This is a genomic window from Leifsonia tongyongensis (genome assembly GCF_010686705.1).
Taxonomy (GTDB): Bacteria; Actinomycetota; Actinomycetes; order Actinomycetales; family Microbacteriaceae; genus Diaminobutyricibacter; species Diaminobutyricibacter tongyongensis.
The window spans coordinates 1,248,266-1,305,583 of record NZ_JAAGWY010000001.1; the positions used below are offsets into that span (position 1 = coordinate 1,248,266).

At 66.0% G+C, this 57,318-nt stretch carries 52 protein-coding genes (1 of these 52 running past the window's edge); 23 read left to right on the top strand and 29 right to left on the bottom strand.

Annotated elements, in window-relative coordinates:
- Window positions 1–54 precede the first annotated feature (54 nt).
- From G3T36_RS06060 to G3T36_RS06070, 3 genes are read left to right on the top strand one after another with little or no spacing between them, the layout of a single operon-like run.
- Complete coding sequence (locus G3T36_RS06060; RefSeq protein WP_163288646.1) at window positions 55–798, top strand: hypothetical protein; 744 nt, start codon at window positions 55–57, stop codon at window positions 796–798.
- Complete coding sequence (locus tag G3T36_RS06065; RefSeq protein WP_163288647.1) at window positions 798–1,214, top strand: phage holin family protein; 417 nt, start codon at window positions 798–800, stop codon at window positions 1,212–1,214. The genes G3T36_RS06060 and G3T36_RS06065 overlap by 1 nt, the downstream gene beginning before the upstream one ends.
- Entirely contained in the window at window positions 1,211–1,801 is a 591-nt protein-coding gene (locus tag G3T36_RS06070; protein WP_163288648.1) for a DUF3618 domain-containing protein, read from the top strand. The genes G3T36_RS06065 and G3T36_RS06070 overlap by 4 nt, the downstream gene beginning before the upstream one ends.
- A gap of 87 nt (window positions 1,802–1,888) precedes the next feature.
- On the opposite strand, the gene G3T36_RS06075 is transcribed toward G3T36_RS06070, so the two are convergent.
- Window positions 1,889–2,254, bottom strand: a complete 366-nt coding sequence (locus tag G3T36_RS06075; RefSeq protein WP_240148253.1) for a DUF7882 family protein — start codon at window positions 2,252–2,254, stop codon at window positions 1,889–1,891.
- A 134-nt stretch (window positions 2,255–2,388) separates the two neighbouring features.
- Here G3T36_RS06075 and G3T36_RS06080 point away from each other — a divergent pair, with 134 nt between their 5' ends.
- The 6 genes from G3T36_RS06080 (at window position 2,389) to G3T36_RS06105 (ending at window position 7,054) form a co-directional block, all read left to right on the top strand.
- Window positions 2,389–2,775 carry a hypothetical protein gene (locus G3T36_RS06080; RefSeq protein ID WP_163288649.1) on the top strand — a complete coding sequence of 129 codons (387 nt, stop codon included), beginning with the start codon at window positions 2,389–2,391 and terminating at the stop codon, window positions 2,773–2,775.
- On the top strand, window positions 2,772–3,425 hold the full coding sequence (locus G3T36_RS06085; RefSeq protein WP_163288650.1) for a DUF1345 domain-containing protein: 654 nt from the start codon (window positions 2,772–2,774) through the stop codon (window positions 3,423–3,425). The genes G3T36_RS06080 and G3T36_RS06085 overlap by 4 nt, the downstream gene beginning before the upstream one ends.
- A 101-nt stretch (window positions 3,426–3,526) precedes the next feature.
- A complete protein-coding gene (locus tag G3T36_RS06090) occupies window positions 3,527–4,084 on the top strand; it encodes a Dps family protein (protein ID WP_163288651.1) in 558 nt (185 codons plus the stop codon).
- Window positions 4,042–5,112, top strand: coding sequence for an acyl-CoA/acyl-ACP dehydrogenase (locus G3T36_RS06095; RefSeq protein ID WP_163288652.1), 1,071 nt, complete (start codon window positions 4,042–4,044; stop codon window positions 5,110–5,112). Before G3T36_RS06090 ends, G3T36_RS06095 begins: the two co-directional genes overlap by 43 nt.
- The gene (locus tag G3T36_RS06100) at window positions 5,103–6,365 is read left to right on the top strand and encodes a bifunctional PIG-L family deacetylase/class I SAM-dependent methyltransferase (protein WP_338031479.1); all 1,263 of its coding nucleotides are present in this window, start codon (window positions 5,103–5,105) and stop codon (window positions 6,363–6,365) included. The genes G3T36_RS06095 and G3T36_RS06100 overlap by 10 nt, the downstream gene beginning before the upstream one ends.
- Window positions 6,362–7,054, top strand: coding sequence for a glycosyltransferase (locus tag G3T36_RS06105; protein WP_163288653.1), 693 nt, complete (start codon window positions 6,362–6,364; stop codon window positions 7,052–7,054). The genes G3T36_RS06100 and G3T36_RS06105 overlap by 4 nt, the downstream gene beginning before the upstream one ends.
- Window positions 7,055–7,065: 11 nt before the next feature.
- On the opposite strand, the gene G3T36_RS06110 is transcribed toward G3T36_RS06105, so the two are convergent.
- Window positions 7,066–7,647 carry a TetR family transcriptional regulator gene (locus G3T36_RS06110; protein ID WP_163288654.1) on the bottom strand — a complete coding sequence of 194 codons (582 nt, stop codon included), beginning with the start codon at window positions 7,645–7,647 and terminating at the stop codon, window positions 7,066–7,068.
- Window positions 7,648–7,844: 197 nt separating this feature from the next.
- On the opposite strand from G3T36_RS06110, the gene G3T36_RS06115 reads away from it, so the two are divergent.
- The 3 genes from G3T36_RS06115 to G3T36_RS06125 all read left to right on the top strand — a co-directional run bounded on the left by G3T36_RS06115 (window position 7,845) and on the right by G3T36_RS06125 (window position 12,074).
- Window positions 7,845–8,330, top strand: a complete 486-nt coding sequence (locus G3T36_RS06115; protein ID WP_163288655.1) for a hypothetical protein — start codon at window positions 7,845–7,847, stop codon at window positions 8,328–8,330.
- A 177-nt stretch (window positions 8,331–8,507) separates the two neighbouring features.
- The gene (gene ppk2 / locus G3T36_RS06120) at window positions 8,508–9,311 is read left to right on the top strand and encodes a polyphosphate kinase 2 (protein ID WP_338031480.1); all 804 of its coding nucleotides are present in this window, start codon (window positions 8,508–8,510) and stop codon (window positions 9,309–9,311) included.
- A gap of 39 nt (window positions 9,312–9,350) precedes the next feature.
- Window positions 9,351–12,074 carry a cation-translocating P-type ATPase gene (locus G3T36_RS06125; protein WP_163288656.1) on the top strand — a complete coding sequence of 908 codons (2,724 nt, stop codon included), beginning with the start codon at window positions 9,351–9,353 and terminating at the stop codon, window positions 12,072–12,074.
- Between the two features lies 1 nt (window position 12,075).
- Here the strand turns inward: G3T36_RS06125 and G3T36_RS06130 are convergent, their stop codons facing one another.
- A complete protein-coding gene (locus G3T36_RS06130) occupies window positions 12,076–14,472 on the bottom strand; it encodes a glycoside hydrolase family 5 protein (RefSeq protein WP_163288657.1) in 2,397 nt (798 codons plus the stop codon).
- Between the two features lie 106 nt (window positions 14,473–14,578).
- Here G3T36_RS06130 and G3T36_RS06135 point away from each other — a divergent pair, with 106 nt between their 5' ends.
- Window positions 14,579–15,229, top strand: a complete 651-nt coding sequence (locus G3T36_RS06135; RefSeq protein WP_163288658.1) for a TetR/AcrR family transcriptional regulator — start codon at window positions 14,579–14,581, stop codon at window positions 15,227–15,229.
- 245 nt (window positions 15,230–15,474) lie between these two features.
- Here G3T36_RS06135 and G3T36_RS06140 read toward each other — a convergent pair whose 3' ends face one another.
- Window positions 15,475–15,669 carry a PspC domain-containing protein gene (locus G3T36_RS06140; protein WP_163288659.1) on the bottom strand — a complete coding sequence of 65 codons (195 nt, stop codon included), beginning with the start codon at window positions 15,667–15,669 and terminating at the stop codon, window positions 15,475–15,477.
- 78 nt (window positions 15,670–15,747) lie between these two features.
- The gene (locus G3T36_RS06145; protein WP_163288660.1) at window positions 15,748–18,138 is read right to left on the bottom strand and encodes a transglycosylase domain-containing protein; all 2,391 of its coding nucleotides are present in this window, start codon (window positions 18,136–18,138) and stop codon (window positions 15,748–15,750) included.
- A gap of 134 nt (window positions 18,139–18,272) precedes the next feature.
- Between G3T36_RS06145 and G3T36_RS06150 the strand changes: the two genes are divergently transcribed.
- The 4 genes from G3T36_RS06150 to G3T36_RS06165 all read left to right on the top strand — a co-directional run bounded on the left by G3T36_RS06150 (window position 18,273) and on the right by G3T36_RS06165 (window position 22,151).
- Window positions 18,273–18,866: an isoprenylcysteine carboxylmethyltransferase family protein gene (locus tag G3T36_RS06150; protein ID WP_163288661.1), complete on the top strand. Its 594-nt coding sequence runs from the start codon at window positions 18,273–18,275 to the stop codon at window positions 18,864–18,866.
- Between the two features lie 37 nt (window positions 18,867–18,903).
- A complete protein-coding gene (locus G3T36_RS06155; RefSeq protein ID WP_163288662.1) occupies window positions 18,904–19,353 on the top strand; it encodes a hypothetical protein in 450 nt (149 codons plus the stop codon).
- A 324-nt stretch (window positions 19,354–19,677) separates the two neighbouring features.
- Window positions 19,678–21,015, top strand: a complete 1,338-nt coding sequence (locus G3T36_RS06160; protein ID WP_163288663.1) for a lipopolysaccharide biosynthesis protein — start codon at window positions 19,678–19,680, stop codon at window positions 21,013–21,015.
- Entirely contained in the window at window positions 21,012–22,151 is a 1,140-nt protein-coding gene (locus G3T36_RS06165) for a glycosyltransferase (protein WP_163288664.1), read from the top strand. Before G3T36_RS06160 ends, G3T36_RS06165 begins: the two co-directional genes overlap by 4 nt.
- 25 nt (window positions 22,152–22,176) lie before the next feature.
- Here G3T36_RS06165 and G3T36_RS06170 read toward each other — a convergent pair whose 3' ends face one another.
- The 3 genes from G3T36_RS06170 to G3T36_RS06180 form a co-directional block, all read right to left on the bottom strand.
- Window positions 22,177–23,448, bottom strand: coding sequence for an O-antigen ligase family protein (locus tag G3T36_RS06170; RefSeq protein ID WP_163288665.1), 1,272 nt, complete (start codon window positions 23,446–23,448; stop codon window positions 22,177–22,179).
- 5 nt (window positions 23,449–23,453) lie between these two features.
- The gene (locus tag G3T36_RS06175) at window positions 23,454–24,149 is read right to left on the bottom strand and encodes a hypothetical protein (RefSeq protein WP_163288666.1); all 696 of its coding nucleotides are present in this window, start codon (window positions 24,147–24,149) and stop codon (window positions 23,454–23,456) included.
- Window positions 24,150–24,402: 253 nt separating this feature from the next.
- The gene (locus tag G3T36_RS06180; protein WP_163288667.1) at window positions 24,403–26,229 is read right to left on the bottom strand and encodes a DUF4012 domain-containing protein; all 1,827 of its coding nucleotides are present in this window, start codon (window positions 26,227–26,229) and stop codon (window positions 24,403–24,405) included.
- Between the two features lie 138 nt (window positions 26,230–26,367).
- On the opposite strand from G3T36_RS06180, the gene G3T36_RS06185 reads away from it, so the two are divergent.
- The gene (locus tag G3T36_RS06185; protein WP_163288668.1) at window positions 26,368–27,636 is read left to right on the top strand and encodes a nucleotide sugar dehydrogenase; all 1,269 of its coding nucleotides are present in this window, start codon (window positions 26,368–26,370) and stop codon (window positions 27,634–27,636) included.
- Here the strand turns inward: G3T36_RS06185 and G3T36_RS06190 are convergent, their stop codons facing one another.
- From G3T36_RS06190 to G3T36_RS06265, 16 genes are all read right to left on the bottom strand, one after another.
- Window positions 27,637–28,803: a glycosyltransferase gene (locus tag G3T36_RS06190; protein WP_163288669.1), complete on the bottom strand. Its 1,167-nt coding sequence runs from the start codon at window positions 28,801–28,803 to the stop codon at window positions 27,637–27,639.
- Between the two features lie 55 nt (window positions 28,804–28,858).
- The gene (gene wecB / locus G3T36_RS06195) at window positions 28,859–29,992 is read right to left on the bottom strand and encodes a non-hydrolyzing UDP-N-acetylglucosamine 2-epimerase (RefSeq protein ID WP_163288670.1); all 1,134 of its coding nucleotides are present in this window, start codon (window positions 29,990–29,992) and stop codon (window positions 28,859–28,861) included.
- On the bottom strand, window positions 29,989–31,086 hold the full coding sequence (locus tag G3T36_RS06200) for a polysaccharide biosynthesis C-terminal domain-containing protein (RefSeq protein WP_163288671.1): 1,098 nt from the start codon (window positions 31,084–31,086) through the stop codon (window positions 29,989–29,991). Before G3T36_RS06200 ends, wecB begins: the two co-directional genes overlap by 4 nt.
- On the bottom strand, window positions 31,083–32,138 hold the full coding sequence (locus tag G3T36_RS06205) for a polysaccharide biosynthesis protein (RefSeq protein ID WP_163288672.1): 1,056 nt from the start codon (window positions 32,136–32,138) through the stop codon (window positions 31,083–31,085). Before G3T36_RS06205 ends, G3T36_RS06200 begins: the two co-directional genes overlap by 4 nt.
- Before the next feature lie 60 nt (window positions 32,139–32,198).
- Entirely contained in the window at window positions 32,199–33,263 is a 1,065-nt protein-coding gene (locus G3T36_RS20140; RefSeq protein ID WP_163288673.1) for a GNAT family N-acetyltransferase, read from the bottom strand.
- The gene (locus tag G3T36_RS06215) at window positions 33,260–34,225 is read right to left on the bottom strand and encodes a DegT/DnrJ/EryC1/StrS family aminotransferase (protein WP_193570873.1); all 966 of its coding nucleotides are present in this window, start codon (window positions 34,223–34,225) and stop codon (window positions 33,260–33,262) included. The genes G3T36_RS20140 and G3T36_RS06215 overlap by 4 nt, the downstream gene beginning before the upstream one ends.
- A complete protein-coding gene (locus G3T36_RS06220) occupies window positions 34,222–34,992 on the bottom strand; it encodes a GNAT family N-acetyltransferase (protein ID WP_163288674.1) in 771 nt (256 codons plus the stop codon). The genes G3T36_RS06215 and G3T36_RS06220 overlap by 4 nt, the downstream gene beginning before the upstream one ends.
- Entirely contained in the window at window positions 34,989–36,830 is a 1,842-nt protein-coding gene (locus G3T36_RS19990; RefSeq protein ID WP_163288675.1) for a sugar transferase, read from the bottom strand. Before G3T36_RS19990 ends, G3T36_RS06220 begins: the two co-directional genes overlap by 4 nt.
- A 42-nt stretch (window positions 36,831–36,872) precedes the next feature.
- Window positions 36,873–38,009 (bottom strand): DegT/DnrJ/EryC1/StrS family aminotransferase, encoded by a 1,137-nt coding sequence (locus tag G3T36_RS06230; protein WP_338031481.1) that lies wholly within the window; start codon window positions 38,007–38,009, stop codon window positions 36,873–36,875.
- Window positions 38,006–39,856, bottom strand: a complete 1,851-nt coding sequence (locus G3T36_RS06235; protein WP_163288676.1) for a polysaccharide biosynthesis protein — start codon at window positions 39,854–39,856, stop codon at window positions 38,006–38,008. Before G3T36_RS06235 ends, G3T36_RS06230 begins: the two co-directional genes overlap by 4 nt.
- On the bottom strand, window positions 39,856–40,842 hold the full coding sequence (locus tag G3T36_RS06240) for a hypothetical protein (protein WP_163288677.1): 987 nt from the start codon (window positions 40,840–40,842) through the stop codon (window positions 39,856–39,858). Before G3T36_RS06240 ends, G3T36_RS06235 begins: the two co-directional genes overlap by 1 nt.
- Window positions 40,843–40,847: 5 nt before the next feature.
- The gene (locus G3T36_RS06245; RefSeq protein WP_163288678.1) at window positions 40,848–41,441 is read right to left on the bottom strand and encodes an arsenate reductase/protein-tyrosine-phosphatase family protein; all 594 of its coding nucleotides are present in this window, start codon (window positions 41,439–41,441) and stop codon (window positions 40,848–40,850) included.
- Complete coding sequence (locus tag G3T36_RS06250) at window positions 41,438–42,838, bottom strand: tyrosine-protein kinase domain-containing protein (protein WP_420811035.1); 1,401 nt, start codon at window positions 42,836–42,838, stop codon at window positions 41,438–41,440. Before G3T36_RS06250 ends, G3T36_RS06245 begins: the two co-directional genes overlap by 4 nt.
- Window positions 42,839–43,154: 316 nt before the next feature.
- On the bottom strand, window positions 43,155–44,252 hold the full coding sequence (locus tag G3T36_RS06255; RefSeq protein ID WP_163288680.1) for a calcium:cation antiporter: 1,098 nt from the start codon (window positions 44,250–44,252) through the stop codon (window positions 43,155–43,157).
- Between the two features lie 173 nt (window positions 44,253–44,425).
- The gene (locus G3T36_RS06260; RefSeq protein ID WP_163288681.1) at window positions 44,426–44,965 is read right to left on the bottom strand and encodes a DUF6328 family protein; all 540 of its coding nucleotides are present in this window, start codon (window positions 44,963–44,965) and stop codon (window positions 44,426–44,428) included.
- An 80-nt stretch (window positions 44,966–45,045) separates the two neighbouring features.
- On the bottom strand, window positions 45,046–45,801 hold the full coding sequence (locus G3T36_RS06265) for an alpha/beta fold hydrolase (protein ID WP_163288682.1): 756 nt from the start codon (window positions 45,799–45,801) through the stop codon (window positions 45,046–45,048).
- A 124-nt stretch (window positions 45,802–45,925) separates the two neighbouring features.
- Between G3T36_RS06265 and G3T36_RS06270 the strand changes: the two genes are divergently transcribed.
- On the top strand, window positions 45,926–46,921 hold the full coding sequence (locus G3T36_RS06270) for a sugar-binding transcriptional regulator (protein WP_205245017.1): 996 nt from the start codon (window positions 45,926–45,928) through the stop codon (window positions 46,919–46,921).
- A gap of 153 nt (window positions 46,922–47,074) precedes the next feature.
- Here the strand turns inward: G3T36_RS06270 and G3T36_RS06275 are convergent, their stop codons facing one another.
- From G3T36_RS06275 to G3T36_RS06290, 4 genes are read right to left on the bottom strand one after another with little or no spacing between them, the layout of a single operon-like run.
- Window positions 47,075–48,061 (bottom strand): sugar phosphate isomerase/epimerase family protein, encoded by a 987-nt coding sequence (locus tag G3T36_RS06275; protein WP_163288683.1) that lies wholly within the window; start codon window positions 48,059–48,061, stop codon window positions 47,075–47,077.
- An 11-nt stretch (window positions 48,062–48,072) separates the two neighbouring features.
- A complete protein-coding gene (locus G3T36_RS06280) occupies window positions 48,073–49,599 on the bottom strand; it encodes an FGGY-family carbohydrate kinase (RefSeq protein ID WP_163288684.1) in 1,527 nt (508 codons plus the stop codon).
- Window positions 49,592–50,569, bottom strand: coding sequence for a transketolase family protein (locus tag G3T36_RS06285; protein ID WP_163288685.1), 978 nt, complete (start codon window positions 50,567–50,569; stop codon window positions 49,592–49,594). Before G3T36_RS06285 ends, G3T36_RS06280 begins: the two co-directional genes overlap by 8 nt.
- Window positions 50,566–51,444 (bottom strand): transketolase, encoded by an 879-nt coding sequence (locus G3T36_RS06290; RefSeq protein WP_163288686.1) that lies wholly within the window; start codon window positions 51,442–51,444, stop codon window positions 50,566–50,568. The genes G3T36_RS06285 and G3T36_RS06290 overlap by 4 nt, the downstream gene beginning before the upstream one ends.
- Window positions 51,445–51,528: 84 nt before the next feature.
- Between G3T36_RS06290 and G3T36_RS06295 the strand changes: the two genes are divergently transcribed.
- Window positions 51,529–52,500, top strand: a complete 972-nt coding sequence (locus tag G3T36_RS06295) for a nucleoside hydrolase (RefSeq protein WP_163288687.1) — start codon at window positions 51,529–51,531, stop codon at window positions 52,498–52,500.
- Here G3T36_RS06295 and G3T36_RS06300 read toward each other — a convergent pair.
- Window positions 52,484–53,092, bottom strand: a complete 609-nt coding sequence (locus G3T36_RS06300; RefSeq protein WP_163288688.1) for a TetR/AcrR family transcriptional regulator — start codon at window positions 53,090–53,092, stop codon at window positions 52,484–52,486. The two genes, G3T36_RS06295 and G3T36_RS06300, sit on opposite strands and share 17 nt — an antisense overlap.
- Window positions 53,093–53,216: 124 nt before the next feature.
- On the opposite strand from G3T36_RS06300, the gene G3T36_RS06305 reads away from it, so the two are divergent.
- From G3T36_RS06305 to G3T36_RS06315, 3 genes are all read left to right on the top strand, one after another.
- The gene (locus G3T36_RS06305; RefSeq protein WP_163288689.1) at window positions 53,217–54,731 is read left to right on the top strand and encodes an ABC transporter substrate-binding protein; all 1,515 of its coding nucleotides are present in this window, start codon (window positions 53,217–53,219) and stop codon (window positions 54,729–54,731) included.
- A 74-nt stretch (window positions 54,732–54,805) separates the two neighbouring features.
- Window positions 54,806–55,747, top strand: coding sequence for an ABC transporter permease (locus tag G3T36_RS06310; protein WP_163288690.1), 942 nt, complete (start codon window positions 54,806–54,808; stop codon window positions 55,745–55,747).
- Window positions 55,744–57,318, top strand: the 5' portion of a protein-coding gene (locus G3T36_RS06315) for a dipeptide/oligopeptide/nickel ABC transporter permease/ATP-binding protein (RefSeq protein ID WP_163288691.1). Its footprint extends 270 nt past the window's final position; the window shows 1,575 of its 1,845 coding nt (coding positions 1–1,575); it begins with the start codon at window positions 55,744–55,746; its stop codon lies off the right edge, out of view. Before G3T36_RS06310 ends, G3T36_RS06315 begins: the two co-directional genes overlap by 4 nt.

Consider the following 57,318-nt stretch of genomic DNA (forward strand, 5'->3'; position numbering starts at 1 on the left):
TCCCCGCGGTCAGACTCGACACTGTCGACCGCCCACGACTGTAAGGAACGAATCATGACAGACATCTACTCGAAGGCCGCGCCGAACGGCTACCCGATCGACGACACCCAGGACGAGTCGACGAAAGAGGTCGTCGCCGAGCAGGCCGGCGCCCTGAAGGACGAGGTCGTCGAAGGTGGCGGCCGCGTTCTCGACACCGCCAAGGACAAAGCCGGAGACGTCGTCCACGAGGCGAAGTCGCAGGCGACCGACCTGCTGCACCAGACCCAGGCCGAGCTTCGTGAGCAGGCGACCATTCAGCAGCAGCGTGTGGCGGATGGCCTCAAAGCTGTCAGCGACGAGCTGAACCAGATGGCGCGCAACTCGTCAGGTGGCCTCGCCTCGGATCTCGTTTCGCGCGCAGCGGCGCGGACCGGAAGTGTCGCTTCGTACCTGGATGCACGCGACCCCGGTTCGCTCGTCAGCGAACTCAAGGCTTACGCGGCCCGTCGACCCGGTGCGTTCGTCGCGGCGGCCGTCGTCGTCGGCGCGGTAGCCGGACGCCTGACGCGTTCACTCGCCAGCGGTCCGGCCGACGATGCATCGCCCGCAAAGGGATCCTCGGTTCCGAGTGGATTGCGTGAGCAGACCCCGGTCCGGCCTCCTGAGGTCCGCACGCCGACCATCCAGAACGCCTCGACCTACACCACGACGCCGGGCGCGCCTACGGATGCGACCACGCCGACGGATGCGACCACGCCGCTGTACTCCGCGCTCATCACGGACCGCGATGACGTTCAGAACCCGGATGCCATCTGATGACGGACATCCACACTCCTTCTGAGCAGAAGGCTGCGAACACGTCGCTCGGCGACCTCCTCGGCGAGGTCACCCGCGACCTGTCGACCCTGATGCGGCAAGAGATCGAGCTCGCGAAAGCAGAGCTGACCCAGTCCGCGAAGCGCGCAGGCAAGGGCGCAGGGCTCTTGGGCGGCGCCGGGTACTCGGCGGCGATGGGCGTCCTGTTCATCTCGATCGCGGTCTGGTGGGCGCTCGGCTACCTCGTCGGCAACGCGTGGTCCGGGCTGATCGTCGCCGTCGTCTGGCTGATCGTCGCCCTCGTGCTCTATCTTCGCGGCCGCACGGCCATCAAGTCGATCCAGGGCGCGCCCCAGACCGTCGACACCCTCAAAGAGATCCCCGAAACACTGAAACGAAATGAAGAGAACCGATGAGCAACAATCCGGATGAAATCCGCTACAACATCGAAGAGACCCGCCGCGACCTCGGCGAGAACGTCGACGCGCTGGCCGACAAGGTGAGCCCCACGAAGATCGCCGAACGCCAGGCGGACAAGGTGAAGGGCGCGCTCCGGTCGGCTCGTGAACACCTGATGGGCTCCGTGTCGGATGTCCACGATTCCGCATCGGGCGCTGTGTCCGATGCAGCCGACAAGGCTCAGGCCACCGTCAAGGGCAACCCGCTCGCTGTGGGTCTGATCGCCGTCGGTATCGGCTGGCTCGCCGCATCCCTGATCCCCGCGACGGATGCCGAGGAGAAGCTGGCGGCATCGGCGAAGGATGCGGCCCAGCCGCTGATCGACGATCTGGCGACGACGGCGAAGGACGTCGCCGGCAACCTGAAGGAACCTGCGCAGGAAGCGCTCGACGCTGTGAAATTCACCGCTACGGATGCGGTCGAGTCCGTGAAGGCGGAGGCGGCCGACGCCGCCGACGGCGTCAAGGAGCAGGCGCAGGCCAGTAAGGATGCGGTCAAGGAGAACGCGTCGCCCAGCACAAGCGAGGGCTGGAACCCGCAGTAGCCCGGGCGATGCCGAAGCGTGCCCGATGTGCGGACCGGGGGGTCACGCGCATCGGGCACGGCTGTGCGCCAGGCGCACCGGGAAAGCTCAGGAGGGTCCCTGGGTGGTCAGCGGCCCACCTGAGCCGCCCTGGTCGCGATGCTCCGCGAACGCCGCATCGACCTCATCCTCGCTGATGACCTGCATCCCGCCGGTGCGCGCCGCCTTCAGCGAGAGCGCCTCGACCCATCTCGGGTTGATGTTCGGCGGCCTGCTGCCGGCGAACCGGAACGTGAGGTGGGACTCGCGGCTGATCCACAAGCTGATCCGCCCCGACCCTTTCTCGGCGGGGATCGTCCAGTTGAGCAGGAAGCTTTCGTGACGCAGCAGCTTCGCGACGATGGCCAGTTTCATGTGCGCGAGAAGACGGTCGTCGAACTCGTACTGGTCACTGCCATATTGGAGGATGCCCATGAGATAAGTGTGGCCTCAGCAGGGGAAATCCACTAAGGATTGCGGCCACGAACCTGTGGATTCTTTCAGACCGAAGGGGTATCTTCCCGCGGCTCGGGCACGTACTGTGGGCGGTCGCGAGAAAGGCTCAAGAAATGAATGCGGTCAAATCCCTGTGGGACATGGTGCGTGGGGACCCCGTGTTCATGCGCCGCGTCAACGGCTGGTTGGCGATCTTCTGGGTGATCATGATCCCCGTTTCGATCGCAACGGGCTGGGTCAACAGCGTCGTCTACGTTTCGGCCCTGTCGCTGTGGGCGCTGGTGTCCGGTCACTGGTCCGCCTGGCAGGCGGCGCGTGTCGAAGTGAAGCAGCAGGACGACGCGAAGAAGAAGGACGAAGAGGACGTGCCGGCCGAAGTCGTCGACGCACTGGTCGAACGCACCGACGTTTCGCTGGCCGACAGCGACGACTCGGGCAGCCGGACCAGCCCGACCAACTCGACCCGCCCCAACGACCTGAAGGGCGTCAGGGAGCTATGACACCCGCATCGGAGTTCAGCCACTGGCATGACACCCGGCTCCGTCTGCTCATCATGGCGATCGTCGGGATCGTCGTCGGGGTCGTCGTCACCCTCACGGCCGGCGCGCAGTACGGGATCACGGCCGGGTGGGCGGCGGCCTGTGCGCTGTACATCGGCTGGGCCTGGGTCTCGGTAGGGCGGCTGGATGCGCACCAGGCCGAGCGCTACGCAACGCGCGAAGACCCGAACCGCGGGATCGCGGAAGTCCTCCTCCTGATCGCCAGCGTCGGCAGCATCGTCGCCGTGGTGATCCTGATCGGCGGCGCCAAGAACGAACCAGGAGCGGGCAAGCTGATCATCCCGATCGTCGCTCTCCTGAGCGTTGCGCTGTCGTGGTTCCTCATCCACACGCTCTTCACGCTCCGCTACGCCTCGCTCTACTACACGGGGACGAACGGCGGAATCGACTTCAACGAGGACGAGCCTCCCAACTACCTCGACTTCGCCTACGTCGCGTTCACCCTCGGTATGACCTACCAGGTCTCGGACACGGACCTGAAGACGCGCCCTATCCGGGCGACCGCGCTGCGGCAAGGGTTGCTGTCCTACCTGTTCGGCGCGGTCATCCTCGCCTCGGCCGTGAACCTCGTCGCGGGCCTCGCCAAGTGATGGCGGCGCGCCCTCCCCGCCTTTCCGTCGGCTGTCAACCCCGTTAACTTCGTCCGCCGGTCGGCCTACCGTTCGAGGTCGGGTCGACCGAAAGGACCATCATGGCTACAGGGCAGACGAAGTCAGCACAGAAGGCATCAGGCAAGGCGAGCGCTTCGGCGGGCGTGCATCGGACGAAGCGCGAGCGCTCCGAGCACGGCTTCGTCGCGTCGCCGGCACTCGCGGAGTGCCTCCAGCGCGTGCAGGCCGACCTGATCGAACTGCACCTGCAGGGCAAGCAGGCGCACTGGAACATCGTCGGAAAGAACTTCCGCGACCTGCACCTGCAGCTCGATGAGATCGTCGAGTCGGCGCGCGAGTTCAGCGACGTCATCGCGGAGCGACTCCGTGCGCTCCACGCGAGCCCGGACGGCCGGAGCGGAACCGTCGCGAAGGCGACGAGCCTGCGGCAGTTCCCGAACGGCGAAGTTGATACGGCAGCGGCGGTCGACCTGATCACCGAGCGCCTGGAGGCGGTCGCCGGGACGGCCCGCGACGTGCACGACCAGGTGGACGACGAAGACCCGACGAGCGCGGACCTCCTGCACCAGATCATCGCGACGCTCGAGCAGTACGCGTGGATGGTGAGCGCGGAGAACCGTACGCCGGCCTCGAAGTGACATCGGCGGGCGAGCGCTACCTGGAGGCGGCCGCCATCTGCGACGGGCAGGTGGCGCCGCTTCTCGGTGTGCTCCGCGACGCCGACCCGGCTGCGCTCGCGCCTCGTGCCGGCTCGAGACCCGGCGCGACCGCGGAACGTCATCGGTTCCTGGCACGCACCGCGGCTGCCGACGTCACCGCGGCCCGCGTGCTCGAGCCGCACCTCGACGCTCTCGCCATCCTCGCCGAAGCCGGGCTCCCGCAGAACGAGCCCGGGCACACCTGGGGCGTGTTCGCCGCCGAGGCGCGCGACGCCGTCCTCGTCGCCACGCAGCACGATTCGTCATGGGTGCTCGATGGCGTGAAGCCGTGGTGCTCTCTCGGCGGCCGGCTGACGGATGCGCTGGTGACCGCCCGCACCGCATCCGGCCAGCGTCGTATGTTCCACGTCGAGCTCACCTCGGTGACCGTGATCGCCGAGCCGGCGACCTGGGTGTCGCGCGGTCTCGCCGATGTGGAAAGCGGCCCTCTCCGCTTCGAGCGAGCGGCCGCCGAACCGATCGGAGACTCTGGCTGGTACCTGTCGAGGCCCGGCTTCCGCTGGGGCTCGATCGACGTCGCCGCCGCCTGGTGGGGCGGATGCCTTCCACTGTTCTCGGCGCTGCTCACGCGCGCGCAGCCTGAGTCGGCGAGCCCGCTGCTGTGCGCCCGCGTCGGGCGGCTGTTCCGGATGCTCGACAGCACACGCCTCGCACTCGAGCGTGCAGCACAGGTCGTTGACGCGAAGAGCGTCGAATCAGTCGAAGGGGGCCCGGTCGGCGAGGACGCCGCGGCGGTGCTCGCCCACTCGGTTCGCGGAACAGCGGCGGATGCCGTGGCCGAGACCATCTCTGCGGCCCACGATCTTCTCGGGCCGGCCGTCTTCGGGTTCGACGAGTCGCTCGCCCGGCGCGCGGCCGACCTGGAGATGTATGTCTCTCAATACCATCGCGGCCCCGACGACGTCTCCCTTGTCGCGCACCTCGGCGGATCGGCCGCGTGGTGGTGACGTTCGACGCCCGTGCGGCCGTGACCAGCCCCGAAGCCTGGGACGAGTGCGCGGAGTGGGCGGGCATCCCGACGTTCGACGGAACCGAGTTCGGCGCGCTCGACCAGGTCGTCGTGTTCTCGGCTCATGCGGACGACGAGACGCTGGGCGCCGGCGGACTTCTTGCGCGGGTCGCCGGCCACGGCATCCCGGTCCGTGTGGTGGTGGCGACAGGCGGGAGCGAGCGCATCGCCGAGCTCCGCGACGCGCTCAGCGAGCTGGGCGTGCCTGCCGAGGTCGAGGCGCTCGGGCTCACTGACGGCGACCTCAAGAACGAGTCCGACCGGTTGCGAGCACACGTCGAGAGCGTGTTGAGCGGCTGCACGGACCGGTGGCTGGTCCTGGCCCCGTGGCCGGGAGACCGCCACGGCGACCACCGCACGCTCGGCCGCGAGGTCGGAGAGATTCTTCAGGCGACGAACGCGACCCTGCTGTTCTATCCGGTCTGGCTGTGGCAGTGGGGGACGCCAGACGATGTGCCGTGGGCCCGGCTGATCGACGCCGCGCTGTCGGCGCAAGAGCAGCAGATCAAGGCCGCGGCGATCGACCGCTTCACGAGCCAGCTGGAGTCACCGTCGAACCCGTCGGGCGTGCTCACCCCGGAGTTCGTGCTGCATGCCGCCACCGCGCCCGAGGTTCTCATCCGCCCGGAATGGTCGGTGAACGATGCGCACTTCGAGGACCTCCACCGGCGGCTCGGTGATCCCTGGTCCGTCAGGACCGATTGGTATGAGCGGCGCAAACGCGCCCTGACCGTCGCCTCCCTCCCGCGCGAGCGCTACGGGCGTGCGCTCGAACTGGGATGCTCGATCGGCGAGACGACCGCATCCCTCGCCGAGCGTTGCGACGCGCTCGTCGCCGTCGATCACGCAGCGGCGGCAGTGGCGACTGCATCCGAGCGGGTGGCCGACTTCGCCCAGGTGAGCGTCGAACGGATGCGCATCCCCGCCGCCTGGCCCGACGGGGACTTCGACCTCATCGTGATCTCCGAGCTCGCGTACTACCTCGCGGCCGACCAGTGGGAGCGCACGATCGACCGCTGTCGCGAGTCGCTCGCGCCGCGCGGGAACGTGCTGCTGTGCCACTGGCTCGGCGACTCGGACGACTTCGCCCAGACCGGCGAGGCCGCCCACGAGGCCTTCCGGGCGAGGTCGGGCCTGACCCAGGTGGTCGCGCATCGCGAGCCCGGGTTCCTCCTGGAGGTCTTCGCGTGACGGCGACGATCGAGCGCATCGTCGTCGTCGTTCCGGCGCGCGACGAGGCCGGCACGCTGTCGCGCTGCCTCGAGTCGGTGCAGGACGCGGTCGACAGGGCCGGCCTGCCGGCGACCGTCGTTCTCGTGCTGGATTCCTGCACCGACTCGTCCGCCGAGATCGCCGCCACGTTCCCGGAGGTTCGTGTGACGACGACCGACTTCGCCAACGTGGGGCGCAGCCGTGCGTGGGGCGTCACGCACGCACGCGTGCCGGCGGAGGCCGACCCGGATGCGGTCTGGCTCGCGACGACGGACGCCGACAGCGTCGTGCCGGTCGGCTGGCTCACCGAGCACCTGCGTGCGGCGGAGGAGGGAGCGCACGCGTTCGTGGGAGCGGTCGTGCCCGTGCTCCACGAGCTCGACCCCGAACGGCGACGCGTCTGGATGCGCACCCACCCGCCGGGCGCGACCGTCGGGCATGTCCACGGCGCGAACCTCGGCCTGCGCCTGTCCGCCTACACGGCCATCGGCGGCTTCACCTTCCTCGAGACGGGTGAGGACGTCGACATCGTCGGGCGCCTGCGCGAGCGACAGGTCCGGATCGCGGCCTCGGATGCGCATCCGGTCGTCACGTCCAGCCGGCTGACCGGCCGGGTGCATGACGGGTACGCGCAGTACCTCGCCGGCCTCGCGCCGACCGCCTCGTGACCGGATGCGCGTCAGCCGGCGGCGGGCACCTTGCGTTCGAGGCCGTTCAGCAGGAACGACCGCACGGCGTGCACATCCTCGAATAAGGCCCGGGTGTCCGGGTTGCGCAGCCAGTTGAGCCGGAGGCCGTCGAACAGGTAGCGCAGCATCCTCATCGCCGTGTCGGGGTCGGCGAACTCGCGTTCGATCACGGGGCGGAGGAGCTCGATGTTCCGCGCGTTTCGAGCGGCGAACCAGCTGTGTGCGGGGTGGTTCGGGTCGAGGGCCTCGGCTTCGAGTGCGTCGAAACTGCGCTGGTCGTCGACTCGCTCGACGTAGTAGGCGGCGGCGGCGTCGATCAGGTCGGCGAAGGACTGCTCGCCGAGGTCTTCGGGCACGATCGCCGCGATGTCGACCTCGTCGCGGTGCTCGAGCACCGCTTCGAGAAGGGACTGCATGTCGGGGAAGTAGTACATCAGCCCCGGGGCGCTCATCCCACACCGCGTCGCCACGGCGCGGAGGCTGAGGGACCGGTAGCCTTTCTCGGCGATCACCTGGTGCGCGGTCTCGACGATCTCCGCTCGACGGGCCTCGGGGGTCAGGCGACGGGCCACGGGAACCTCCTCAGGGTCTGCTCGGATGAACGCTATCGTGAGCCGTGTGCCTATCTTATAACTGCCAGATTGCTGACGTCGCGCACCCCCAGTTCGCGGCACATTTGGCGCGGACAGACAGAATGGTCTAGCTAACCAAGCGGTCTACGGACATACTGGCGTCTGGAACAGTCACGTCAACCCGAAGGACAACGTCTGTGTACCAGGTTCATAACCCGACCCATGACAGCGCACAGCTGCTCGTCCGCCGTCTCGAGCGCGACCTGCGCTGGGCGAAGGATCGCCGCCGCCAGCACGAACGCGAGATCGAAGAAGCCCGTCGGCTTCTCGAAGCGAAACCGCTCGCGCTCGCGGGCAAGACGCCCCAGGTCAGCCTCGTCGCTCTGCTCGTGATCGCCGGAGGCTACTGGGCCGCGGTGGGTGCGCGAGTGCCCGCCGGGTGGATGACCATCGTCCAATGGCTCGCCGTTGCGCTCCTGCTCGGCGTCCTCGCAGGGGCACTGGCGTCGCTGCTCAGGGCGCGAGCGCGGCGTGCCGCCGCCCGCACGGTGCTGGCCACCCACGCAGCCCGGCTCGCGCACACGCAGTACCACCTCAACCAGGCCGTCCACGCGTACGTCGACGCGCACGTCGAGGCGCGCAACGCCCGCCCGCTCCGCCTGGTCTCGTCGCGGCGAGCGTGACACTCCCGGCCCAGCGTGCCCGATACACCGGGCACACTCGACCGGAACGTGCACCCTCGGCCCCGGCGGGCCGACGCCCACCGGCCTCTTGACGCGCACGCGGACGCGGGTATTGGGTAAGCAGTATCGCCCGCGAGCGCGTTCGGACGTCCTCACCGGTCGACAGGGAGGTCATCCGTGGGCAAGAAGAGCGGCGACGGCAGCCAACAGAAGCTCGGTCGCAAGCAGTATGAGGCCGAGATGGCCGTCCTCCAAGGCGAACTCGTCGCACTGCAGGAGTGGGTGAAGGCGACCGGCACCAAGATCTGCATCGTCTTCGAAGGTCGCGACACGGCCGGCAAGGGCGGCACGATCAAGCGGATCGTCGAGCGCGTGAGCCCTCGCGTCTTCCGCGTCGTCGCGCTCCCGACGCCGACGGATCGCGAGAAGTCGCAGATGTACGTGCAGCGGTACCTGCCGCATTTCCCGGCCGCCGGCGAGGTGGTCATCTTCGACCGGAGCTGGTACAACCGGGCCGGGGTCGAACGGGTGCTGGGCTTCTGCACGCCCGAGCAGTCCGACGCGTTTCTGCGGATGGTGCCCGCGTTCGAGAAAGCGATGGTCGACGCCGGGATCATCCTGCTCAAGTACTGGCTCGAAGTCAGCGAAGAGGAGCAGACCCGCCGGCTGGAGAGCCGCATCAACGATCCGCGCAAGACGTGGAAGCTCTCGCCGATCGACCTGAAGTCGTACAGCCGCTGGTACGACTATTCGCGCGCACGGGACGCCATGTTCGAGGCGACCGACACGGCGTGGGCCCCGTGGTTCGTCGCCGACAACGAGAACAAGAAGCGCGGCCGCCTCAACATCATCAGCCACCTGCTCAGCCAGGTGCCGTACGAAGCTCCGCGGCAGCACGATGTGGAGTTGCCGAAACGCCAGAAGGCCGGCGACTACCGTGAACCGGCCCTGACCGTTCGGCGGATCCCGACCCCGTTCTGAGCACCACCGCCCCGCACCACCAGCGTTGAGGAGGAAGTCATGGAGACGGCAACTGCTGAGACACCGTGGTACTCGATCGCCCCGGATGAGGCCGCCACCCGGCTCGAGGTGGACCCGGCTCAGGGCCTGACGTCGGCCGAAGCCCAGAAACGACTTCAGCAGTACGGCCCGAACGAGTTGGAGGCCGCCAGGCCCGAGCCGGTCTGGCGGCGGTTCCTGAAGCATTACCGCGACTACATGCAGATCGTGCTCGTCGTCGCTGCAGCCGTCAGCCTGGTCATCCATGAATACCGCACTGCCGTGGGCCTCTTCATCCTGACCTTGTTCAATGCGTGGCTGGGCTACCACCAGGAGGGCAAGGCGGAGGCGGCCGCGGCGTCCTTGAGCACGATGATGAAGTCGATGGCCAAGGTGCGCCGCGACGGTGACATCGTCGAGATCGAGTCCTCCCAGATCGTCCCGGGCGACATCGTCGTCGTCGACGCCGGCGACCGGGTCCCCGCCGACGGGCGAATTATCCTCGCCGCGACGCTGCAGATCGAGGAGGGGGCGCTGACCGGCGAGAGCGTCGCGGTCGAGAAGGATGCTGCCACGATCGACCATCCCGATGTCGGGATCGGCGACCGCCTCGACATGGCGTTCATGAACACCAACGTGACGCGCGGTCACGGCGAGATCCTTGTCACCACCACCGGGATGGGGTCGGAGGTGGGCCACATCGCCGGCCTGCTCTCGGAGCAGAAGGTGGAGAAGACCCCGCTCACCAAGCAGGTGGACCGCCTCACGATCTTCATCATCATCGCCGCGCTGTTCGCTTTCGTCGCCATCGTGATCATGGGCCTGGCCCAGGGCAACTCGTTCGCGGCGCTGTTCAGCATCGGCGTGGCGCTCGCCGTCGGCTCGATTCCGGATGCGCTCCCTGCCGTCGTCACCACGATCCTCTCTGTCGGCTCGATCAACATGGCGAAGCAGAACGCCATCATGAAGGTGCTGCCGGCCGTCGAGACGCTGGGGTCGACCTCCGCGATCAACTCCGACAAGACCGGCACCCTCACCCTGAACCAGATGACGGTGCGTGAGATCTCGACCGTGCGGCACCGCTACACGGTGACCGGTGAGGGCTACAGCTTCGACGGCCAGGTGCAGCTCACGAGCGGCGAGGAGGAACGCAACCTCGATTTCGTGATGTACCCGTGCGCGCTCTGCAACGACTCCGACATCACCGACGGCCAGGTGGTCGGCGATCCGACCGAGGGTGCGCTGTATGTGCTCGCCGAGAAGGGCGGGGTGGATGTCCGCGAGTTCCGCAAGAACAACCCGCGGGTCGCATCCGTGCCTTTCGACTCCGACTACAAGTTCATGGCGACGTTCCATCGGATGCCCGGCGATGACGGCCTCCCGGTGATCCGCGCGTACGTGAAGGGCGCGCCCGACGTCCTGCTCAGCAGGTCATCGACGGCACGGATGTCAGCCGACCACAACGAACCGTTCACCGACGGGATGCGCGCACAGGTGCTCGCCGAGAACGAACGCATCGCCGGCCAGGGCCGTCGCGTGCTCGCCCTCGCGCAGCGCGAGTTCGACGCAGCGACCTTCGACCCGTCCGGCGACATGATGGCCCTGATGCAGGATCTCGAGCTGACCGCGCTGATCGGTGAGGTCGACCCGCCGCGGGCCGAGGCCGTCGCCGCGATCGGGGAGGCGAGACGGGCGGGCATCCGGGTCCGGATGATCACGGGCGACCACGCGGTCACGGCGGCCGCGATCGCGGATGAGCTCGGCATCGAGGGTCGGGCGGTGACCGGCGCCGAGTTCGCCGCGATGAGCGACGCGGAGGCGGACGCCACGGTGGACAGCATCGGCGTGATCGCCCGGGTGGCCCCCGAGCACAAGGTCAGGCTGGTGGAGGTCCTGAAGCGCAAGGGCAACATCGTCGCCATGACCGGCGACGGCGTGAACGATGCGCCCGCGATCGCGGCCGCCGACATCGGCATCGCCATGGGCATCACCGGCACCGATGTCGCCAAAGGCGCCGCAAAGATGATCCTCGCCGACGACAACTTCGCCACCATCATCGCTGCGGTCAAGGAAGGCAGGCTCGTCTACGACAACCTGCAGAAGTTCATCCGCATCCAGGTCGCCAACCTGTACATGTTCATCCTCGCCTTCATCGGTTCGAGCGCTTTCGCGATCGCAGGCACGGCGCTGCTCAGCCCCGCACAAGTGTTGTGGATCCACCTCGCGATCGTCGCGCCGATCGGCGCCGTGATGGGCCTGGACCTCGCGACGCCGGGCATCATGGACCGCAAGCCCCGCCCGTTCAACCAGCCGATCATCGTGCGGTCGATGATGGTTCGGCTGCTCGTCGACGGACTGTACATGGCGGCGGCGACGCTGATCATCGTTCAGATCGGCAAGACGACCTACGGCTCGCTCGAGGTCGGCCAGACGATGGCGATGGTGGGGCTGGCGGTGATGAACATCTTCCTCGCGCTGAACCTGAGGTACCCGGAGGAGAGCGCCTTCGGGTCGTCGACCTTCAGCAACCCGAAGCTGCTGTGGGCGTTCGGCTGGGCCCTGCTCGGCTCCATCCTGATCACGCAGACGAAAGCGCTCCAGGGGGTGTTCCACACGGTTCCGCTGTCCGCGACGCAGTGGGGGATCTGCATCGTGCCCGGTGTCGTGCTGCTACTCCTCGGCGAACTGCTGAAGGTGATCCTCCGGGCCCGGCGGCGTCGCCAGGCCGCCCGTCGCGCCGTGTGAGCTACGAGCTCGTCGTCAGGGTGTAGTGCCCGGATGCGCATCCGCTGACGCTCCAGCCGCCGGGCACCTCCGTCAGCTCGACGTTCGTGACACCCACCGTGTGCACCACTGGCCTGCTCGCGCCCGGAACCCACACGTCGAGTCCGCAGGCGCGCCGGTCGGCCCGCCCGGCGAGCAGGATGTCCGAGCCCTGCGCTGCGAGCGTCGTGATGCGTCCGGGCGCCGAGCGGGGGTAGGCCCGACCCAGAATCCGGAGCAGGTCGTCGCGGGCCGGGCCGTCTCCGCCGGTCGCGCAGTTCTGCACCATGATGCCGTTTCCGGTGTCTCCGATGCCGTTCTGGGGGTCTCCGCAGGCCTGCTTCCACACCCAGTAGGCGCTGCCCAGGGCACGCGCATCCTCGGCTTTCGCGTAGCGGGTGAGGCGCGCATCCACGTCTTTGACGTCACCCCAGTAGCCGTACTCGCCCGACCAGAGCGGCACGCCGTATTCGTCGGCGACGCGCTGCGCGAGGCCGAACTGGCGTTCGAGCCCGACGATCGCGGGGATCCCGAGCGACCGGTCCATGGTGATCGACTCGGCGTAGAGGTGCGGCGAGAACACGATGTTGCGGTCGCTGGTGAAGCCCGGCGTCGGGCCGCTGTCGAAGCCGAGCCCCGACCAGAGGATGCTCGGCTCCACGAACACGATCTGCGGGGCGCCGGATGCGCGGATCGCCTTGATCGCCCGGTCGTAGAACTGGCCGAGCTGGTACGACGTCGTGACCGGCGCCGTCTCGCCGAAGCCCGGCTCGTTCAGCAGATTGTAGCCCGCGACCGTCGGGTCGTCGTGGAAGGTGGCGGCGAGCATCCGCCAGGTGCGGATGAGCGCGCTCTGGACGCCCTCGGTGTCGAAGTAGAAGTTCTGGAACGCGCGGTCGCCGGCGGGGGAGATGTCGCGACCGGTGAACTGGCAGCGCGGTGCGCCATCCGTGATCGTCGCCCACGCGGGTGCGCCGTCGTAGCCCCACATCGGGTCCGTGCCCGGTCGGCAGGAGGTGCCGTCCGGTGTCGCTCCGTTCCACCAGCCGTCCTGGTGCATGTCGAGCACCACGTATACGCCGTGCTCTTTCGCCCAGCCGACCGCCTCGGTGATCCGTTTCAGGTAGGACTCGTCGAACTTTCCGCGCGACGGCTCCAATGCCGACCACGACAGGTTCAGCCGCACGACGTTGAACCCCTGCGCGGCGATGCCCGCGAAGTCGCGCTCGGTGAGCGGACGGGTCGCGGCCACGCCGGCGCGCGGCTGGTAGAAGTCCACGAGCTGGTTCACGTTGACTCCGCGCAGCAGCACCTGGTTTCCGTGGCCGTCGGTGATGATTCGCCCGTCGGCGCGGAGGAAACCAGCGGGGGCGGATGCGGCGGATGCGGCGGATGCGGCGGATGCGGCGGCTGCCTCCGGTGTCGTCACCGGCAGCGTGAGCGCCGCGATCACAGCCACTGCAGCGGCGGATGCGGCGGCGAGCCGCGGCACCCGTGACCAGCCTCGGGCGCGCATCCGGTCGGCGACGATCGCGCTCACGCCGACGATCCAGCCGATGCACGCGCCGAACGCGAGCCCGTCGGAGACGGCGACGTAGGAGCCCATCAGGGGCCACAGGTCGCCGTTCAGGCCCCCGTCGACGGCGAAGGCGATGACCGCCTGTACGAGACCGACCACTCCGCCGGCGACGAGGGCCGCGAGCCATCCGCCCAGCAGGCCGGGGACGCGGGCGCGCATCCAGCGGACGCAGAGTGCGGTGGCGGCAGCGATCAGGAGCATGGCGACGATCACGGACACAGCGCCGCGGTCGGGCCGGGCGGCCGGAACGCCGGGTGCGTACACGGCGCCCGTCCACCACACCCCGGAGAGCACCGGGGCGACGACCGCGAAGACTGCAGCCGGGATCCAGACCGAGCCCGCGGCGGCGGTCTTCCGCGTGCGGAACAGCGGCCATAGCGCTCCTGCCGGGTACAGCTCGCGCCTCGTCGGGCCACCGAACCAGCGGGCGAACGCCGCGACGATGAGCGCGGCCGGGATGGCCTTCGCCGTCACGTAGCCGGCGGACCACGCGGCGACAGGCAGGTTCCCTGTCATGACCAGGCACGCAGCGGCCTGCGCCAGCAGTACCGCGAGGACCACCCCAGCGGTGAGGGTCCAGAAGCGGTCGCCCGCGCCTGCCGCCGCCCACCACACCACACCGAGCAGCACCGGTACGAACACGACGTACGGAGCGAAGGGCCACACGCCGGCCTCCAGCCGCGGCTGTGCTCCGGACCAGCCGACCAGGGCGAGCAGGCCGGTGGGGTCGGCGAGCGCCTGGACGATGACCAGGGCGAGCATGGTGGACACCGCGACAACGGGACGTCGGACCGACTTCATGACACTCCATCGTGACAAGGTGGTTGTGATCGGTCGATTGTACATAACTATCGATCGATCGATCGGACGGTGCTACGCTGCTCGAACGCCATAGGGGAGGATGTGCATGAGTTCGTCGGCCGCGCCACCATCCGTTCGACGGGTCGCATCCGAGCGGATCGTCCTGCCCGACGCGATGGCGACACCGGATACGCGCGGCAGAATCCTCGAGGCAGCGCTCGGCTTGTTCGCCGAGAGAGGCTACGCCGGAACCTCGATTCGCGACATCGCCGGTGCAGTGGGGATCCAGTCGGCGACGCTCTACGGGCACTTCCCGTCGAAGGAGCACATCCTCGCCGAACTCGCCCAGGCCGGGCACGAAGCGCACCGGCGCAGGCTGGCGGATGCCATGGCCGGCGCAGGCGCGGACCCGGTCGACCAGCTCGCCGCGCTTGTGCGCGCCCATGTGCTGTTCCACACCGAATTCGCGATGCTCGCCATCGTCGCCAATGCCGAGCTCGAGGCGCTGTCGCCCGAACTCGTCGCCGGCTCGATCAGGCCGCGGTCCGAGACGGAGCGGCTCTTCACGGGGACGATCGACCGCGGGATCGAGCTCGGGCGCTTCAGCACCCCGGATGCGTGGCTCGCCGCTGCCGCGATCGGCGGCATGGGACTGCGCGTCGCCAGCTGGTTCGGCCCAGGCGCCCGGATGACCGCGGATGCGGTTGCCGACACCTACGTCGAGTTCGCGCTGCGCATCCTGGGCGCCTCGCGGTAGCCGCTCTCGCCGGGCGGTCGCGCTGGACGCACCGGCCCCTCGCGCTGGACGCACCGGCCGCTCGCCGCACTACTTCGGCCGAGCCGCTGCGCTCGCCGCACTACTTCCTTCCCACCGCACGTGGTCTACGTAGTGCGCTCGGAAGTTACTAGTGCGGGGAGCAACCCCGGTCGATGCGCGCGACAACAGGTGACGGAACGCGTGCGACGAGCGTCGCAGAGCGGAACCGCGGCCACGCGCCGCGGTCAGACGCGCGCGGGCGACTCGGAGGGGATGAGGATCCAGAGCGCAATGTACGCAATGAACTGCGGCCCGGGAAGCAGGCACGAGAGCAGGAACAGGATCCGCACGGTCGTCGGGCTCCAGCCGAAACGCTGGGCCAACGCCGCACAGACGCCGCCGATGATGCGGCCGTTGATGGGTCGGTAGAGAGTGTTCATGGTTCCAGCCTGCTCGGGATGCGGCGTGGTGGCTATCGGGGAAACCCCCCAACCGACCCTGAATCATCCGTTCAGCGCCTAACGGCCGCGCTCCGGGGTCGCCGGTCGGGTCGGTACCGGGGTCGGAGCCGGTGCCGGAGGAGGACCCGTGCTCGTGTAGACGGTGACGCTCTCTCCCCGGTACACGGACGAGCCGGCCGCGGGCAACGTTGCGTGGACCGTCCCGCTGGGCTCGCCGCCATCCTGAACCCCGCCATCCTCATAGTTCAAGCCGATCGCCTCAAGCGCGTGCTGGGCTTCTGCGATGGTCGTGCCGGTGAGGTCGGGAACCGCGATCGCCTTCCCGAGCCTGAGCGATGCCGGTGGCGCCGCGAAGGCGTCACCGCCGTATTTGGCCACCGCGGCGCCCATCACAGCTCGCATGACCGACGTGCGGGCCCGTGCGGGTGTGGTGCCGTGGGTGGGATAGATCCTGCGCATGTCGGCATGGCCGTCGATGTTGCCGACCCAATAAGCGCCGGCGACTTTCGTCGTCGCCGCGACGAGCCACAGCTGTTCGTTGCCGTCGGTGGTGCCCGTCTTGGCGAGCATGTCCGTGCCCGTGGGATTCATCCCGGCGGCCGTGCCGTACGAGATGACCCGTTGGAGCGCATACGCCATCGCTGCAGCGATCTCGGGCGCGACCGACTGGGTGCATTCGGATGTGGGGGCGGGGAGTTTCTTGCCTGTCGCGTCGACGATGGCGTCGATCGCGATCGGCGTGCAGGTCTTGCCACCGTTGGCGATGCCGGCGAACGCCGTCGCCATCGTGAGCGGCGAGACGTTGTTCGTGCCCAGCACGCTGGCGGGGTTGGTGTCGAGGTCGCCGCCGATCGCAGGGTGGACGCCGAACGCTTCAGCCGTCTTGCGGATGTCGCAGAGGTCGAGCTCCCGCGCCATGGCGACGAACGCCGTGTTGATCGATTCGGCGGTTGCATTGAGCACGCTCTGGTGTCCCTCCTCCCCAGGGGCGTCGTTCACCGGCTTCCAGGGCCCGCCCCACCCTCCGCCGCACGAGTCGGTGAACGTGGACTGTTGATACGTGCGGATGTCAGCGTTGACGGTCTCACCGAGGGAGTGTCCGTTCTTGAGCCACTCGGCCAGGGTGAACACCTTGTAGGTCGACCCGACCTGGAAGCCGCCCGACCCCCCGTAGGCCTGGTCGGTGGAGTAGTTGACCGACGTGTATTGCGCACCGGTGCTGAGCACATCCGGGTCCTGACTGTACTGCTTGTTCTGCGCCATGTAGAGCACGCGGCCGTTGCCAGGCTGGACCCCCACGAGCGCGCCACCGAGGTTCGCGTGTTCGTAGGTCGGCGGCACGTAGCTCGCGATCGTCTCTTCGGCCGTGTGCTGCAGTTCCAGATCGAGTGTGGTGTGGATCTTGTAGCCGCCCCGCTTCAAGTTCGATGCGCGCGTATCCGGGTCCGCTCCGAAGGTCGGATCGTTCAGGATGGTCTTCTGCACGAAATCGCAGAAATAGGCGGCGCCCCCTGCGGTCTGGCAGCCGCGTACCGACGGCGTGATGTGTGGTTCGACCGGGGTATCCACGGCGGCCTTGTGCTGGGCCTCCGTGATCTTCTTGTGCTCGAGCATCTTGCCGAGGATGTAGTCCCGGCGCTGTTTGTTGGCCGCGTAGCCGTTCGCGGCGCCGTTGGTCGTGCTGCCCGGATCGTCGATCTTGAGACCCGTCGGCTCGTTGACGATGGCGATCAGGCTCGCGGCCTGGGCGACCGTGAGGTCCTTGGCCGTCGTGCCGAAGTAGTAGCGCGCGGCGGCCTCGATGCCGTACACCGATCCGCCGAACCCTGCGATATTGAGGTAACCGGTGAGGATGGTCGCCTTCGAGTACTTCTTCTCGAGGCCGATCGCGTACCGGATCTCCCTCAGCTTGCGTTCGGGCGTGACGCCGGTGGATTCGTCGACGCACTCCTGATACGCGGCCCGCTGCTCCGTGGTCTTGAGCGGCAATGCTTCGCATTTCTGCAGCAGCACGTTCTTCACGTACTGCTGGGTGATGGATGATCCGCCCTGCACACCACGATGCGTGACGGTACTGAGCGCGCCGCGAAGCGTGCCGGGGACATCGATGCCGCCGTGCTCGTAGAAGCGCGGGTCCTCGCCCGCGATGGCCGCATCCTTCGCCGCGACCGAGATCTGGTCGAAGGTCGCCGGCAGGCGGTTCTGCGAATAGAAGGTGGCGAGGGTCACCTCCGCGTCGCCGTTCTTCGCATAGATGGTGGTGGGCTGGGCGAGCTCGTCGATCGTCAGGTACTCGGGGAGGCCCTCGAAGATGCCGAGCGTATGGCTCGCGGCCCCGCCGACGACGCCGATGGCCGGGGTCACAGCGATGGTGGCCAGAATTGCCGCTACCGCGCTCATCCCGATGAAGGCGGCGAAGGCGCCGAGGGCTCGAAATGCTCGTCTCATTAGTCCATGCTCCGCACTGAGAATCCGCGAACTCGTCCGTTTGCCGTGATTTGAGTACTCCGGGCACAAGAGTTCAGTAGTGGATGCCCTTGCCTTAAGTAGTCGGCCCGTCCGTGCCGCGTAGAGTCGCACCTGTGCAGCCGCTGCCCTTCGATGTGCTCCCGGCGAAGATCGTGTTCAACGCGCTGATCTTCCTCTTCGCGGCGTCAGAGGTGGGCATCCGCGTGGTTTCCTTCCGCAACCGCGATGCCGGCGCCCGCGAGGTCGCCAGCCTGATCGTCGTCGCCTTCGGATTCGTGATCGGCATCGTCGGCGCCATGCTCATCGCGGGCAAGGTGACGGCGGCAGCGATACCGTTCGGCCGGGAGGCGTTCTTCGTCGCCGGATGCGCGGCGATGGTCTTCGGCATCGCCTTCCGGGCCTGGGCGGTGATCACGCTCGGACGCTATTTCACCGTCGTGGTGCGGGTGCTCGAGCATCAGCCTGTCGTCGATCGCGGGCCGTACCGCGTACTCCGGCATCCGTCGTACACCGGCCTGTTGTGCACCTGCCTCGGCATCGGGTTGGCTCTCGGCAACTGGCTGGCCCTGCTGTTCGCGGTCGTTCCGACGACGATCGCGATCGTCTACCGCATCCGCGTCGAAGAGCGTGCGCTGCTCGCCGGCATCGGTGAGCCGTACCGGCAGTTCAGCGCGACGAGATACCGCCTCATCCCGTACATCTGGTAGCCGTGCGCAGGCGCGTCTTTCGGAGGAGACTATCGCCGTGAAGGCTGCACGCGCCTGGGTGCTGTCGGCCGCTGCGATCCTCGTCGTGGCGGGCGCGACCGGGGTGGGCGCCGCGGTTGTGGGGCGCGCGCCCGATGACTCGTCGATTGCTCAGAAGACCTGCTTCTCTGCGGCTTCTTTCGAGAGGTCGTTTCCGGTGCGGTTCAGTGACATCGTCGTGGTCGACGGATCGCGCACGATCGAAGCGTGGGATGCGGTCCAGGGCTGGGAGAGCCACGCGACGATCGCCCAGCAGATCGCGTTGTCGCACGACGTGAGCGCGTTCGCCGACCTGAGGTCTGCGGTCCTGGCACGGGGCACCCGCGTCGTCGCGGCGCTCATGGGCGAACTGTACGGGCCGAAGAAGGCGTACGTACTCTGCATGGTCGCCGTCGTCGACCACAAGGTGACCCGCGGGCCGCTCATCGAGTACACGACGCCGCAGTGAGCTGCATCCCAGGCCGCCCCCAATAGGAGGGACCATTTGCGGTATGAGGCGAATTTCGCCCGATGACGCGCCGGCCTCGCAGAACACTCTCCGAACGATATGCGAAAATACGAAGGTATGGTCTGCGTCTGCAGCCATCGACCCGCGGTATAACACCTCACAGGGAACGGCGCGACTACGTGCGAGCCTTGCCGAAGAGCTAGCTCTTGCATGGTTTCTGGAGCGTCTCAAGGGTCGTATCATTCATCGTTCGACGGCAAATGCCATGGCAGCGGGACTGGAGTTCGGAAGTGAATCGGGATCCCCTTCGTCCTGCAGGCGTACATGAAAAATAGAGGACAACGACTTCTCGGTGGGATCGCTTCGTCGGCGGTCTCACGCGGTACCGCCGCCATCGCCCCGATCATCACCGTGCCGGTGGCCCTCACCGCGCTGGGAGTCGAGGGCTATGGCGCATGGTCGGCTGCCCTCGCATTGACCGCGTTCACGGCATTTGCCGACCTGGGAATCGGTGCCGGCCTGATGACCCGCCTGTCAGCATCTATCGCAAGCGGAGACGTTGTCCGATCCCGCCGGTTGGTGTCGTCTGCGTACACCGCCCTTGGTCTCGTCGTCACGTTGGCGCTGATTCTCCTATGGGCATCGAGTGCGTTCGTTCCGTGGGCGAGGGTCGTGGGCGGTGTTGGCTCGGAGGCAAACGGTGAAGTTGGGGCTATCGCCCTCGTGACACTCACTGGCTTCATCCTTAACGTCATTGCAGGGCTGATCGTTCGAGTCCAGTACGCGGCCCAAGAAGTCGCTCGTTCGAATCTCTGGCAGGCGAGCGGAAGCGTCGCCGGGATCATCGCTGTTTTGGTCGCGGCTTCGCTGGGAGCAACGGGCGCCGTGTTTGTTGCGGTAGCCGCGTTCGTGCCCATTCTGGTTGCCGGGATGAACGCGGTCCTGTTCTTCTCTGGAAAAGTGGGGAAGCAGTTCCGGCCGTCCGTTCGCGACTTCCATCTATCGACTACCAGGGACCTCGCGTCTATCGGTGGGCGGTTCCTCACGATCAGCATCACAATGTCGGTCGCGCTGGGTGTGGACAGTTGGATCGTCGCTCAGACCTCGTCGCTGAGCCAGGTCCCTGAATATGCCATTCCGGCCCGGGTTTTTGCGATGGTGGGAACCCTTGTCTCGGTTCTCACCATTCCGCTCTGGCCAACCAGTGCCGAGGCGCTCAGCGCTGGTGACACCGCATGGGTCCGTCGGACGGCACGACGTATGACAATGATCACGCCAGCTATCGTTGGCGCCGCGTCAGTGATCGCGGTGGTCGCGGCACCATTCGCGTTCAACGTCTGGCTGGGCGGTAAGGTCCCGATCGACTTCTTTTTGCTTGCCGGGCTCGCCCTCTGGAACGTCGTGCAGGCGTGTGTTGCGCCAGCCTTCATGGTGCAGAATGCTGCCGGAGTGCTCCGTCCCCAGATGATTGGCTATGCAGTCTTGCTGGCGATATTCCCCGTGAAATGGATAGTCGCATCAACCCTTGGCTTTGCGTGGCTACCGCTGGTCACATCCATCGCGTATGTCCTGATCATCTGGCCGGCCGCCTGGGTCGGCTATCGGCGAGCGTTGAACAGACCATCTGAAGTAGCGGCCCCGGTCGAAGCGGCGGCCCTGTGAAGCCGCTCGAAATCGCTTACGTAAGCTCATACTCATATGCAAGCGGAGCAGCTAACAACACCCGCACGAACGGGGTAATTCGGTCGCTGGAGTTGGCCGGGCACCGCGTCCGACAGATGGGTGGCGACAGCGACGGCCTGCGGCCAACGGGTTGGATGCGAAAGACGATTGCGAAAATCCCCGCGCTCCGGACGTTGGGGATGGGCTCCGATGTGAGCTCGTGGCTGAGCGGGCTGAACCCCACGCCAGACGTGGTGTTCGTTTACGGTGCCGACCCACGCTTCCTGCGGCCAGCGCGAAGGTGGGCTCGGAGTCGTAAGATTCCCATCGTTGTCGAGGTGGTCGACTGGTATGAAATCCGCGACGGCGTGAACCTGGGCCAGAAGTTCTTCATTGGGCTGACGAATCTCTGGTCGATGCCACGGGAAGCCGCGCGGTGCGATGCTGCGGTCGTTGCAAGTACCGCGCTCGAGGACTACTTCCGCGATCGCGGGCTGGTTTGTCTTCGCATCCCCGCGATCATGGACACGATCAGTCCGACGCATCTCGGATCACAGCCGCGCGCGGGCGCCCTGAGCCTCATCTACGCGGGCACACCGGGACGACGGGACCGGAAGACGCTCGAGAACATCGATCGCCTGACCGACAGTTCGGCGATGGCCGGCCTGAATATTGAAATTGATGTCATCGGCGTCGAATCCCCTGAGGAGCCCGCGCGACGCAACGATTCGACCGTGAAGGTTCGGTACCACGGGAGAGTGCCCCGCGAAACGGTCCTCGCGCTCACGTCCGGCGCAGATTTCACAGTTCTGCAGCGTGATCCTGCCCGGCGCTTCGCAAGGACCGGGTTTCCATCGAAGATCGCCGAGAGCCTCCTGCTCGGAACGCCTGTTCTGTCCAACTTGTCGAGCGACCTGCGCGAGTTTCTCCGCGACGAGGAGAACGCCATAGTTCTGGCCTCGGATTCATATGACTCGCTGGTCGACGGAGTAGTGCGAGCAGCCCAGTGGATGGATTCGGTCGAGCCGGACCGACAGAAGATCGCCGCTGATTCACGCGGCGTATTCTCGCCGGACGCATACGTCGAAGCGTTATCAGAATTGCTAGGTTTCGTTGTCGAGGGCGGGAAGAAATGACATCGGGCCGGAGTCCCTTGTCTAATTAGTAGTTCGAAACGGCGGGGATCTCCGATGCCGGTGTAATGGCGAAACGGGCCACACCGGCGTGTGGTTTAGACACTTTCGCACGTGGGCTCACGAATGCGTCCAGCGTTGGGACGACAATGCCTCCCGACGAGTCGGATGCCGCGAGCACGCTGATTCGGGAGAAGATCGCAAGAATCATCCAGGCGGTCGGTGTCGCCTCCCATGCGCCAGAGAAATAGGCGGGAGCGGACACTGCCAAGAGTGAGCCGATCACCAGAAACCGGACACGCTTCTCGACACTGCGCGTACCGGTGACAAGAATTGACCAGAGCAGGGCGACGAACAGGCCGACGCCAATTATCCCCAGCGCGGAGCCGATCTCAAGGAACACGCTGTGAGCGTCGACGCCCCACGGATTCGACGCACGCATGGCCCACATGCCATTGCCAACCCAGGGGCTCGAGTTCCAGAGTTCGCGTGCGATTGGCCAGAGACTGAGCCTGCCGGACAACCCTCCTCCGCCCCGCGAGCCGAAGTCCAGCAAACCCATCACAGGATCGAGCAGTCCTGTTGTAATCCCTATCGCTATAGCGGTGAGCGTCACAGTCAGCAGCCTGATGGGTGGGGTCCTAAAGGTTCTGCAAAGCAGCAACCACGCCAGCAAACAGACGACGCCCAACTCTGCACCGCGCGTGCCTGTCAATTCGATGCCAACGATGATTGCAGCCCCGACCCCGACAAGTCCGAGCTTCGCGGTAAACGAATTCTCCTTTGTTTCCCAAAGGAGCACGATCATGGCGAATCCGGCAGCGAGTGAGTACCCAACATAGTTCGCATTGAGTTGATCAGCCGAGTATCGGCCAACACCGGCCGAAGAGATAGCGCTCCAGTTCGACACCACCGTCACAATTACAGTGATCAAAAGGCCAACCAGGTACGACCAGGCCAGGAACCGCAGCTGACGGGTTGACTTGATGAGGTCCTGTACGCCTAGGAACATGACCAGTAACGATATCCAGATCAATACGTCTTGATGGGCAAGCGGGTTGATCGCCCATTTCGAGGACAAAGCGATCCATCCACCGAATGCGATCGTCAACCAGATCGTGGACGACACGCGGAACCGGGCCGGATTTCCGGTGAGCCAAAGCGCGACCGCCAAATACGGCCCATACTTCACCAGCGCGCCTGGGTCCATGGTCGAGAAAATGACCATCAGCGCAGCCAGCCAGGTTCTCAGACCTAGTAGCTTGCTCCGGGTGTGCATGCTCACGAGAATATCAGCCACGATGTCTAAGGTTCGGCGGTCGTCGGGGCTTCGGCTTCGGGGTTCCAGAGCCGGAGGAGGTCGTCGGATTCGTAGAGTTTCGCCAATTGCGCATTGGTCCCGGAAGTGCCTAGGTTCTCGTTAGACAACTTCTGTGCTTGAGTCCCAGGGATAGCTCGGATGGGGACCGCGCCTTCCGTCGATTGTCCGATGAGAAGTCCAACGCGGTGTGCCCGATTGTTGAGCCACGCGTCATCGGAGGTCGGGGCAACGCTCAAGAACCGGTCTCCGTCAGTTGCCAGAACGTGATTGAAGCTGACCGGAAATACCGTGCCGGAACCTCCCATGAAGTAGTTCTCGCGTCTGAGGATGGTGTCGTGAGCAGTGGGCCAGTCCTCGTAAGGAATCAGTTTTGAGTCAGCCACTGCTGGTCGCTTCACCCATGCCGAAATGACGGCGCTGCGCCCGGAGGCCGTGAATCCCTCCCAAAGGTCCCGGTACCACGTATGCGGATAGAGGAGGTCGTCGTCGGCGATGATGAGCGGACGAGCTGAGAGCTCAGAGTCGTGAACGAAGTGGAAGTACTTCTTGTGCGAGCGTAGGGATGCGTTCGCCGACCGCAGTTCAAGCCCACGGCCGACCAAACGTTTTAGTGTGGGCAACTGCCCGGCGGCCTCGTACTGCTCCGTATCGACCCAGAGGATGATTCTGCTTGGGCGCATGTGTCCTGCAGCGATCGACTCGATGGCGATATGTACGGTCCGAAGTCGTCGCCCGTAAGTCGTAATCGAAACTACTCCGTCGGTTCGGGGAGAGGTGATTCCTCGCCGGCCGAGTCGATTGGTCGTTGCGTACCCTGCTCGCAAGAACCATCCCACCGCGTTCCTCAGCGCGAACGCGGAGAGCTTCTTCGGAGTGACACGCCATTCGCCTCGATCGTTACGCAGCCGCACTTGGACTCTCCATGCGCCAACCCTACTTCGACGGCCAGGTGGCGCAGTTCAGCGTTCCCTGAGTGATCGTCGTCGGGCTGACCGCGGGCGTCACCTGAGCCGCAAGGGCGCGCTTGTCGGCATGATCGGCAATCAGGTCGAACGTGATCGTCTGGGTCTGGCCAGGCATGATCGTCACGCGGTCTTGGGCAGCGGTGTACTCGCCGTCCGTGCCTGTGAGTGGGGCTTCACCGCCGTTGCTGACCTTGATGGCCGCCACCTTGTACCCATGCGGAGAATAGGCGGTGACCCCGAGACGGATATGACCGTCTGCCACTGTCACATATCTCGGCAGGGTGGCGCCCGCGTCGGCGGCTGCGGTGTTGGTCAGCTTCACGGTGATGCGAACATCCGTCGGGCCGCCTGCTTTGCAGGTTGCCTGTGACAGGTCGACGTTCTGCTTCAGAAAGTAGGCCATTTTGGATGGGGTCATGTCACGGAAGTAGACGCCGAACGCATCCGTCGTTGCGGTGCTCTTCGGTGGCGCCCCGTAGAAGCTGGACTTCTCGATGACGGCCTGTTCGGCCTTGTTGGAGCTCCACAGAAGGATGCGGTGCTCCTTTGACGCCGTAGCCACGAAGCTCGCAAGTGCCTTGGGGTCGATGCCGCCGTCGAGGAGCTTGCTCATCACCGAGCCGGCGACTGCCTGGTTGATGAGGTCGACGGTCGCGGCATCATGCTTCTCGTATAGACCGAAGAGGAGGGTCTGAACTGCGTTCGCGCTCGTCAGCTGGGTTCCATCGATCAGTGGGACCGGTCCGGTAACGGCGAGGAAATGGCTGAGCGCCACCGTGTCCACCGCGATCATGCCATCGATCTGAATGCCCTTGGCCTTCATCCACATGGCTTTCGCGATGTCGAAGGTCAGCGGGAACCGGGGGGTCTCGGTGAGGTTCTGCACGAAACGGCCGAGGCTCGTCGGGTACAGAGCACTCGCGTCCGCAGGCACCGAGATCACCGGGCTGTCAAACATCGGGAACTCGGCCGGTGCGGCAGACGATTGTGCAATCAGCTTGATCGCGCCCTTGTCGACGTTCATCACGGCCATCGAACCAGTGGTGCCGCCGGCGGGCATCAGCTCACCGTTGTTCTGGAAAATCAGAAGATAGTTGCGTGGGCCGTTCGCGCCGAGCACGCCAGGCATGATGGCGAGGACGGAATTCGCCGAGTGAAGCTGAGTGGATGTCGAGGCGAGCATCGTCTGCAGCTTGGTCTTGGCGGCGACCACCTGGCTGAGCGTCCCGCTCGTGTCGACGCCGTTTACCGCAGTCAACGCCTTGTCGATGGCACTGGATGCGCTGGTGAGGGCAGGAATGATCTTCTCGATCGTTGTCACGTCGATGCGCCCGTTGTGTGGTTTCAGGGATTCGAGCGAGAGCGAGCTGCTTACCGTGACCAGGGGATGGACTGCTCCGGTGACGACCGCATCCGTCTCGTTCGCGAGAATGCGAACCGCGGCCAGGTTGCGACCGAGAACAGGCACGACCTCGGCGAATCGCCAAAGGGGATCGCTCGTGAGCTCACGCGCGCTCGTGACTTTGGGTTCGAGTTTCGCATAGGTGGCCTTTGCGCCTGCGCCGTTCTGAGCCAGAACCTGAGATTTGAGCGTGCTGATCAACGGCGTGGAACTCTGAAGGTCCTGCTTTGCCTGCAACGCACGAACGCTTACCCACGATGCGCATGCGACGAGGATGAGGACGAGAGCGATGATAAGCCAGAACCACCAGCGCGAGTAGAACCGGCTGCGCCGACGTCTGCGGTGCGCGGCGGCATAGCGTCGCGCGATGCGCGAATCGGCTTCAGAAGACATTCGACCATTCAATCAGAGGGAAGCTGAACCGCCGCTGTTGGCGGGTGTCCCCCATTTGGCCAGAATGCCATTTTGGTAAGGTTCCTAAGGCAGCGGGCCAGCTCGGCACGTACTCGCCGGTCAAGAGGTCAGGAAAAAATGGAGAGTTCCGCGCCCAAAGCAGTCGTCGTCGGCCAGGGTTACGTCGGGCTTCCCGTCGCGATGCGCGCGGTCGAGGTCGGGTATGACGTCATAGGTGTCGACTTGGACACCGTCCGCATCGCGAGCTTGCAGGATGGCGTCTCATATGTCGACGACATCTCCGCAGATGTGTTGAGGGATGCGCTGGCCGGCGGAAGGTACCTGCCCACGGCGGACTACGAGCACACCGCTGATTTCGATTTCGCCGTGATCACCGTACCAACGCCGCTCCGGGAGAGTCTCCCCGACTTGACGTTCATCGAGGAGTCATCGCGATCGCTAGCGAAGAAATTGAAGCGCGGCGCGACAGTCGTGCTCGAGTCGACGACTTACCCTGGCACGACTGAAGAGCTGATGGTGCCTATCCTCGAGGAAGGATCAGGACTCACGGCAGGCGTCGACTTCTTCGTCGGCTACAGCCCAGAGCGAATCGACCCGGGCAACCGCACGTGGAACTTCGTGACCACCCCGAAGGTCGTATCCGGTATCGACGCTGCCTCACTTGAAAAGGTTCAGGGATTCTACGACGACCTCGTCGAGCGGACCGTCCCGGTCAGTTCGCCGAAAGAGGCAGAGCTGACCAAGCTTCTCGAAAACACCTTCCGCCACGTAAACATAGCTCTGGTGAACGAGCTGGCGATCTTTGCCAACCAGCTCGGGGTGAATGTCTGGGAATCGATCGAGGCAGCATCGACCAAGCCCTTCGGGTTCATGAAATTCACTCCCGGTCCAGGAGTCGGTGGACATTGCCTTCCTGTGGACCCGAGCTATCTCTCTTGGCAGGTCCGCCGCAAGCTCGGACAGAACTTCCGGTTCGTCGAGTTGGCGAACGATGTGAATGACCACATGCCTGACTATGTGGTGCAGCGACTCATGGCGATGTTGAACGGCGAAAAGCGTGCACTCAATGGTTCACGCATTGCCTTGATCGGACTGTCCTACAAGCGGAACTCTGGCGACATTCGCGAATCCCCTGCGTTGCGATTGATCGAATTGCTCGACGAGTACGGAGCAACTCTCACCGCGGTGGACGGCCATGTCGAACCCAACCGTTGGCCGGCGAAAGTCAGCCGAGCCGATGATGTCGCGGCTGCGATCGACGGGGCGGATGCCGCCATTCTCGTTACTGACCACGATGATCTTGACTTGACGAGCCTCGGGACGGCGATCCTGCCGGTCCTGGACACCAAGAACCGCCTTCGAGGTCCGAAAGTCGTTCGGCTCTGATCACTCGCCCGTTGTCGCCAGGCGCGACGCAAGGAGTTCCAGTACGTGGGGATCACCCGGCTGAGCGCGCCATTTTGCAAAAGCCTCGCCAGCCCGTTCACGCGCGATGAGGCGTTCTGCCGGCGATAGTGAGGCGTAGTCGTCGAGGGCGGCAGCCCATACCTCACCGGATCGATCGAGAACCCATCCGCCGCCATCTTCCAGAAGAGCGTTCCACGGCGTGTGAGGGCTGCACATGACCGGACAAGAGGCCGACAACGACTCGGCAATCACATGTCCGAAGTTCTCACCCGCTGTCGGCATCAGCAGCACTTCGTAGCCCGAAAGTGTCGAGCGGATGTCTGCCGGGTCGAGCATCCCGAGCAGGCGAACCGACGCGTTCTCCGGGAGCTCGCTTATCAGTCGGCGGCAGAACTCGACGTATTGCGGATCTTCGGTCGGCCCGTAGACGTCGAGCTCGATTGTCGACTCCACCTGCGAGAGGGCTTCTAATGCGATATGCAGACCTTTGTGCTCCACCAGGCGACCCAGAAAGGCTGCCCGAAGCCCAGGTGCGGCTCCAGAAGTGATTCTTGGCGACAGAGCGGTTTGAGGAAGAAGTGTCTCGTTCTGTCTAATAAGGATCGTTGATTGACCGCCCCATAGCCGACGGATGTCGTCCGCCTCAAATTCCGACGACGCGTGCCAGTACAGACCGCGATGGAGGCCGAGCGCTCTGTAGACGCTGAGGAAAGTTCTCTTCTTGAGCGAACGTCGACCCAGTGCGTTCAACCCGAACTCGCCTCGGGGTGCGAGAAGTCTGACGGTGCGACCCCAATACCTGACACGCCAAAGTAGTTGCGGCAGGATTGAGAACTTGAAGTCGAAGAAGCCGTTGAGATACAGCACTTCGGGGTGACGGGATTTCAGGGCCCGGTAGCCGCGAAACAGCCCTCTGATCGAAGTGGCCGACGCGTAGTAGACGCTCGCATCATGATGTTTCAGCCACTGGTCGCTCCTAACGGGCAAGCGGTCCCTTGAGCCGAGATCGTGGTCTGACGTGAGCACGCTCAGCGGGAAGCCGCTCGGGGCCGCCTCGACTAACGCCTCCAGGGTTCGAATGGGTCCTCCGCCGAGCTTTGCCGGCGGAAAGAGGGGGGCGAAAAGGGCGACAACTTGCGACTTCATCGGACGCCTAGTCGGTCCAGGCCCGCATTTGCTCGCGCGTTAGTTGTGCGTGGGTTCACCCTCGGATCCCTGCCCGTTCATGGTGACGAGTTGCCGTCGACATGATGAAGGAGACAGTTCGCCATGCGGTGTCGTCGATCTGATACTCCGCGGGGATGTCGGGAATCGAAGCCAGCTCGCGGCGGGCGAGAACAAGCTTCACACCAGCCAACATGTCCGAGCCGCGCACACCGACGGTCAGGATCGATCCGGTGTCCAGCGCCTCGGGCCGCTCGATCGAGTCGCGCAGTGTGACGGCGGGGAAGCCCAGGATGCTCGACTCCTCGCTGATCGTCCCGCTGTCGGAGAGCACCAGCTTCGCCGACTGCTGCAGTTTCACGTAGTCGTTGAAGCCGAAGGGCGGGTGGAACAGCAGTTTTGATTTCAGGTCGTCCGGTTGGGCTTCCAGGCGCTTGCGAGTTCTTGGGTGCGTCGACACCAGAACGGGCACGCCATACTCGTCGGCGAGCAGGCCTAGGCCCCCCAACACCGAGGCAAGGCGCGCGGGGTTGTCCACGTTCTCTTCGCGGTGCAGGCTCACGAGGAAGAACTCACCCTCAGCCAGCCCCTGACGCTGAACGACGTCGCTCGCCGCGATCGCCGACGCATTTGCTTCGAGCACCTCGCGCATAGGCGAACCGGTCAGGAGGATGCGTGACGGGTGGATGCCCTCGGCGAGCAGGTTGCGTCGGGCGTGCTCGGTGTAGACGAGGTTGTAATCAGCCACATGGTCGACCATGCGACGGTTGACCTCTTCGGGCACGTTCTCGTCGAAGCAGCGGTTGCCCGCCTCCATGTGGTAGACGGGAATCTTCATCCGTCGCGCCATTAGGGCCGAGATGCAGCTGTTGGTGTCTCCGAGCACAAGCATCGCATCCGGTCGCTCCTCGGCGAGCACAGCCTCGACCTTGGTAAGGACCGAGCCGAGCACGGCGCCGAGCGAGCTCGTGTCCGCACTGAGAAAGTGGTTCGGCCGGCGCAGGCCGAGATCTTCGAAGAAGACCTCGTTGAGCTCGTAGTCGTAGTTCTGGCCGGTGTGCACGAGCACGTGGTCGGTGAGCCGATCGAGAAGCTTGATCGTCGCGGCCAGTCGGATGATCTCCGGTCGTGTGCCGACGACGGTGAGCACCTTCAAACGCTTGTTGGTCATACTGGCTCCGCAATCGTGTCTGGGCGCTCGGGATCGAACAGCTCGTTCGACCAGAAAGATGTGTACAGGTCTGCTTCGCCGACGTTCGTGATGTTGTGTGCCCACATCGTCGGCATGTCGATGCTCGCAGGGGACTCGCCGACCACACGAAACTCGTGGACTTGCGTCGAGAACAACTTGCGCAGCTTGATGGTCGCCTCGCCCGACAGAACGGTGAACCGCTCGACTTTACGGCGGTGATAGTGGTCGCCGCGAGTTACCCCGCTGACCGTGGTCGAGAACGAGCTCTGGCCGGCACCGCCCTGGGAACGGACGATCTCGAAGAACGACCCGCGGTTGTCCGCGTGACGCTGCAGCGAAATCGGCGTTCCCTCGGGGAAAGCTGCTGCACGGTAGGTGTTGAAAAGGTCACGCTCGAACGGGTGCGCAATGTCGGGGATCTCGCCACCGCGCGAATACACGCTCGCGATGTCGCCGAGCCTTGCGAGGAGGCCGGTCACCGTCTCGCGTTCCTCCAGATCGGAGAGCTGATCGGCCTCGACGAACCCGAGGAGGGCATCCGCTGCGTTCTGCGCGTGCAGGAGCGACAGCTCGCGGTCTTGGTCGATCACCGGACGCCCGCCGGTGGCCAGCAGGTGGCTGAACGTGGCGACGACCGAATTGTAGAAGGGGCGGCCGTGCTCGCCGAACAGGTTCGGCAGGCGCAGGTCCACGAAGGTCGCGCCCACACGTTCGGCAGCGCTGCGCAGGATGTCGGCCGCCACTCGCTTCGCGGTGCCGTATGCGCTGTCATTGTCGGCCTGGATCGAGTTGGCGAATACGACGACGGACGGTGCTGGTGCCGCCTGCTCAAGAGCGCTCGCGAGCTGCTCGGCGAAGCGGACGTTCCCACCGACCACTTCTTCGTCCGACGCGCGATTAACGCCGGCGACGTGGATGAGGCGGTCGGTCCCAGAGATGGCCCCAGTTGCAGCGGCAAGGTTGAAGCCGTCTCCGACAGCGATGGTCGTAACCGGGATTCCCTGCGCGTGAGCGGCGCAGCGGGTATGCCACCCGAGGAATCCGTTCGCTCCGGTCAGTGAAACGCTGGTCACACGGCATCCGATCGCTCAGGCGTCAGGCCGGCCGCGAAGAGCTCCTCCTGGACTTCGGGCAGACCCAGCAGCATGTCTTCGACCTCGCCGACCGACAGGCGCACAGTGGTGTGGGAGTCGTAGTCGCTGTACTCGGTCTGCTTCGTATCGCCTTCTTCGACGTAGACACTGTAGTTGAGGTCGCGCTTGTCGGCCGTGATACGGAAGTACTCTCCCATGTCAGTTGCCCGTGAAAGCTCCTCGCGGCTCGCCAGAACTTCGGACACCTTTTCTGCATGGCGCGTGCCGATCACGTTGATGTCGGCCTTCACGCGGAACAGGTTCGACAGGGCCTGGGCGAGATCGCCGATAGTGCATGACGGAGCCTTGCGGATGAAGAGGTCGCCCTGCTCGGCGTTGACGAAGGCGAATTCGACGAGGTCGACCGAATCTTCGAGCGACATCATGAACCGCGTCATCGCCGGGTTGGTGACGGTCAGACGCCCGCCGGCCCGGAGCTGCCGGATGAACAGCGGGATGACCGACCCGCGGGAGTACATGACGTTGCCGTAGCGAACGCACGACACGACGGTCTCAGCATGAGGGTTGTTCAGGCCATGCGACTGCGCGACCTTCTCCATCATGGCTTTTGTCATTCCCATGGCGTTGACCGGGTAGACCGCTTTGTCAGTGCTGAGGCACACCAGTGACTTGACGCCCGAGGCCTCGGCCGCCCTGACGACGTTCTCGCTGCCGATGACATTCGTCTTGACGGCTTCCATCGGGAAGAACTCGCACGACGGCACCTGCTTCAGTGCCGCAGCGTGGAAGACGTAGTCGACGTCCTTCGAGGCACGCTCGACGCTCAGGTAGTCGCGCACGTCGCCGACGTAGAAGCGGACGCGCGAGTCGCCGAGCTCGTGGCGCATCAGATCCTGTTTGGCTTCGTCACGGCTGAGGATCCGGATCTCGGCGACATCGCGCGTGAGGAGTTTGCGCGCGACAGTGTGACCGAACGAACCGGTACCGCCGGTGATCAGGATTCGCTTGCCTGCGTAGTCCGTCGTAGTCATTCCTTCTCCATGCTTGTTGCGTGATTCATCTGGTTCAGTTCGTGGGGCGCCATCGAGCGCTCATGCCCGGTATTCCGGGAAGAAACCTTGGCGAAGAGGCTCCGCCTGTTCGGCCTGGCGATGCTCAACGAGCCTACGGTAGGAGTCCGGATCGATGATCCGCATACCGACGGCGAAGGGGCGGATCCCGTTCGGGGCGAACGCCCGCTTGTACCTGAAGATCCCGTCTCCGGCCTCGTAGCCGCCACCGAGAACGAACCAGCGCCGACCGCTCTCTGCCAACCAGCGCATGACTTCGTACTTCAGCAGGTCGTTCGGTCGTACGGCGAAGGCGTGGTCGAGCGTTCCGCCGAGGAACGAATACCCGCTCTCCTGCGACAGCAACACCAACTCGGTCGAGATGACCGCGCCGTCGAGTAACGCGTGGAAGTAGGCGAATTGACCGGGCATTTCGCGGTGGATCGCTTCGAAGAACTCCCGCTGGAAGTAGTACCCGCCATCCGCACCGCGCCGATCCATCGTGGCTTCGTAGATCGCGATGAACTCGTCGAACCGGCTCCCGGTCGTGTCGACCTCGACGACTACCCCCGAGCGCTGCGCCTTCTTGACGTTCTTGCGCACCTTCTGGTCGAAACTCATCCACAGCGCGTCCGGCTCGAGCCCGAGATCGCACACGACGTTGTCTTGTCTCACCTCGACGGTTCCCGGGTAGGACAGCAGGGATTCGTCAAGCACACTGAGGCGGAGGAATTCCGAAACGACGCCTTGCCGCTCGGACCACTCGGTGAACGCCCCCCAGAAGTCCCCGGAAAGCGACTGGTCGTCAGTGACGTTCCATGCGTAGGCGCCTCCGTAGCCGTACGGTGTCACGATGTCCGTGAGAGCCGTGTCGTCCTCGTCGACCCCTGACAGGCGTACGTCACGCAGGATGAACGGGAAGAGTACAGACCCGGTCGGCGACTCCCACACGGCGCAATATGGACGCCCCACGCCTTCCGCGAAGAGCGACACATACGACGGATGGGCGTGAACCTCCCGTTGGGGCCAGCTCTCCCAGAGTCGCAGCCAGTCGGGACGTTCGGACGGTTTCGTCGCATCCAGTACACGAAGGGATGCCGTGGTCACGACTGATCGCCCATCGCCAGGTGGCGCCGGAAGGATTCGAGCATCCCGTCGACATCCGCAACACGTACATCCTGATGAACGGGGAAGTTGATGATGTGGCGGGAGAGCTCCTCGAGCACTTCGAAACGGCCGCGAACCTGCTCGATCAGCGTGTGGTACAGACTCACCATGCCGTAACCGTCCGCGTTCATCCCTGCATAGATCGCGTCACGCCTATCGCTGAGGATCCGGACGGGAAGGGTCTGAGGGACATCGTCGTCGCCGAGGTGCTCCCACAAGAAGTCGAAATCGCGCCCGCACTCGGGAAGGGCGGCGAGACGCTCACTCAGGACCAGGAAGTTCTCCCGTCGAGCCCGGGCGATCGTCGCCCAGTCATAGTCGAGGATGCGCTGCGCCAGTTCGGGACGGGTCTGGGCCTGACCCCGGAGGAGGTCCGTGGTCGCATACTGGACCATTCCGCCGTCGTCGAACGGGAACATCTTGTGAAGGGAGAAGAGGTTGAGGTGCCCGTGGCGTCCGGCCGTACCGCCCGACAGTGCCGTGAAGAATCCGTGGGCGAGGTCCTCTACGACGAGCGCACCGGTGGCGTCGGCGAGCGTACGAATGGCCGCGAGACGGGGCTCGGTGCGCCCGTAATAGTGAATGATCACGACCACCCGGTAGGAATCCGTGCTGAGGCGGCGCTCAAGGTCATCGACGTCGACCGTCAGGTCGGGGTTCAGGTTGTAGAAGCCGGCCTGGGCGCCCACGCTCAGAACGGGGTCGAGCACTCCGCTGCCCTCGCGCGGCGAAAGGCCGATGAAAGCCGGCAACAGCACTCCGTCGTCCGGTGAGGCAAGGGTGTGGGCGAGAAAGTCGCGCATTCCTTCGCGGGCCGACCCGTAGAAGAGCGATGGCCTCCGGCCGGTGTCCTGGTCGCGGGCGGTCTTGGTCACGATCGGCCGCACGGTTTCGTTCCTCATCGTGTTGGTCGACCTTCGTCGAGGGCTAGCGACATCCGGTCGGACACCAGGAGAACGTCGTGCGGGGTGAGGATTTCGTGGACCTCGGATTCCGCCACCACTGCGAATGCCGTGTCCAGTCGGCCGAAGACCGCGGAGACGCCCCCGAGGATCGCGTCGTCTTCGAATGTCGCTCGGTCGAAGCACCGCAGGACGCGGTCACCCATCAGCCCGACGCGGACGGGACGCTCCGACGAGACCACGTTCAGCTCGCAGAACCCATAAACCTCATACGCCGCGAGTGATACGGCGAGGGCACTGATGGGCAGCGGGTCGGTGGCGTGCGGAAGCGCGCGAGTGACCCAGCAGGAAGCGGATTCCACCGTGAATCCCCAACGGGCGTAGAGAGCACGAGCCGCCGAGTTGTCACGGAAGGTGTCGAGCTTGACCGTGGTCAGGTGCGGATGCTCCGCAAGGAAGCGGTCGAACATCATCGTGGCGACACCCTTGCCACGCGCCGCCGGGTCGACGCAGATGTATGACAGGAAGCCGACCCCGTCGCCTCTGATTGTGAAATCAGCGAAACCGATGGGCGCATCCGAGCTCTCGTCCGTCGCGACGATGAGGAAACGAGGCTCGACAGACAGCGGATAACGCAGCGCGACCTCGAGGAATCGACCGATTCCCCGTTGGGCGTAGGTCATGAACGGCCAGAGGGCAGGTGCGAAAGAGTTCTTCACCATGTCGGTGACGGCCGGCACATCCTCTGTTGAAAGAAGACGGATCATTCCACCGAGGCCTTTGTTCGGGCGGTCGAGCGCTCGACATCGAGATTCGCCATCAACGACTCGGGATCTTCGACGACACCCGACCGTCTGAACACTCGCGCGACCGTCCGGCACAGGATGCGGAGGTCGAGTGCCAGCGAAAGATTCTCGACATACGTGACGTCGTCAGCCAGCCGGGAATCCCACGAGGCCGTATTGCGCCCGTTGATCTGGGCGAGACCTGTGATCCCCGGGCGAACGTGGAGTCGGATCGACTCCTCGTCGGTGAAGTACTCGGTGTACCGGAGAAGAAGGGGGCGGGGACCGACGAGGGACATGTCCCCTCGAAGTACGTTCCACAGGCTGGGCAACTCATCCGCGCTCGTCGAACGGAGAAGGCGCCCGAAAGAAGTGAGCCGCTCTGCATCGGACAGGAGTGTGCCGGATGCATCTCGCTTGTCCGTCATCGTGCGGAACTTGATCATCTCGAACGGTTCACCATGGCGCCCAGGGCGCAACTGCCGGAAAATCACCGGTCGACCGAGTTTGAGGCGGACAGCGATGGCGATCACCCCGATCGGCACGGAGAAGAGCACAAGCGCGGCTCCTGAAACGACGATGTCGCCCAGTCGCTTGGGCCCGAGTACCCACGGCTTCGACAAGCTGGCCGTCCTCAGGACTTCGCCGAATCGTGCTGCGCCGACTTTCAGCGAGAGCTTCTCCTGGTAGAAGCGGGCGCCGGCTCGCCCCAGCTCTGCTCGCGCTTCGGGGGTGAGCGACATGAGCTCCGTGACAGCGTCGGCCAGTTGCGCGGGGCTTTCGGGCTCGAACACCTTTCCGGCTCCGGCGCATTCCACGAGGCGTGCTGCATCCCCTCTGACGGCCATCAGGATCGGCCGGCCGGCCATCAGGTATGCCTGTGTCTTCGAAGGAATCGTGATCTCGAACAGCGGTTCGTCCCTCAAGTGAACAAGCAGCGCATCCGATCGGGTCAGGATATTGCCCATCTCGGAGATGGGCCGGCGCGGAAGGAAGGTCACGTTCGCGAGCCCTCTTCGCCGCGCTTCCCGTTGGAGGTTCTCCGCTTCCAGGCCGCCACCCACGAAGACGAAACGGAGGCCCGTCTTTTCGCGCAGCAACCCTGCTGCGTCGAGAACAGACTCAAGTCCCTGCGCTTTGCCGAGGTTGCCGGCGAAGGTCACGATGAAGTCGTCACCGAATCCGAGATCTTCTGCTGGTTTGTCGGATGTGACAGAGACATCGATCTGTGCCTCGTCCGCCCAGTTGTGGATGACCTCCACCTTCGACCTCGGTACCCCGCGAGTGGAGAGCGCTTCGCGGAAGCCGTCTGACAGGACGGCGATTCGAGCTGCGCCCGAATACACCCCCTTCATGAAACGTCCGACGATGGCGAGCGCACGGGGATGCGTCAGCATTCCGGTCGCAGCCAGGGTGTCGGGCCACAGATCTTGCACGTCGTAGACGTAGGGAACGCCTTTCAAGGCTTTCAGCACAACGGCGGGCAGACAGACGGTCGCCGGGGGATGGTACACGTACGCGACGTCGGGCCGGCCCATGGCGAGGACACCGACGGAGGCCGCAGCCGCAAAAGATACGTAGTTGGCGATGCGCTTCACCGCTGACCCATCGTGGCTCGGGTAGAGCGGTACCCGAAGCACCCGCACCCCACCGACGACTTCCCGACGGAAACCGGTCATCGTATAACCGTCGTAGAGCTTTCCACCCGGATAGTTCGGGTAGCCGGTGACGACTTCGACGTCGTGACCTTGCCGAATGAGCTCTTGCGCGAAGAGGAGCCCTTTGAAGGTCGGTTCGGGGTCGAACCACTGCGTGATCATCAGAATTCTCAACGGGTTCGCCCCACTGAGTACCGAACTCGCTCACTCATGGGCGCACGCGAATCGCTCAAGGGCCGCGATCACGAACGCGACGTCCGCATCCGACAGGGCCGACCCGCTCGGCAGGGTGACGCCGGTCTCGAACAGCCTCTGCGCATTGCCGTTGAGGGTGGACTGGGCCCCCGCGAACACGGGCTGCAGGTGCATGGGCTTCCAGAGCGGACGGCTCTCGATGTCGTCGGCCGCGAGGGCCGCGCTGAGATCCGCGGCCGACCAGCCGGTCACCTCTGCGTCCACGACGACCGAGGTCAGCCAGCAGTTGTCGTCGCGGTCGTCGGCGCCGCCGAAGATCTCGACGCCGTCCACTGTTGCGAACAACGCGCGGTACCGGTCCCGTGTCGCGCGGCGCCTCGCCATCATGCCGTCGAGGCGCGTGAGCTGGGCGCGGCCGACCGCGGCCAACAGGTTCGAAAGCCGGTAGTTGTAGCCGATCTCCGTGTGCTCGTAGTGCACGGCAGGCTGCCGCGCCTGGGTGGCCAGGTAGCGCACCCGGCGGGCGAGGTCCGCGTCGTCGGTGAGCAGCATCCCTCCGCCGGAGGTCGTCATGATCTTGTTGCCGTTGAACGAGATCGCTGACGCTGCACCGAACGCACCCGCCTGCTTGCCGGCATGGGATGCACCGAGCGCCTCCGCGGCATCCGCGAACACAGGCACCCCGTAGGCGTCAGCGATCGGCTCGATGCGCGTGTAGTCGGCGGCCTTTCCGAGCAGGTCGACCGGTACGACGGCGGCGACATCCTCTCCGGCCATCCGCAGCTCGCCGAGCGCTCGCTCGAGCAGGTCGGGATCCATGTTGCCCGTCTCGAGCTCCGAGTCGACGAAGTGGGGGCGAGCGCCGGTGTAGGTGATCGCGTTGGCTGTCGCCGCGAACGTCAGGGTCGAGGTGACGACCACGTCACCGGGCTTGACCCCGAGGCAGAGGAGGCCGAGGTGCAGGGCTGCGGTGCCGGACGAGAGGGCGGCAGCGTGGGTGACGCCGACGCGGTCGGCCACTTCGCGTTCGAAGGCGTCGACATCAGGACCGAGCGGTGCGATCCAACCCGACCGGAAGGCGTTGACGAGGTAGGTCTCCTCGAGCTCGCCGACATCAGGCGACGACATGAGGATGCGATCGTTCACTGGCGCTGCTCCTGTGGCGACCCCAAGGCGAGGCCCATCGTGTCGGTTGCGCCCTCGCGCACGCGCCTGAGCCACAGGTCGTGGTCGAGCTGGCCGACGGACAATGGGGCGATCCGGGTGTGCGAGATCTTCGGATGCTTCGGTCGCGCGTCCGACTCGGCGCTGCCGATCAGGTCCTCGTGCAGCTTCTCCCCCTGGCGGAGCCCCGTGAAACGGATCTCGATGTCCTTGCCGCTGAAAGCGATCATGCGCTCGGCGATGTCGAGGATCCGTACCGGCTCGCCCATGTCGAGGATGAGCACTTCACCGGGTTCGCCGATCCCGCCCGCCTGCACGACGAGCTGGCACGCTTCGGGGATCGTCATGAAGTAGCGGGTGACATCAGGATGCGTGACCGTGAGCGGTCCGCCCGCGTCGATCAGCGACTGGAAGGTGGGAAGCATCGAGCCGCGGCTGCCGATCACATTGCCGAACCGTACCGAGAGGTAGCGACCCTGCGCGTTCAACGCGGTGCCGGCCGTGAGCTTCTCCGCGATCCGCTTCGAATGCCCGAGCACGCTCGTGGGGTTCGCCGCCTTGTCCGTGGAGATGTTCACGAACGTGGAAACGTTCACATCGCTCGCCGCATCCAGCACGTTCAACGTGCCGATCACGTTCGTCTTCCAGGCCTCATCCGGGTATTGCTCGAGCATCGGCAGGTGCTTGAGGGCCGCGGCATGGAACACGACCTCGGGGCGACGGCGGTGGAAGATCTGCCGCAGTGCATCCGCGTCGCGGATGTCCGCAAGTACGACGTCGCTCGTGTCCAGCAGGCCGTGACCCGAGATCGCGATCTGGGCGTTCTGCAGGCCGGTCTCGTCGCGGTCGAGCATGATGAGCTCGCCAGGAGCATACTTCGAGATCTGGCGGCACAGCTCCGATCCGATCGAACCGCCGGCGCCGGTGACGAGTACGCGACGACCAGTGAGGTAGCTCGCGATGGCTGCGACATCCGTTTCGACGGGCTGCCGCCCGATCAGGTCCTCGATGGCGATGTCGCGCACATCCGACAACTTCGACCGCCCGTCGACCACATCGTTGAGTGTAGGCAGCACCTTCACCTGAACCCCAGCGGGCTCGGCTATGTCCGTGATCGTGCGCAACAGGGCGGCATCCACACGTGCGATCGCAACGATGACGACCCTCGCGCCCGTCCGGTCGGCCACGTCCGGGAGGTCGCGTAGCCCGCCGAGGACGGGAACGCCGCGGATCAGCCGCTTCGCATTGACGGGGTTGTCGTCGAGGAGGGCGATGGGGAGATAGGGCGAATCCCGATCAGTGAGCATCCACTGCACGAGTGATCGCCCCATGTAGCCCGCCCCGAAGATCAGGGTCGGCTGGGCGCTGTCGCCCGGCTTCATGCGGTGCTCGACATAGAGGCGCTTCACATAACGAGCGCCGCTCATCAGCACCAGCGCGAGAGGCAGGGCGATGAACATGACACTGCGCGGGAGCCAGAGTTCGTTACCGATGATGGCGATGGGGAGGCCCAGCGCGAGGGCGACGAGGCACGCCACGAACAGGAGCGAACGGAGCTCCTCGAAGCTGCCGTACGTGTGGCGGCCACGGTAGAGCGAGAAGGCGAGGCCGATCAGCAGCTGGCAGGCGACCGCTCCGGCTGCGACGAATGCCAGCGTCACATACGCCATGAACTCGAGGTCGAAGTCGTAACGGAGGACAGCCGCGCAATAGATCGCGACGATCCAGGCGGCGGCGTCAATGACGAACTGCGCACCGAAGCGCCGTAAGAGCGTCTCACCGCGCGAGCGAGTCTCTGCCCGCACCCGGTCGCTGAAAAGTCTGCCCATCACCGCCATGTCACGCCACCATCCGTCGACTTGACCACTGTGTCACCCGACCACATCCACAACGTACCGCCGCCGTTTGCGACCGAAACCCCTCCCGCGGGCGGTTTGGTGCTTGTGGCACAACCGCCGGCGGCCTGAGCGGTGCCGCCGTCGAAGCTCGTCGTCGCGGTGCCGGCGCATCCCTGCCGACCCGTGACCGCCAGGACGTATCCGTTGCCGGCCGTGGAGATCGCGACCGCTCCAGTGACCGGAACCGCCTGACCCCAGGCCGCGCCGGCGTTGCCGGTGACGTGGACGTCGTGGTTCGCGCACAGCACTGCCGCATTGGCGGGGTCGCGCACGGCCACACCGATGACGGCCGCGCACGGGGCCTGTACGTCACCGGTCGGCGTGTGAACGACGCTGCGCTTTGTCGCATCCACATACCACGAACCGGCCAGCTGGTCGGGGTAGGCCGCCCAGTTGTCGCCGGCGACATAGGTGCGGATGTACTGGGGCGCGCAGCCTTGCGACGCGAGCGTGATAGCGCTGGCCTGCTTCGCGGACTGAACGGAGATGGCGAGGATCGAGGATGCACCGGTCGGCCCTGCCGCGTCGGTGGGCTTCCAGTTGGCGCCGCCGTCCGTCGTGATCTCGGGGGACGCGGGGGTGGCAGGGCATGGCCCGGTGGATGCGCGCCACGCGGTCGAACCGTCGAGTGCGGCGAGCACCCGGGTGGGCGCAACGGCGTCGGCGGCCGGCGTGCTGGTCGGTTTCGGGGTCGCGCTCGCTGTCGGCTTCGGCGTCGCGGAAGGCGTCTGCGCTACCGTCGTCGAACTCGTCGCGACCGGTACGGTGGCGTCAGGTGGCGTGCGCGCGGCGACCAGCGCCCACACCACGAGGATCACGTCGAGGAGGGCGAGCACGATCACGCCGGCGATGGCGACGTGGTGGCGGTTCCACCCGGGCTGCGTAGCCGGGTCCCTCTTCTTTGCTGCGGCTGCCATCGGTCCTACTCGAATCCCGCTGCTGCGCGCGTGAGCGTCAGGGCGATGGACTGGACGGCGGGCACGAGTTGCCGGGTCGACTCGGCGTACACGTTGTCATCCTGACGGTACGGGTCGACGACGTCGTCCTCTTCAGGATTGTCCGGGCGCTCGGCCACGCCGCGGTTCGCAGAAGCGATCTCCACGAGCGTGCTGAGTCGTGCCCGCGCGTCGGGCTGCGCTGCGATGGTGTCGCGGTCGTCCGTGTTCACGGTCTCGAGCAGGCGCGCGAACTCGCGGAGGGTGAACGCGGAACGGGATGCGCGGGGCAGGGTTTCAACAACAACGCGCCGGTGTTCCCGGCTCAGCGCGAGCACGAGATCGGCGTCGCGCAGGTGCTCGACGGTCAGCTGGCGTGCGACATGCGCATCCGGAATCCCGCCGTACTGCCGCGAGTACTCAGCTGCCCGCTCATCCATGGGACGCCCGATGAGCGCGGCAGTGCCTGCGCTGCTCAACGTGACGGCGAGACCGTCGAGGCCCGCCCGCAACAACTGCTCGGCGAGCGGGGAACGACAGATGTTCCCCGTGCACACGGTCAGGATGCGAAACTCGTTCACACCTGTGCCGCCCGGCGGATTCGCTTCTCGATGACCGATTCGTCTTCGAACTCGTTCTGCACGCCGTAGCCGTAGACGCCGTAGCCGTTGGAGTCCGGGCCCTTGGTCGGCAGCATGGTGACGATGACTCCGACGAGCCGGCTGCCGATGTGCTCGAGTGCGCGCACCGCCGCGGCGAGCTCGTTCTTCTTCGTGACGCCGGACGCTGCAGCGATGATCGCGCCGCCGGTGAGCTTGCTGACGACGGCGGCATCGGTGACGAGCAGGAGCGGAGGTGCGTCGACGAGCACATAGTCGAACTCGGCGGTCAGTGTGTTGAGCAGCTGTGACATGGCGTTCGAGCCCAGCAGTTCGCTCGGGTTCGGCGGAATGCGGCCGGCCGGCAGGATGTACAGCTCGCCGCGGCCCCATTTGTGCATCACATCGGCGAGTGGCGTCCGCCCGATGAGCACGTCGGTGAGGCCGACGGCGCCCTCGACGCCCATGTAGTCGGCGACCTTCGGCAGGCGCAGGTCGCCGTCGATCAGTGCGACTCGCGCGCCTGTCTCGGCCAGGCTGATCGCGAGGTTCGCCGCCGTGGTGCTCTTGCCCTCACCCGGGATCGAGCTGGTGATGACATAGCTGCGCGGTCCGTTGCCGAAGTTGACGAATTGAAGGTTCGTGCGGAGGCTGCGGAACGACTCAGCGCGTGGGTTGCGCGGGTCGGCGTGCACGATCAGCGGACGCTTCTTCGCGCCCGGGTCGTAGCTGATCGCACCGAGGATCGGTCTGTCGGTCACGTCTTCGATGTCGTGCGAGTTGTGGATGCGTGTGTCGAGGATGCTGCGAAGCAGGCTCACGCCGACACCGACGGCCAGGCCGATCAGAAGCCCGAGGATGATGTTGAGGGGGACGTTCGGGCTGGTCGGCTTCGACGGGGCGACAGCAGGCTGAATCGTCTGGATGTTGATGAGGCTTGTTCCGCCTGTGGGCTTCTCGAGCTCGTTCGTCACGACATAGGAGGTGTTCTGGCCGATCGAGTTTGCGATGTTCGCTGCCAGCTGCGGGTTGCTGTCAGTGACCGTGATGTCGATCAGCACCGTGTTCAGGGGCGAGTCGGCGGTCACCTTGGGAGCGAGTGCCGTGGCGGTCGTCTTGAGGTGCAGGTCGTCGATGACCCGATCGAGGACGCTCGCGCTGTTCACCACGCTGACGTAGCTGGTGACGGCCTGTCGGGCGAAGCTCGTGCCCTGGACGAGGTCAGTTGCCGCACCGGAATTACCTGCACGAACGGAGACGTACAGTTCGGTCGATGCCTGGTACTTCGGGGTGAGCGTCAACGAGTAGCCGGCCGCGATGGCGACGCCCAGAAGGGTGGCTACCGCGATGAAGATCCAATTCTTATGAAGGATCCTCACGTAGTCACGCAGCTCCAACGTTGCCTCCCGACAAGCAATTCAATAGAAGATCGGTGACAGACAGCCACCCGCGTTGCTGCCTCGCACCCGGGTCTGAGGGCGCGCGAGCATCTTTCGGCATCCTAGCTTCGACGTACGTGCCAGGAGCGAAACGCGCGTTAATGATCGCATACCCGTATGTGTAGTCCGAGCGTTCCACCCTGTGGGAGCGGGAAAGACCCTGATCTTCAGCGATCGCCAGGCGCGCTAGGCACCCGAACTGGGGGTGTACGCGCGGCGCTTTTGGTGTCGTGGCCGGCTTCCGGGCTACCGTGCCTCACGGCACGATCGACAGGAATATGAATGCCGCGAACAGCACGAGGTGCACGCCGCCCTGGAGGCGGGCCGCCCGACCGGGGACGACGGTCAGCACGCTCACGATCACGGTCAGGACGAACAGCACGATCTGGCTGGCGCCGAGGCCCAGCAGCAGCGGGCCGGTCAGCCAGATCGAGGCGAGCGCGATGGCTGGGATGGTGAGGCCGATGCTCGCCATGGCCGAGCCGAGCGCCAGGTTCAGGCTGGTCTGCATCCGGTTTCGTGACGCGGCCTTTGCCGCCGCGATCCCTTCGGGCAGCAGCACGAGCAGCGCGATCACGACCCCGACGAACGTCTTCGGGAACCCGATCGCCGCGACACCCACCTCGATCGGATGCGACTCGAGCTTCGCGAGGCCGACCACGGCGACCAGGGCGACCACCAGCAATCCGAGACTCGTGTAGGTCTGGCGGGTGCTGGGCGCTTCGGCGTGCGCGTCTTCGTCGGCGACCGGATTTCCGTTGGTCCTCACCGGCATGAAGAAGTCGCGGTGCGCCACCGTCTGGGTGAACACGAACATCGCATACAGGGCGACGGATGCGATGGCCGCGAACACGAGCTGGGCCGGCGAGAACTGCGGGCCGGGAGTCGCGGTGAATGTCGGCAGCACCAGTGTCAGGGTGGCGAGCGCGGTCACGGTTGCGAGCGCGGCGCCGGTGCCTTCCGCGTTGAAACGAGTGGTGGTGCGACGGGATGCGCCGAGCAAGATGGAAAGCCCCACGATTCCGTTCATCGTGATCATCACCGCAGAGAAGACGGTGTCGCGGGCCAGGGTCGGTGTGTCTTTGCCGCTGGTCATGAGGGTGACGATGAGCGCGACTTCGATGACCGTGACTGCGACGGCGAGCACCAGCGACCCGAACGGCTCGCCCACCTTGTGGGCGACGACCTCGGCGTGCTGCACGGCCGCGAGCACCGTGCCGGCGAGCACGATAGCGGTGAGTGTCACAAGAACGGGGCCGAGGGTCACATTCCATTCCGCGACCAGCAGCACGACCCCGATGACAGGTACCACCACGGCCCAGTAGCGGACGGCCCAGGCCGCGGCAGCTTTCATCCATCCATCATGGCAGCCGAACGCAACGTGGGTCGGGATGGACTATGCCATCCCGACCCACTGCCCCCCGGCCGAAACCGTGAACCCAACGTTACGGCCGCGGAAGTTGCGCCACATCAGGGCTTCCACGGAGAAATGCACCGTGGCCGCCCCCATCGGTGCGAGCTCGGCGGCTACGTCAACCGGTGCGAAGCCGCCGTCTCCGACCGCGACCGCGAGCGCACGATGCGCGGCATCGCCAGCAGCAGCACGATCATGAGCATCAGCACGAGCAGCCCGGCGGCGATCGCCAGCGCCAGGCCGACCGTCACCTCGAAGACGAAGAACACCACGCCTGTCGTCAGCAGCGCGACGAGGACCAGCGTGGAGCGCAGCAGGCCGTCCGCGATGGCGACCGCCTCGGGCTTCTCGTGCCGGCCGAACAGGGTGCGGTGCAAGGCGACCGGCGCAAGGCCGAGCGCAGTACACGCCGCCGCCATCAGCACCAGCCCGAGGTAGGTCCCGGTCTGGAAGCCGTTCAGTTCGGCGAAACGCTGCTGGAACGCGAGCGTGAGAAGGAATCCGCTCACGATCTGCGTACCGGTCTGTGTGACCCGCAACTCCTGGAGGATGTCCGACCAGTTGCGATCGGACCGCTCGCTGCGCGTCTCGTCGCGGCCGTCACGCGGGTCGGCATCGCGATCGTCTTCGGGTGTGCCGGGAACCATCGCCATCGTCTCCGTTCGTCTGCGCCGCCAACGGTAGTCCCGCCGCCGCGTCGCGTCGAGGTCCCTGCTAGCGCGGCCCGCCGGCGTCAGCCGAGGAAGAACTCTTCCAGCACCGGCGTGAGCACCTCGTACGACACCCCGTGCGTCTGGCCCGGCAGCGTGTGGCGCGTCGCACCCGGGATGCTCGCGGCCAGCGCGCTCGCCGCCTCCGCCACCCAGGCGGGGCTCGCCCCGCCGTCCAAGACCAGCGAAGGGATGCGGATCGTCGCGAACCGCTCGACCGGCACACCCGCATCCACGAGCGCGAACTCGTAGGGGAGTGTGTGCGCGACCGCGACCAGCCCCGGCCACCACGGTGTGTCTCGCATGGTCGCGGGGTCGTTCCCGGTGGTCACCAAAAAGAGCTCGGTCGCGCGCTCGCGGTCGCCGGCCGCCAGAGCCGCGGCGACCTGTTCCGTCGGCTCGCTCTGCGCGATGTACGGCGCCTCGTACCCGGCGACACGGGCGATGGATGCGCCGGCCGCGGCCGCCTCGAAGGCGAGGGCCGCCCCTGACGAGTGGCCGTACACGAACGCGTCGTCGCCGACCGCGTCGAGCAGCACCCGCACATCCTCGATCTCGCGTTCCCGTTCGTATGGCGGCGGGTTGCTCGCATCCGTGCTGTCCCCGCGCCCGCGCCTGTCGAACGCGACGACGGTGAAATGCGGGGTGAGGTTCGGCAGGACCGCTGCAGCGGACTGGCGGGTGCTGAACGCCCCGCCGATCACGAGAAGGGTCGGCCCGCTGCCCTGGACCTCGTAGGCGATCGTCGAGCCGTCGGCTGACGTCACGGTTTCGGCCATGGCTGTTCCTTTCGGTGGATGCGATGGACAGGTCCATGCTCCTCCCGACCGGTGACACTGGCTAGCGCATCCGCGTATCCGCCCGCCCGGTCCCGAGTGAATAGCTATGCAATAGACTCGCGTCATGTCGATCGGGAACGCGGAGTGGAGCAGACTGCCCGCCGACCGCATGTCCCTGCTGACCAAAGTCGCGCGCATGTACCACGAGCAGCACATCCGCCAGCCTGAGATCGCGCAGCGGCTCCACATTTCGCAGTCCCGGGTTTCGCGACTCCTCAAAGAGGCGGTCAACCTCGGCGTCGTCCGCACGATCGTGGTCACGCCGCCGGGGGTGCACTCGCAGCTCGAGGACGCCATCCGCGACCGCTACGGCCTAGCCGATGTCGTGGTCGGCGGAGACGACGGCGGCAGCGACGGCGGCGACCTCGACGACAACGCCCTGCTCGCGACCCTCGGGAGCGCGGGCGCCGCCTACCTCGAGACGACACTCTCCGAGAAGGACGACATCGGCGTCTCGTCCTGGTCGTCCACACTGCTCGCGGTGGTGGATGCGATGACGCCGCAGCGCACGCGCCTCGCCCGGAGCGCGGTGCAACTCCTCGGCGGCGTCGGCGACCCCAGCGTGCAGGTCAAGGCGACCCACCTCACCGACCGGCTCGCACGTGTCACCGGCGCGCAGGCCCGCTACTTTCCGGCGCCCGGTATCGTCGCGCGCAAATCGGTCCGGGATGCCCTGCTCGAAGATCCCTATGTGAGCGAAGTCGCATCGGCATGGGACGCCCTGACCGTCGCACTCGTCGGCATCGGAAGCCTCCGGCCCTCGCCCCTGCTCCAGTCGTCGGGCAATGCGATCTCAGACAAAGACCAGGATTCGCTGCGCGAACTCGGCGCCGTCGGCGACGTCTGCCTGCACTTCTTCGACGCAGGGGGTGCGCTCGTCGACAGTGAGCTCGAAGAGCGGGTCATCGGCATCTCCGGTGCGCAGCTGCGCGCGATCCCGCGCACCATCGGCATCGCCGGCGGCGCGCGCAAAGTGGATGCGATCCGTGCGGCAGCCCTCGGCGGCTGGATCGACGTGCTCATCACCGATGTCGGCACCGCCCACCGCCTCGTCGACTGACGCGCATCCTCTCACCTGTGTTCATAAAACAGGAGTTCGTGTGACGGGAGTGACGGATGTGGCCCAGATCGGCCGCATCCGACCTCTTTAGGCGCTCCCCACCCTGCAATCTCCTGTTTTATGAACCGCGCGCGTCAGGAATTCGCCCCGCGCCTACTCGTAGCTCGAGAACAGCGCCTGCTGCGCCAGCGCGAGCGCCCCGAGAGCATCGTGCCGATCCTGCGCCGCCTGCACGGCCGCGAAGTCGAGCTTGTCGAGCCCTCGGTCGGCAGCTTTCAGGAAGTCGATCGCGTGGTTCGCCGCCTCCACGCTGTCTTCCCGGAACGGGAACTGGTCGAGCTGCCAGACGCCTTCCCAGTTGTTCTTGCGCAGCGTGTAGAAGAACTCGAACAGCTCGATCGGATGCACGGTGCCGGCGACCATGTCGTCATCCCATTGCCGCAGGTTGTCGTTGACGTCCATGCCGAAGAGGCGACCGTAATCGATGGCCAGCTGCGCGGAGTCGGCTGGCGACTCGCCGCCGAACAGCGCGTGACCGAAGTCGAGGAGGATGCCGACGTTGGGCAGTCCGATGCGTTCGATCCCGAGGAGGGTGCGCGACACCGAGTCGAACGACATGTGCACGCGCGGCTCGCGCGGCTTGTACTCGATGACGAACTTCAGGTCGGGGTTCTCCGAGGCGAGCAGGCCGACGCCGTCGAGGGAGTTCTTCCAGAGCGCGCCGTGGTCGACCTGGAACGGGTAGTCCCAGCCGTCCTGACCCGGCCACAGTTTCACATAGTCGGCGCCGAAGTACCGCACGACGTCGGCGGCTTCGCTGATGAGTTCGTGGGCGTGGCGCCGCACGCCCGGGTCGGGGTTCGTGAACGCGCCTTTCGCGAACTCGCGCGTGTAGATCTCGGGCGTGATCCCGATGACGCCGAGGTTGTTGCGGTCGAGCGCCTCCTTGACCTGCTCGTTCGTGAATGATCCACCGAAGAACGGGTAGTTGAGGTCGACGACGGACAGGTCGCGAACCTGCCCGGCCAGGTCGATCGCGTCGATGACGCTGCGCGGGTCGCCGTAGCCGTCGGTGGCGTAACGGTCGACGTAGGTGGCGAAGTGCCAGATTCCGGCGCCGTAACGCTGAGTGCTGGGCATTGGTGTTCTCCTTATATATAGGGATGCGGTGCAGCGGCACTGCGTGTGTCCGAGCTGCAGGCCAGGTCGATGGCGGCGTGCCACCGGTCACGGCGGGCTCGCGCCCGCTCCGGGCTCATGATCGGGTCGAAGATGGTGCCGTTGCGGTCGAGCGCGAGCACCTCATCCGCGGTCCAGATGCCGGCGCCGATGCCGGCGAGGTGGGCCGCACCGAGCGCGGACAGTCCCGCTACATCCGGCCGTCGCACCCGTCGCTGGCTCAGGTCGGCGAGCAGTTGGGCGAGCCAGTCGTTGGCGGCCGGTCCGCCGTCGATGAGGATGGTGTCGAACCGCCGCCCGGTCGCCTTCTCGGCTGCGCACAGCACGTCGTCGATCTGGAGCGGGATGGACTCCACGGCCGCCCGGGCGAGTTCGGCCCGGGTCGTGCTCAGGTCGAAGCCGCTGATGATCGCACGGGCGTCGTCGTCCCACCAGGGAGCCCCGAGCCCCGAGAAGGCGGGCACGAGGTCGACGCCGCGGCCGGGGTCCGCATCCCTGTCGGTTTCGGCCGCGAGGGCAGCGAGTTCGGCGGGTGTCGTCTCGAGGACCTCGGCCAGCCAGACGAGTGTCGCCCCGGTCGAGAGGATGTTGCCCTCGAACGCGTAGCTGGGCTCCGGGTCGCTCCACGCGACGGTCGTCACCAGGCCGCCGGGGCTGGATGCTCGCGACTCGAGCAGCCCCATGATCGACGAACCCGTGCCGAGGGTGACCTTGACCGAACCGGCGGTCCGGGCGCCGTGGCCGAAGAGGGCGGCGTGCGAGTCGCCGAGAATCGCGTGGATGCGCGTCCCCCGTGGCAGCATCGGCAGGCCGGTCACGGGCTCGGTCACCGAGTTCGACGCGACGACCGGTGGAAGGGCGGCGCGCGGGATGCGGAAGAGAGCGAGGAGCTCGTCGCTCCAGTCGAGGGTCGCCAGGTCGAGGAGTGCGGTGCGGCTCGCGTTGCCCGATTCGATGCGGAACTCGCCGGTGAGCCGGTGGACGAGCCAGGCGTCGACAGTGCCGAGGGCGATCTCGCCGCGGTTGGAGCGTTCGCGCCCCGGGTCGACCTGGTCGAGCAGCCACGCGAACTTCAGGGCCGAGAACATCGGGTCGACCGGCAGGCCGCTGAGCTGCCGGACGCGTTCGGCCGCACCGTCGTCTCGCGCGGTGATCGCCTGTGCGGCGGCCACCGTGCGGCGGTCCTGCCAGCCGAGCACGGGCCCGAGCGGTTCGCCGGTGGTGCGGTCCCAGCAGACGGCCGACTCGCGCTGTGTGCTGAGCGCGAGCCCGGCGACGCGGTCCTCGATGCCTGCGACCGCGAGCCGGACGGCCTCGAACGCGCTGTCGGCGATCTCACGCGCATCCTGTTCGACCCAGCCGGGCCGCGGATGCGTCTGGGCGACCGCGACGGCCCCCCACCCGACGACGTTCCCCGACGCGTCGACCGCGAGGGCTTTCGTGGAACTGGTGCCCTGGTCGACCGCGACGATGACGGCCGATCCGGCAGGCTCATCCATGCGCGAGTGCCTCCCTGGCAGCGTCGGCGATGTGGTCGGCGGTGAGTCCGAAATGACCGAGCAGGAAGTCGGTGCTGCCGGTCGGAGCGAACTCCGTCAGCCCAAGGATACGCAGCGGCACCCGCGCCGCGCTCTCCAGCTGGCCGACGACAGAGGCGACTGCGGCGCCAAGCCCGCCGGCGATGTTGGCTTCTTCGGCCGTGACGATCGCGCCGGTGGTGCGCGCAGCATCCGCGATCGCCTCGACGTCGAGCGGAGCGATGTACGACGCGTTCAGCACGCGCGCGTCGAGACCGGCGGCCTGCAGGAGCTCGGCGGCGATGAGCGCGCGCGAGACGAGGGTGCCGGTGGCGATGATCGTGAGGTCGGAGCCCGCGCGGGCCGTGGTGAACCGGCCCCGGACCAGGCGGTCGCCTTCCACCGTGACGTCGGGCACCTTGTGGCGGCCGACCCGGATGAACGTGGGGCGCGGATGCTCGACCGCCTGGCGCACCGCATCCCGCGTCTGCCTGCGGTCGGCCGGCACGACGATGTCGAGCCCGGGCAGCGCGCGCAGCCAGGAGAGGTCTTCGACGGAATGGTGGGTCGGCCCGAGCTCCCCGTACGCCATGCCGGGGCTCATGCCGCACAGGATGACCGGATGCTGGCTGTACGCGACGTCGGCTTTGACCTGCTCGAGCGAACGCCCGGTGAGGAACGGCGCTGCCGCGCAGACGAACGGGATGAGCCCCGAACTCGCGAGGCCCGCCCCGACACCGACCATGTCCTGCTCGGCGATGCCGACGTTGATGAGCCGGTCGGGGAATTCGTCGCGGAACGCGGTCAGGTTGCTCGAACCGACCGAGTCGTTGCAGACGGCGACGATGCGCTCGTCGCGTCGCGCGAGCTGGATGAGTTCGTCGGCGAACGCCGCACGGTTGTCGTATACGGGTGCGTCGGCGAGCGAGGTGGACGGGGCTTCGATGGTCATGCGAGTTCCTCCAGGGCGAGTTCGACCTGCTCGGCCGACGGCACCTTGTGGTGCCATTCGACGCGGTCTTCGATGAACGAGATGCCCTTGCCTTTGGTGGTGTTGGCGACGATCGCGACCGGCTTCCCGGTGGTCGACGGCCGGAACGCATCGATGAGGGCGTCGTAGTCGTGGCCGTCGATCTCGCGTACCTCGCAGCCGAAGGCGGCGAGGCGTTCGTCGAGCGGGTCGAGCGCGTTGGTGTCTTCGGTGCGTGCACCCTGCTGCAGGCGGTTGCGGTCCACGATCGCGACGAGGTTGTCGAGACCGAAATGGGATGCGGCCATCAGGGCCTCCCAGTTGCTGCCTTCCTGCATCTCGCCGTCGCCCATGACCACGAAGACGCGTGCGCCGGACCGGGTGAGCTTAGCGGCGACCGCCTGCCCGACGGCGACGGGCAGCCCGTGGCCGAGAGGGCCGGTGTTGGTCTCGACGCCGGGGATCTTGTTGCGGTTGGGGTGGCCGTTCAGTTCGGAGAGCGGCGCCATGAACGTGCTGAGCGCGGCGGGGGAGAAGTACCCGGTGAAGGCGAGCGTCGAGTAGAGCGCGGCGGCGCAGTGGCCTTTGCTGAGGATGAACCGGTCGCGGCCCGCCAGGTCGGGCTGGGCGGGGTCGATGCGGAGCGTGTACGCGAAGAGTGTCGTGAGAATGTCGGTGACCGACAGGTCGCCGCCGATGTGGCCCTGCCCGGCTTTCGAGATCATCTGGACGACGCTGCGACGGGTGCGGCGGGCCGTGTCGGCGAGCAGTCGCGAGCGCTCGGCGGGGGCGGATGCGGTCAGTCGCGCCCGCAGTTCGCGCCAGTCTTCGACCTGTCGGGAGTCGGTGGTCAACATGATGTGCATACCTATTCAGTGGTGACGAGAGTTGCAATAGCTTTGCATGACCGAGAGGATACTGTCAACAGGACAGGAGAGACCATGGCCGACCAGCGCATCCGGGTCATCATCGACAACGACTACTCAGGAGACCCGGACGGCCTGGTGCAACTCGCGCACCACCTGCTGTCGCCGTCGGTCGACATCAGGGCGGTGATCGGGTCGCACCTGCGGCCCGGCGACCCGTTCGACCCCTCGGATCGCACCGCGGACAACGCGTGCGACCGCATCCGCGACGTGATCGTTGCGCTCGGCATGGTGGCGGATGCGCCCCCGATCGCCGTCGGCTCGAACACGGGCCTCGTCGACAGGACAACCCCGATCGCGTCCGCCGGCGCGCGCGCCATCGTCGACGAGGCCATGCGCGACGACGACCGGTCGCTGTACGTCTGCTGTGGAGCGGGCCTCACCGAGCTCGCCAGTGCATGGCTGCTCGAGCCGCGCATCGCCGACCGGCTCACGCTCGTCTGGATCGGCGGACTCGAAGACCCGGCGCTCGCCGTGCCGCCGCCGGTCGCCGACCCGGTCGAATACAACCAGAACATCGACGTGGTCGCGGCGCAGGTCGTGTTCAACGAGTCGCGCATCCCGATCTGGCAGGTGCCGCGCAACGCCTACCGGCAGGCGCTGGTCTCCAACGCGGAGGCCGGGATGCGCATCCGCCCGCATGGCGCGATCGGCAGTCTGCTCTGCGACAGCATCGACCGGGTCGCCGACCTGGCTGGGCGCCACGGGCTCCCGCTCGGTGAGACCTACGTCTACGGCGACAGCCCGCTGGTGCTGCTCACCGCCCTGCAGTCCTCGTTCCAGCCGGACCCGTCGTCGAGCGAGTACGCCGTGCGGCCGGCCCCGCGCATCCGCGACGACGGCACCGCCGACTTCGGTGCGGGCGACTTCGGTGCGGGCGCCGGCTCTGGAGGTGTCGGCCGGCCGATCCGCGTCTACACGCGACTGGACCTCCGCCTCATGTTCGAGGACCTCTTCGCCAAGCTCGCGGCTACAGCTCGACGGTGAGGATGCCGCGCAGGTAGCGCCGCATCTCTTCGGCCATGTCGACGCTGGACCGGTCGAGGAGCCACTGCACCTGGAGTCCGTCGGAGAGGGCGACCATCGCGCGTGCCGCGCCCTCGGGGGTGGTGTTCTCGGTGAGCTGGCCGGCGTCGCGCATCCGCTCGAAGGCGAGCCGCATCTGGCCGACGACGAACGCGTACCGGTCGACGAAGTACTGGTGGGCCGGATGCTCGGCCCCGGTCGCCTCGGCCGAGAGGGTGCAGTGCAGTTCGACGAGACCGGGGACGGTCGCGTTGTATTCGAGGAGGGAGACGAATCCGCGGATGGTCGCGATCCCCGCATGCTCGTCGTCGACGGGTACGACTTCGGCCGAGCGGTCGTCGCGCAGTTGCAGGACCGCGGCGAGCAACTCGCTCTTGTTGGAGAAGTGGTGGAGCAGGCCGGCCTGGCTCATTCCCACGCGTTCCGCGATCTCACGGATGGACCCGCTTCGGAAGCCGGACGTCGAAAAGACGTCGATGCCGGCTTCGAGGATCTCGCGGCGTCGCGCGGGCGTCTTCGCATACGATCCGCGGACCTTGCCTGTGGTGCTCATGAGGGCAGATTAGCAGTCCATTGAAACGATTGAAACAAAAACCTAGTGCTTATTCGGTTTTCGTGTTACTTTCAATTCCCAACAGAGGGTCCGACGGCGGACCTCCCGACCGAAAGAGACAAAGATGTTCCGATGGAAGAGGCTGGCGGCCCTAGCAGCCGTCGTCGCACTGGGACTTGCTGGATGTTCTTCCACCAACTCCACGAGCGGCTCATCGCCCACCCTCACGCTGGGTGTGCTCGTACCTGCGACGACGTTTTCTGCGCAGGACGCCAACTGGGCGAATGAGTCGCCCTACATGCAGGCGGTCTACGACACCCTGCTCAAGGCGGACCCGAACGGCGACGTCAAGCCGGGTCTTGCCACCAAGTGGGCGTACAACGCCGACAACACGGTATTGACCCTGACCCTTCGCGACAACGTGAAGTTCACGGACGGCACGGCCTTCACCGCCGACGCAGCCGCCCAGAACCTCATCCGCTTCCGCGACGGCAACTCGCCCAACAAGTCGAACCTCGCCGACCTCGCCAGCGCCAAGGCGGTCGACCCGACCACCGTGCAGCTGACCCTCAAGCAGTCCAACCCCGCGCTGCTGACCTACCTGACGCAGAACGCCGGCCTCCAGGAGAGCCCGAAGGCGTTCACGGCCGCCACGATCAAGACCGACCCGGTCGGATCCGGACCGTACACGCTCGACACCGGCAAGACCGTCGTCGGAACTTCCTACGTGTTCAACAAGAACCCGAAGTACTGGGACAAGTCGAGTGTCCATTACGACAAGATCGTGATGAACGTCTACAGCGACCCGACCGCGCTCCTCAACGCGATCAAGGGCGGCCAGGTCAACGCGGCGAACACGCCGAACAACAACGACCTCGACCAGATCAAGGCGACCGGCTTCACCGTGTGGCCGCTCGAACTGAACTGGAACGGCCTGATCCTGCTGGACCGCGCCGGAACGATGAACCCCGCGCTGAAGGATGTCCGCGTCCGCCAGGCCATCAACTACGCCTTCGACACCAAGGCGCTGCTGAAGGCGGTCGGCCAGGGTTTCGGAACCCCGACGACCCAGGTCTTCCCGAAGAGCTCGGTCGCGTATGACCCGAGCCTCGACTCGTTCTACAAGTACGACCCGTCGAAGGCGAAGTCGCTCCTCGCGGCAGCCGGCTACGCCAAGGGTCTGACGCTGTCGATGCCGTCGAGCAACCTCCTCGGGTCCACGGTCTGGACGCTCATCGGCCAGCAGCTGAAGGATGTCGGGATCACGGTGAACTTCACCGACGCCGGCAACAACTTCATCACCGACATGCTCGCTCCGAAGTACCCGGCGACCTACATGATCCTGCAGCAGGACCCCGACTGGGCCCTGATCAACTTCCAGATCTCGAAGAACGCCACGTTCAACCCGTTCCACTACGACGACCCGAAGGTCGACGCACTGATCGCCACCGTCCACAACGGCTCGAAGTCCGAGTCGGACACAGCGGTCAAGGAACTGAACAAGTACGTCGTCGAGCAGGCGTGGTTCGCCCCCTGGTACCGCATGCAGTCGAGCTTCGTCAGCGACGCGAAGACGAAGGTCACCGTGCAGACCGGTAACGCCTATCCCTACCTCTGGAACATCGTTCCCACCTCCTGAGGTGACCTGACCGGGTCGCGCCACCCGTCGGCGCGACCCGGTCCCCACACTCCTAAGCCAGCAGAGGAACTTCAATGTTGAGATTCATCCTCCGACGCCTGTTCTCCGGCATCGTGCTGCTCTTCGTCATCACGACGATCGCGTACGTGCTGCTCTACCTCGGCGGCGGCAACATCGCCCGCCGCATCCTCGGGACGTCTGCCACCCAGGCGAACGTGCAGGCGAAAGCCGCGAGCCTCGGCCTCGACCGCCCCCTCATCGTCCAGTACATCGACTGGCTCGGCAACGCGCTCCACGGCGACTTCGGTGCCTCGTGGTTCACCGGGCAGCCGGTCGCCGACGCCATCAGCTCCCGTGCCGCTGTCACCCTCTCCATCGTCATCGGCGCCACCGTGCTCAGTGCGATCGTCGCAGTGATCCTCGGAGTGTGGGCTGCGGTCCGCCGCGGCGGCGTCGACCGCAGCGTCCAGGTGCTCTCGGTGCTCGGTTTCGCGATCCCCGGCTTCCTCATCGCCCTGGGGCTCGTGCTCATCTTCGCGATCAACCTGCACTGGTTCAAGCCGACCGGCTACATCCCGTTCACTGATTCACCGTCGGGCTGGCTCTCGTCGGTCACCCTCCCGATCATCGCCCTGGCGATCGGCAGCATCGCCGGCGTGACCCAGCAGATCCGCGGTTCGGTGATCGACGCGCTCCGCCAGGACTACGTCAGGACCCTCCGCAGCCGCGGCCTCTCATCCAGCCGCGTCATCTACAAGCACGTCCTCCGGAACGCAGGAGGACCTGCCCTCGCCATCCTGGCCGTACAGTTCATCGGCCTCCTCGGTGGCGCCGTGATCGTGGAGCAGATCTTCGCGATCCCCGGTCTCGGCCAGGTCTCGGTCAGCGCCACCACGCAAGGCGACATCCCGCTCGTCATGGGACTCGTCGTCATCACAGCGATCATCGTCGTGGTCGTCAATCTCCTCATCGACCTGCTCCAGGGCTGGCTCAACCCGAAGGTGCGTCTCTCATGACCCAATCAGCCCCCATGCCGGACCCGTCCCTGACCGTCGCGGTCGAGGAGAGCGGTGCTCGTGTATCCCTGTTCCGCCGGCTTCTGAAGAATCCGATCGGCCTGATCGCGATGATCTTCCTCGCGCTCCTCGTGCTCAGCGCCATCTTCGCTCCGTGGCTGGCGCCGCACGACCCGAATGCCGCATCCCTCAACGATGTGCTCGCCCCTGCGAGCGCCAAGCACCCTCTCGGCGCAGACAGTGCGGGCCGGGATGTGCTGAGCCGGCTCCTCTGGGCAAACCGTTACAGCCTCGCCGGCGCACTCGTCTCCCTCATCGTGGCCGCCATCATCGGCGTCACGGGCGGACTCTTCGCCGGGTACTACGGCAAGTGGTTCGACGCCGTGTCGTCCTGGCTGGCCAGCCTGCTGATGGCGCTCCCGGCCATCGTCGTGCTGCTGGCGGCGCGCGCCGTCATCGGGCCGTCGCTCTGGGCGTCGATGATCATCTTCGGCATCATCCTGTCGCCCGCGTTCTTCCGGCTGGTGTATGCCTCGGTGACCGCGGTGCGCAACGAGCTGTACGTCGACGCCGCACGCGTCTCGGGACTGGGCGACGGCAGCATCATCGGCCGCCACATCCTGACCGTGGTGCGCGCGCCTGTCATCATCCAGGCCGCGATGATCACGGGGATCGCGATCGCGGTCGAAGCCGGACTGGAGTTCCTGGGTCTCGGCGACATGAACATCCCCACCTGGGGCTCGATGCTGAACGACGGCTTCGCGAACATCTACAAGGATCCGCTGCTCATGCTGTGGCCGAGCCTCGCGATCGCGCTGACCTGTATCGCGCTGACACTTCTCGCGAACGCGATGCGCGACGAGCTCGAGCGCAGCGCCACCACGAAGAAGCGCAAGGGCAAGGCGAAGACCGACACCGGCATCGTGCACGAAGCGGTCGTGCGTCACCCGGACGACGCCCGCACCCTCGACGGTGTCGGCGAGGTGCTCCTCGCGATCGAACACCTCTCGGTCGGCTACGACCAGCCCGACGGGACCATCAAGCACGTCGTCAACGACGTCTCGCTCGAGGTCCGTCGCGGCGAAGTCCACGGCCTGATCGGCGAGTCCGGTTCGGGCAAGACGCAGACCGCGTGGTCGGTCCTGCGGCTCCTGCCCGAAGGCGGGCGCGTCACCGGCGGCTCGATCACGTTCGAGGGCAAGGACCTCGCGCACGCATCGGACAAGGAGATGACTCGCCTCCGCGGTCGCACCATCGCCTACATCCCGCAGGAGCCGATGTCGAACCTCGATGCGTCGTTCACGATCGGCAGCCAGCTGGTCGAACCGATGAGGGTCTGCCTGGGGATCTCGAAGAAGCAGGCGAAGGCACGCGCGCTCGAGCTGCTGGCAAAGGTCGGCATCCCGAACCCGGAGCGCACCTACGCGGCCTACCCCCACGAGGTGTCCGGCGGCATGGCACAGCGTGTGCTCATCGCCGGGGCCATCTCGTGCAACCCCGACCTGCTGATCGCCGACGAGCCGACGACGGCCCTGGACGTGACCGTCCAGGCCGACATCCTCGACCTGCTG

Coding starts and splice junctions, on each gene's coding strand:
- G3T36_RS06300 (WP_163288688.1), bottom strand. CDS start 53,092: ATGAGCACCACAGGCAAGGTCCGCGGATCGTATGCGAAGACGCCCGCG.
- G3T36_RS06280 (WP_163288684.1), bottom strand. CDS start 49,599: ATGGATGAGCCTGCCGGATCGGCCGTCATCGTCGCGGTCGACCAGGGC.
- G3T36_RS06265 (WP_163288682.1), bottom strand. CDS start 45,801: ATGGCCGAAACCGTGACGTCAGCCGACGGCTCGACGATCGCCTACGAG.
- G3T36_RS06240 (WP_163288677.1), bottom strand. CDS start 40,842: ATGGCAGCCGCAGCAAAGAAGAGGGACCCGGCTACGCAGCCCGGGTGG.
- G3T36_RS06145 (WP_163288660.1), bottom strand. CDS start 18,138: ATGAGACGAGCATTTCGAGCCCTCGGCGCCTTCGCCGCCTTCATCGGG.
- G3T36_RS06235 (WP_163288676.1), bottom strand. CDS start 39,856: ATGGGCAGACTTTTCAGCGACCGGGTGCGGGCAGAGACTCGCTCGCGC.
- G3T36_RS06285 (WP_163288685.1), bottom strand. CDS start 50,569: ATGACCATCGAAGCCCCGTCCACCTCGCTCGCCGACGCACCCGTATAC.
- G3T36_RS06180 (WP_163288667.1), bottom strand. CDS start 26,229: ATGTCTTCTGAAGCCGATTCGCGCATCGCGCGACGCTATGCCGCCGCG.
- G3T36_RS06090 (WP_163288651.1), top strand. CDS start 3,527: ATGGCTACAGGGCAGACGAAGTCAGCACAGAAGGCATCAGGCAAGGCG.
- G3T36_RS06295 (WP_163288687.1), top strand. CDS start 51,529: ATGGCCGACCAGCGCATCCGGGTCATCATCGACAACGACTACTCAGGA.
- G3T36_RS06220 (WP_163288674.1), bottom strand. CDS start 34,992: ATGATCCGTCTTCTTTCAACAGAGGATGTGCCGGCCGTCACCGACATG.
- G3T36_RS06080 (WP_163288649.1), top strand. CDS start 2,389: ATGAATGCGGTCAAATCCCTGTGGGACATGGTGCGTGGGGACCCCGTG.
- G3T36_RS06070 (WP_163288648.1), top strand. CDS start 1,211: ATGAGCAACAATCCGGATGAAATCCGCTACAACATCGAAGAGACCCGC.
- G3T36_RS06255 (WP_163288680.1), bottom strand. CDS start 44,252: ATGAAAGCTGCCGCGGCCTGGGCCGTCCGCTACTGGGCCGTGGTGGTA.
- G3T36_RS06305 (WP_163288689.1), top strand. CDS start 53,217: ATGTTCCGATGGAAGAGGCTGGCGGCCCTAGCAGCCGTCGTCGCACTG.
- G3T36_RS06270 (WP_205245017.1), top strand. CDS start 45,926: ATGTCGATCGGGAACGCGGAGTGGAGCAGACTGCCCGCCGACCGCATG.
- G3T36_RS06060 (WP_163288646.1), top strand. CDS start 55: ATGACAGACATCTACTCGAAGGCCGCGCCGAACGGCTACCCGATCGAC.
- G3T36_RS06135 (WP_163288658.1), top strand. CDS start 14,579: ATGAGTTCGTCGGCCGCGCCACCATCCGTTCGACGGGTCGCATCCGAG.
- G3T36_RS06205 (WP_163288672.1), bottom strand. CDS start 32,138: ATGACTACGACGGACTACGCAGGCAAGCGAATCCTGATCACCGGCGGT.
- G3T36_RS06190 (WP_163288669.1), bottom strand. CDS start 28,803: ATGAAGTCGCAAGTTGTCGCCCTTTTCGCCCCCCTCTTTCCGCCGGCA.
- G3T36_RS06310 (WP_163288690.1), top strand. CDS start 54,806: ATGTTGAGATTCATCCTCCGACGCCTGTTCTCCGGCATCGTGCTGCTC.
- G3T36_RS06140 (WP_163288659.1), bottom strand. CDS start 15,669: ATGAACACTCTCTACCGACCCATCAACGGCCGCATCATCGGCGGCGTC.
- G3T36_RS06290 (WP_163288686.1), bottom strand. CDS start 51,444: ATGTTGACCACCGACTCCCGACAGGTCGAAGACTGGCGCGAACTGCGG.
- G3T36_RS06260 (WP_163288681.1), bottom strand. CDS start 44,965: ATGGCGATGGTTCCCGGCACACCCGAAGACGATCGCGATGCCGACCCG.
- G3T36_RS06130 (WP_163288657.1), bottom strand. CDS start 14,472: ATGAAGTCGGTCCGACGTCCCGTTGTCGCGGTGTCCACCATGCTCGCC.
- G3T36_RS06075 (WP_240148253.1), bottom strand. CDS start 2,254: ATGGGCATCCTCCAATATGGCAGTGACCAGTACGAGTTCGACGACCGT.
- G3T36_RS06065 (WP_163288647.1), top strand. CDS start 798: ATGACGGACATCCACACTCCTTCTGAGCAGAAGGCTGCGAACACGTCG.
- wecB (WP_163288670.1), bottom strand. CDS start 29,992: ATGACCAACAAGCGTTTGAAGGTGCTCACCGTCGTCGGCACACGACCG.
- G3T36_RS06215 (WP_193570873.1), bottom strand. CDS start 34,225: ATGAGGAACGAAACCGTGCGGCCGATCGTGACCAAGACCGCCCGCGAC.
- G3T36_RS06185 (WP_163288668.1), top strand. CDS start 26,368: ATGGAGAGTTCCGCGCCCAAAGCAGTCGTCGTCGGCCAGGGTTACGTC.
- G3T36_RS06125 (WP_163288656.1), top strand. CDS start 9,351: ATGGAGACGGCAACTGCTGAGACACCGTGGTACTCGATCGCCCCGGAT.
- G3T36_RS06160 (WP_163288663.1), top strand. CDS start 19,678: ATGAAAAATAGAGGACAACGACTTCTCGGTGGGATCGCTTCGTCGGCG.
- G3T36_RS19990 (WP_163288675.1), bottom strand. CDS start 36,830: ATGATCACGCAGTGGTTCGACCCCGAACCGACCTTCAAAGGGCTCCTC.
- G3T36_RS06085 (WP_163288650.1), top strand. CDS start 2,772: ATGACACCCGCATCGGAGTTCAGCCACTGGCATGACACCCGGCTCCGT.
- G3T36_RS06275 (WP_163288683.1), bottom strand. CDS start 48,061: ATGCCCAGCACTCAGCGTTACGGCGCCGGAATCTGGCACTTCGCCACC.
- G3T36_RS06175 (WP_163288666.1), bottom strand. CDS start 24,149: ATGCGCCCAAGCAGAATCATCCTCTGGGTCGATACGGAGCAGTACGAG.